The organism is Aestuariivirga sp. (genome assembly GCF_041738905.1).
Lineage (GTDB): Bacteria > Pseudomonadota > Alphaproteobacteria > Rhizobiales > Aestuariivirgaceae > Aestuariivirga.
Map to the genome: position 1 here is coordinate 1 of NZ_JBGSOZ010000144.1, position 49663 is coordinate 49663.

49 protein-coding genes are annotated in these 49663 nt (G+C 62.1%); 22 read left to right on the forward strand and 27 right to left on the reverse strand.

All coding sequences use genetic code 11. The features are described 5' to 3' along the window. The 4 genes from ACEW8Q_RS13090 to scpB form a co-directional block, all read left to right on the forward strand. Nucleotides 1-1525, forward strand: a 1525-nt coding sequence (locus ACEW8Q_RS13090) for an SPOR domain-containing protein (protein ID WP_373504498.1), incomplete at its 5' end; no start/stop codon positions are given. A 24-nt stretch (nucleotides 1526-1549) separates the two neighbouring features. After that, the gene (gene nagZ / locus ACEW8Q_RS13095; protein WP_373504499.1) at nucleotides 1550-2569 is read left to right on the forward strand and encodes a beta-N-acetylhexosaminidase; all 1020 of its coding nucleotides are present in this window, start codon (nucleotides 1550-1552) and stop codon (nucleotides 2567-2569) included. An 85-nt stretch (nucleotides 2570-2654) separates the two neighbouring features. Further along, the gene (locus ACEW8Q_RS13100; RefSeq protein ID WP_373504500.1) at nucleotides 2655-3488 is read left to right on the forward strand and encodes a ScpA family protein; all 834 of its coding nucleotides are present in this window, start codon (nucleotides 2655-2657) and stop codon (nucleotides 3486-3488) included. A 30-nt stretch (nucleotides 3489-3518) separates the two neighbouring features. Then, nucleotides 3519-4334, forward strand: a complete 816-nt coding sequence (gene scpB, locus ACEW8Q_RS13105; RefSeq protein ID WP_373504501.1) for an SMC-Scp complex subunit ScpB — start codon at nucleotides 3519-3521, stop codon at nucleotides 4332-4334. A gap of 364 nt (nucleotides 4335-4698) precedes the next feature. On the opposite strand, the gene ACEW8Q_RS13110 is transcribed toward scpB, so the two are convergent. Beyond that, a complete protein-coding gene (locus ACEW8Q_RS13110; RefSeq protein ID WP_373504502.1) occupies nucleotides 4699-6180 on the reverse strand; it encodes an aldehyde dehydrogenase in 1482 nt (493 codons plus the stop codon). Nucleotides 6181-6283: 103 nt separating this feature from the next. Then, entirely contained in the window at nucleotides 6284-6451 is a 168-nt protein-coding gene (gene rpmG / locus ACEW8Q_RS13115) for a 50S ribosomal protein L33 (RefSeq protein ID WP_373504503.1), read from the reverse strand. 192 nt (nucleotides 6452-6643) lie between these two features. Between rpmG and ACEW8Q_RS13120 the strand changes: the two genes are divergently transcribed. Further along, nucleotides 6644-7162: a hypothetical protein gene (locus ACEW8Q_RS13120; protein ID WP_373504504.1), complete on the forward strand. Its 519-nt coding sequence runs from the start codon at nucleotides 6644-6646 to the stop codon at nucleotides 7160-7162. 241 nt (nucleotides 7163-7403) lie between these two features. Here ACEW8Q_RS13120 and ACEW8Q_RS13125 read toward each other — a convergent pair whose 3' ends face one another. The 4 genes from ACEW8Q_RS13125 to rnr all read right to left on the reverse strand — a co-directional run bounded on the left by ACEW8Q_RS13125 (nucleotide 7404) and on the right by rnr (nucleotide 11530). Continuing rightward, the gene (locus ACEW8Q_RS13125) at nucleotides 7404-8072 is read right to left on the reverse strand and encodes a DsrE family protein (protein WP_373504505.1); all 669 of its coding nucleotides are present in this window, start codon (nucleotides 8070-8072) and stop codon (nucleotides 7404-7406) included. A gap of 34 nt (nucleotides 8073-8106) precedes the next feature. After that, complete coding sequence (locus tag ACEW8Q_RS13130) at nucleotides 8107-8796, reverse strand: NUDIX domain-containing protein (RefSeq protein ID WP_373504506.1); 690 nt, start codon at nucleotides 8794-8796, stop codon at nucleotides 8107-8109. Further along, the gene (locus ACEW8Q_RS13135; protein ID WP_373504507.1) at nucleotides 8793-9212 is read right to left on the reverse strand and encodes a DUF983 domain-containing protein; all 420 of its coding nucleotides are present in this window, start codon (nucleotides 9210-9212) and stop codon (nucleotides 8793-8795) included. Before ACEW8Q_RS13135 ends, ACEW8Q_RS13130 begins: the two co-directional genes overlap by 4 nt. Nucleotides 9213-9304: 92 nt before the next feature. Next, the gene (rnr, locus tag ACEW8Q_RS13140) at nucleotides 9305-11530 is read right to left on the reverse strand and encodes a ribonuclease R (protein WP_373504508.1); all 2226 of its coding nucleotides are present in this window, start codon (nucleotides 11528-11530) and stop codon (nucleotides 9305-9307) included. A 299-nt stretch (nucleotides 11531-11829) separates the two neighbouring features. Between rnr and ACEW8Q_RS13145 the strand changes: the two genes are divergently transcribed. After that, nucleotides 11830-12237, forward strand: coding sequence for an NUDIX hydrolase (locus tag ACEW8Q_RS13145; protein ID WP_373504509.1), 408 nt, complete (start codon nucleotides 11830-11832; stop codon nucleotides 12235-12237). 49 nt (nucleotides 12238-12286) lie between these two features. On the opposite strand, the gene topA is transcribed toward ACEW8Q_RS13145, so the two are convergent. After that, on the reverse strand, nucleotides 12287-14956 hold the full coding sequence (topA, locus tag ACEW8Q_RS13150; RefSeq protein WP_373504510.1) for a type I DNA topoisomerase: 2670 nt from the start codon (nucleotides 14954-14956) through the stop codon (nucleotides 12287-12289). 169 nt (nucleotides 14957-15125) lie between these two features. On the opposite strand from topA, the gene ACEW8Q_RS13155 reads away from it, so the two are divergent. Further along, the gene (locus ACEW8Q_RS13155) at nucleotides 15126-15446 is read left to right on the forward strand and encodes a hypothetical protein (RefSeq protein WP_373504511.1); all 321 of its coding nucleotides are present in this window, start codon (nucleotides 15126-15128) and stop codon (nucleotides 15444-15446) included. 42 nt (nucleotides 15447-15488) lie between these two features. Here ACEW8Q_RS13155 and ACEW8Q_RS13160 read toward each other — a convergent pair whose 3' ends face one another. Further along, on the reverse strand, nucleotides 15489-17180 hold the full coding sequence (locus ACEW8Q_RS13160; RefSeq protein WP_373504512.1) for a calcium-binding protein: 1692 nt from the start codon (nucleotides 17178-17180) through the stop codon (nucleotides 15489-15491). Between the two features lie 191 nt (nucleotides 17181-17371). Next, nucleotides 17372-18763 carry a cation diffusion facilitator family transporter gene (locus tag ACEW8Q_RS13165; protein WP_373504513.1) on the reverse strand — a complete coding sequence of 464 codons (1392 nt, stop codon included), beginning with the start codon at nucleotides 18761-18763 and terminating at the stop codon, nucleotides 17372-17374. Between the two features lie 117 nt (nucleotides 18764-18880). Between ACEW8Q_RS13165 and ACEW8Q_RS13170 the strand changes: the two genes are divergently transcribed. From ACEW8Q_RS13170 to ACEW8Q_RS13180, 3 genes are all read left to right on the forward strand, one after another. Further along, nucleotides 18881-20080, forward strand: coding sequence for an MFS transporter (locus ACEW8Q_RS13170; protein ID WP_373504514.1), 1200 nt, complete (start codon nucleotides 18881-18883; stop codon nucleotides 20078-20080). Between the two features lie 148 nt (nucleotides 20081-20228). Continuing rightward, nucleotides 20229-20633, forward strand: a complete 405-nt coding sequence (locus ACEW8Q_RS13175) for a rhodanese-like domain-containing protein (RefSeq protein WP_373504515.1) — start codon at nucleotides 20229-20231, stop codon at nucleotides 20631-20633. Further along, nucleotides 20630-21286: a glutathione S-transferase family protein gene (locus ACEW8Q_RS13180; protein WP_373504516.1), complete on the forward strand. Its 657-nt coding sequence runs from the start codon at nucleotides 20630-20632 to the stop codon at nucleotides 21284-21286. The genes ACEW8Q_RS13175 and ACEW8Q_RS13180 overlap by 4 nt, the downstream gene beginning before the upstream one ends. Here ACEW8Q_RS13180 and ACEW8Q_RS13185 read toward each other — a convergent pair. From ACEW8Q_RS13185 to ACEW8Q_RS13210, 6 genes are all read right to left on the reverse strand, one after another. Then, nucleotides 21283-22065 (reverse strand): sulfite exporter TauE/SafE family protein, encoded by a 783-nt coding sequence (locus ACEW8Q_RS13185; RefSeq protein ID WP_373504517.1) that lies wholly within the window; start codon nucleotides 22063-22065, stop codon nucleotides 21283-21285. The two genes, ACEW8Q_RS13180 and ACEW8Q_RS13185, sit on opposite strands and share 4 nt — an antisense overlap. Before the next feature lie 106 nt (nucleotides 22066-22171). Beyond that, on the reverse strand, nucleotides 22172-22891 hold the full coding sequence (locus ACEW8Q_RS13190; RefSeq protein WP_373504518.1) for a phosphoadenylyl-sulfate reductase: 720 nt from the start codon (nucleotides 22889-22891) through the stop codon (nucleotides 22172-22174). Next, the gene (locus ACEW8Q_RS13195) at nucleotides 22888-23418 is read right to left on the reverse strand and encodes a DUF934 domain-containing protein (RefSeq protein ID WP_373504519.1); all 531 of its coding nucleotides are present in this window, start codon (nucleotides 23416-23418) and stop codon (nucleotides 22888-22890) included. The genes ACEW8Q_RS13190 and ACEW8Q_RS13195 overlap by 4 nt, the downstream gene beginning before the upstream one ends. Beyond that, entirely contained in the window at nucleotides 23405-25060 is a 1656-nt protein-coding gene (locus ACEW8Q_RS13200; protein ID WP_373504520.1) for a nitrite/sulfite reductase, read from the reverse strand. Before ACEW8Q_RS13200 ends, ACEW8Q_RS13195 begins: the two co-directional genes overlap by 14 nt. Before the next feature lie 3 nt (nucleotides 25061-25063). Next, entirely contained in the window at nucleotides 25064-25405 is a 342-nt protein-coding gene (locus ACEW8Q_RS13205; protein WP_373504521.1) for a DUF2849 domain-containing protein, read from the reverse strand. Next, nucleotides 25402-26424: an NAD(P)-dependent oxidoreductase gene (locus ACEW8Q_RS13210; RefSeq protein ID WP_373504522.1), complete on the reverse strand. Its 1023-nt coding sequence runs from the start codon at nucleotides 26422-26424 to the stop codon at nucleotides 25402-25404. The genes ACEW8Q_RS13205 and ACEW8Q_RS13210 overlap by 4 nt, the downstream gene beginning before the upstream one ends. A gap of 185 nt (nucleotides 26425-26609) precedes the next feature. Here ACEW8Q_RS13210 and ACEW8Q_RS13215 point away from each other — a divergent pair, with 185 nt between their 5' ends. Both ACEW8Q_RS13215 and ACEW8Q_RS13220 read left to right on the forward strand, forming a co-directional pair. Next, complete coding sequence (locus ACEW8Q_RS13215) at nucleotides 26610-27236, forward strand: helix-turn-helix domain-containing protein (RefSeq protein ID WP_373504523.1); 627 nt, start codon at nucleotides 26610-26612, stop codon at nucleotides 27234-27236. A 13-nt stretch (nucleotides 27237-27249) separates the two neighbouring features. Then, complete coding sequence (locus ACEW8Q_RS13220) at nucleotides 27250-27978, forward strand: gamma-glutamylcyclotransferase (protein WP_373504524.1); 729 nt, start codon at nucleotides 27250-27252, stop codon at nucleotides 27976-27978. Here ACEW8Q_RS13220 and dprA read toward each other — a convergent pair. Genes dprA through ACEW8Q_RS13240 form a run of 4 tightly spaced genes read right to left on the reverse strand, consistent with a single transcriptional unit; the run spans nucleotide 27944 to nucleotide 31940 of the window. Next, entirely contained in the window at nucleotides 27944-29047 is a 1104-nt protein-coding gene (dprA, locus tag ACEW8Q_RS13225; RefSeq protein ID WP_373504525.1) for a DNA-processing protein DprA, read from the reverse strand. The genes ACEW8Q_RS13220 and dprA overlap by 35 nt on opposite strands. Continuing rightward, a complete protein-coding gene (gene plsY, locus ACEW8Q_RS13230) occupies nucleotides 29044-29652 on the reverse strand; it encodes a glycerol-3-phosphate 1-O-acyltransferase PlsY (RefSeq protein ID WP_373504526.1) in 609 nt (202 codons plus the stop codon). The genes dprA and plsY overlap by 4 nt, the downstream gene beginning before the upstream one ends. 15 nt (nucleotides 29653-29667) lie before the next feature. Beyond that, the gene (gene pyrC, locus ACEW8Q_RS13235; RefSeq protein ID WP_373504527.1) at nucleotides 29668-30972 is read right to left on the reverse strand and encodes a dihydroorotase; all 1305 of its coding nucleotides are present in this window, start codon (nucleotides 30970-30972) and stop codon (nucleotides 29668-29670) included. 8 nt (nucleotides 30973-30980) lie between these two features. Then, nucleotides 30981-31940 carry an aspartate carbamoyltransferase catalytic subunit gene (locus ACEW8Q_RS13240; RefSeq protein WP_373504528.1) on the reverse strand — a complete coding sequence of 320 codons (960 nt, stop codon included), beginning with the start codon at nucleotides 31938-31940 and terminating at the stop codon, nucleotides 30981-30983. A 161-nt stretch (nucleotides 31941-32101) separates the two neighbouring features. Here ACEW8Q_RS13240 and ACEW8Q_RS13245 point away from each other — a divergent pair, with 161 nt between their 5' ends. Beyond that, nucleotides 32102-33742: a M10 family metallopeptidase C-terminal domain-containing protein gene (locus tag ACEW8Q_RS13245; protein WP_373504529.1), complete on the forward strand. Its 1641-nt coding sequence runs from the start codon at nucleotides 32102-32104 to the stop codon at nucleotides 33740-33742. Here the strand turns inward: ACEW8Q_RS13245 and ACEW8Q_RS13250 are convergent. From ACEW8Q_RS13250 to ruvX, 3 genes are read right to left on the reverse strand one after another with little or no spacing between them, the layout of a single operon-like run. After that, nucleotides 33732-34667 (reverse strand): AEC family transporter, encoded by a 936-nt coding sequence (locus ACEW8Q_RS13250; RefSeq protein ID WP_373504530.1) that lies wholly within the window; start codon nucleotides 34665-34667, stop codon nucleotides 33732-33734. The genes ACEW8Q_RS13245 and ACEW8Q_RS13250 overlap by 11 nt on opposite strands. Then, on the reverse strand, nucleotides 34664-35599 hold the full coding sequence (locus ACEW8Q_RS13255) for an AEC family transporter (RefSeq protein WP_373504531.1): 936 nt from the start codon (nucleotides 35597-35599) through the stop codon (nucleotides 34664-34666). Before ACEW8Q_RS13255 ends, ACEW8Q_RS13250 begins: the two co-directional genes overlap by 4 nt. Further along, on the reverse strand, nucleotides 35596-36060 hold the full coding sequence (gene ruvX, locus ACEW8Q_RS13260; RefSeq protein ID WP_373504532.1) for a Holliday junction resolvase RuvX: 465 nt from the start codon (nucleotides 36058-36060) through the stop codon (nucleotides 35596-35598). The genes ACEW8Q_RS13255 and ruvX overlap by 4 nt, the downstream gene beginning before the upstream one ends. 94 nt (nucleotides 36061-36154) lie before the next feature. On the opposite strand from ruvX, the gene ACEW8Q_RS13265 reads away from it, so the two are divergent. From ACEW8Q_RS13265 to gatA, 4 genes are read left to right on the forward strand one after another with little or no spacing between them, the layout of a single operon-like run. Next, nucleotides 36155-36862, forward strand: a complete 708-nt coding sequence (locus ACEW8Q_RS13265) for a metal-dependent hydrolase (protein ID WP_373504533.1) — start codon at nucleotides 36155-36157, stop codon at nucleotides 36860-36862. Next, nucleotides 36862-37557 carry a GNAT family N-acetyltransferase gene (locus tag ACEW8Q_RS13270; protein ID WP_373504534.1) on the forward strand — a complete coding sequence of 232 codons (696 nt, stop codon included), beginning with the start codon at nucleotides 36862-36864 and terminating at the stop codon, nucleotides 37555-37557. Before ACEW8Q_RS13265 ends, ACEW8Q_RS13270 begins: the two co-directional genes overlap by 1 nt. Before the next feature lie 45 nt (nucleotides 37558-37602). After that, entirely contained in the window at nucleotides 37603-37890 is a 288-nt protein-coding gene (gene gatC, locus ACEW8Q_RS13275; RefSeq protein WP_373504535.1) for an Asp-tRNA(Asn)/Glu-tRNA(Gln) amidotransferase subunit GatC, read from the forward strand. Continuing rightward, nucleotides 37887-39353, forward strand: a complete 1467-nt coding sequence (gatA, locus tag ACEW8Q_RS13280) for an Asp-tRNA(Asn)/Glu-tRNA(Gln) amidotransferase subunit GatA (protein WP_373504536.1) — start codon at nucleotides 37887-37889, stop codon at nucleotides 39351-39353. The genes gatC and gatA overlap by 4 nt, the downstream gene beginning before the upstream one ends. 41 nt (nucleotides 39354-39394) lie before the next feature. Here gatA and ACEW8Q_RS13285 read toward each other — a convergent pair whose 3' ends face one another. Both ACEW8Q_RS13285 and ACEW8Q_RS13290 read right to left on the reverse strand, forming a co-directional pair. Then, nucleotides 39395-39568 (reverse strand): hypothetical protein, encoded by a 174-nt coding sequence (locus ACEW8Q_RS13285; protein ID WP_373504537.1) that lies wholly within the window; start codon nucleotides 39566-39568, stop codon nucleotides 39395-39397. Nucleotides 39569-39715: 147 nt separating this feature from the next. Further along, a complete protein-coding gene (locus ACEW8Q_RS13290; protein WP_373504538.1) occupies nucleotides 39716-40375 on the reverse strand; it encodes a peroxiredoxin in 660 nt (219 codons plus the stop codon). A gap of 143 nt (nucleotides 40376-40518) precedes the next feature. Between ACEW8Q_RS13290 and ACEW8Q_RS13295 the strand changes: the two genes are divergently transcribed. Further along, nucleotides 40519-40923, forward strand: coding sequence for a hypothetical protein (locus ACEW8Q_RS13295; protein WP_373504539.1), 405 nt, complete (start codon nucleotides 40519-40521; stop codon nucleotides 40921-40923). Between the two features lie 422 nt (nucleotides 40924-41345). Further along, a complete protein-coding gene (locus ACEW8Q_RS13300) occupies nucleotides 41346-43865 on the forward strand; it encodes a beta strand repeat-containing protein (RefSeq protein WP_373504540.1) in 2520 nt (839 codons plus the stop codon). Nucleotides 43866-43947: 82 nt separating this feature from the next. Here the strand turns inward: ACEW8Q_RS13300 and ACEW8Q_RS13305 are convergent, their stop codons facing one another. Further along, a complete protein-coding gene (locus ACEW8Q_RS13305) occupies nucleotides 43948-46407 on the reverse strand; it encodes an FAD-dependent oxidoreductase (RefSeq protein ID WP_373504541.1) in 2460 nt (819 codons plus the stop codon). Nucleotides 46408-46571: 164 nt separating this feature from the next. Between ACEW8Q_RS13305 and ACEW8Q_RS13310 the strand changes: the two genes are divergently transcribed. The 3 genes from ACEW8Q_RS13310 to metZ all read left to right on the forward strand — a co-directional run bounded on the left by ACEW8Q_RS13310 (nucleotide 46572) and on the right by metZ (nucleotide 48569). Continuing rightward, entirely contained in the window at nucleotides 46572-46877 is a 306-nt protein-coding gene (locus ACEW8Q_RS13310) for a DUF718 domain-containing protein (protein WP_373504542.1), read from the forward strand. Between the two features lie 84 nt (nucleotides 46878-46961). After that, the gene (locus ACEW8Q_RS13315; protein WP_373504543.1) at nucleotides 46962-47363 is read left to right on the forward strand and encodes a rhodanese-like domain-containing protein; all 402 of its coding nucleotides are present in this window, start codon (nucleotides 46962-46964) and stop codon (nucleotides 47361-47363) included. A 12-nt stretch (nucleotides 47364-47375) separates the two neighbouring features. Continuing rightward, a complete protein-coding gene (gene metZ / locus ACEW8Q_RS13320; protein WP_373504544.1) occupies nucleotides 47376-48569 on the forward strand; it encodes an O-succinylhomoserine sulfhydrylase in 1194 nt (397 codons plus the stop codon). 3 nt (nucleotides 48570-48572) lie between these two features. Here the strand turns inward: metZ and ACEW8Q_RS13325 are convergent, their stop codons facing one another. Both ACEW8Q_RS13325 and ACEW8Q_RS13330 read right to left on the reverse strand, forming a co-directional pair. After that, nucleotides 48573-48815, reverse strand: coding sequence for a DUF2061 domain-containing protein (locus ACEW8Q_RS13325; protein WP_373504545.1), 243 nt, complete (start codon nucleotides 48813-48815; stop codon nucleotides 48573-48575). A 68-nt stretch (nucleotides 48816-48883) separates the two neighbouring features. Further along, on the reverse strand, nucleotides 48884-49663 hold a 780-nt coding region (locus tag ACEW8Q_RS13330), incomplete at its 5' end, for an MFS transporter (protein ID WP_373504546.1).

Here is a 49663-nt window from a genome sequence, read left to right on the forward strand (position 1 = left end):
TGGCGTTCCTGCGCGTGGAAGGGCCAGGCCACTTGCGCCGCCCACCCCGCCGGAAGAGTTCGACGAGGAAGATGTTTTCGAGGATGAGGCGCCGCCGCCGGCACCTCGCCAGCGCGCCAGTGCGCGCGACTACCAGAATGCCTACCGCGAAAACGAAGAGGGATTTGGTGAAGAGCAACGCCGGTCCAGCGGGCCGCTGCTGCTGATGCTGGCTCTCGTGGCTGCGGCACTCCTTGTTGGGGGCGCCATCTGGTACTACGGCGCCAAGATGAAGAACGTTGCTGGCACCGGCACCACGACCTCCGATTCCGTGCCGGTCGTTTCGGCACCCGAGCAACCCGCCAAGACTGCGCCCGAGCAGCCAGCTGATGGCCAGTTGGGCGATGCGCCCGCTGTGAAGAAGAAGCAGATCTACGATCGGATCGTGGGCGAGCAGGAAGTGATTGGCGGCCAGGTCTTGCCGACGGAAGAGGTTCCGGTTCAGCCGGCAACTGCGCAGCCCGCTGCTCCTGCCGACGCGGCCATCGATCCTGCAGCTGCGGCGGACCAGATCCCCTTGCCCGACGTCCCGGCATTGGGAAATCAGATATTGCCAGTTCCCGGTGTCGAGGAGCCGCCGCCGCTTCCGCTACCACCGCCTCCGGGCAGTGACCAGCAAGGGAGCCTCGATCAGCAGGGGATCGGAAATGTCGCGGCCACGGCAGGGCAACCGGAGCAGGGCTCCACCGCCCCTCCGGCGCCAGCCGCCATACCTCAGCCCTCGTCGAGTGACGTCCTTCCCCTGCCGCCCCCGGAAATAGCCACCGACGGGGCGGCAATTGCTTCTGCTGACCCTTCCTCTACGGCGAAAACCGCTGCCGAAGCCGCAGCACCTGCCGCCGCCAAGGTCATTTCCGAGCCTTTGGTGCAGGACGTTGCGCCAGCGCCCGCCAAGAAGGCGACGAAGACCGCCACCAAGAAGAAACCCGCCCCTGCGCCTGCAAAGGATCTGGGCACCGAGCCTGTCGTGCTGGTTCCGCCTGCAGAACCAGCTGCGCCCTCACAGGGTGGGCAAGCCGTTGCAAGCGCACCAGCCGTCGAACAGCCGGCCGTCAGCGCTCCGCCCAAGAAGAAGAAAACGCTCCTCGATATCTTCCGCGGCTCGGATGATGCCGATTCCGCGACGACCCAATCCACCTCGGCCCCGGAAACGCAGGTTGCCGCCGTTCAGCCGCAAGCCAAGGCGAAGGCCGCTCCGGCGCCTGCTCCCGCTCCGGAACAGAAAACGGCTTCCGTCAGTGGCTATCTCATTCAGCTGTCCTCGTTCCGCAGCGAACCCGAAGCGCGGTCCGAATATGGCCGCCTCAGCCAGCTATATCCCACCGTGGTCGGCGGACTGCCGCAGCGGATCAACCAGACCAAGATCGGCGGCAGCACCCGCTACCAGCTGGCACTCGGGCCGCTCAATTCCCGCAGCGAAGCCACCAGAGTGTGCAGCGCGCTGTTCTCGGCAGGCGAGAGCGATTGCATCGTCAGGGGCCCGTGAGCCCCGTAACCATCCGGATTTGACATGACCTCCATCGGTGCCTTCATATCCGGCTGCTCCGGCATGTCGCTCACAGCGGCCGAACGCCAGTTCTTCGCGCGAACCAATCCGTTCGGCCTCATCCTGTTTCGCCGGAACTGCGAAACGCCGGACCAGTTGAAAGCGCTGACCACGGCTTTCCGTGAATCGGTGGGACGCAAGAACGCGCCGGTCTTCATTGACCAGGAAGGGGGCCGCGTACAACGCCTCGGTCCACCTAGCAATGCCTGGAGAAAGTATCCAGCCGCCAAATTATTTGGCGAATGCTATGCCGAAAACCCGCTGGTGGCGCTCCGCAGCGCCCGCAATGTGGGGCGCCTGATGGCCGAGGATTTGATCACCGCCGGCATCACCGCCAATTGCGTGCCGGTACTGGACGTGCCGCAGCCGGGTGCTCACGAGATCATCGGCAGCCGCGCCTACAGCACCCGGATCGACCAGATCATGGCGCTGGCCCGCGCCCATGCAGCGGGTTTCGCCGATGGCGGTGTGCTGCCCGTCATCAAGCACATTCCGGGCCATGGCCGGGCGCAGGCTGACAGCCACATGGAACTTCCCGTCGTCGAGGCGACGAGGGCGGAGTTGGAAGCGATCGACTTTCCGCCTTTCGCTGCCATGGCGGATGCGCCGATGGGGATGACCGCGCATGTGGTCTACACCGCTCTCGACAAGACGGCGCCTGCCACGCTGTCAAGGAAAGTGATCGCCAATATCATCCGCAAGCAGATCGGTTTCCGGGGGCTGCTGATGACCGACGACCTCTCGATGAAGGCGCTTGCCGGTTCATATACCGAGAAAACGCGCTCCGCTCTCGATGCGGGCTGCGACCTGGTCCTCCACTGCAATGGCGAGATGGATCAGATGGAGGAGGTGGCCGCGGCGGCGGGTGCTCTCAAGGGCAAGGCGCTGGCACGCGCGCGCGCCGCGCTGAAGGCCGCGCGGAAGCCGCAGGCCTTCGACCGGAAGCAGGCGCTCAAAGACCTGGAATCGCTCGTTTCCCGGTGAATCTGGGGATAAGTTGTGGCATCACGGCGAATCACCCCCAATCCCTTGGTAACAAGGCTTGGACGGAACGAGGACCATCGACCAAGTGAGCGAGCCCGACACCCCATCGATTGCACCCGTGCCAGAGGCGTGGCCTGACGGCGAAGCGCCGCTGCGCGTGGTTCCCCCGGCGCCTGACGACAGCGCCGCCCTGATCATCGACGTCGATGGGTTCGAGGGTCCGCTCGACCTGCTTCTGGAACTCGCCCGGCATCACAAGATCGACCTGAAGCAGATTTCGATCCTCAAGCTGGCCGAGCAATACCTCGCCTTCATCGAGAAGGCGCGCCGCCTGCAGTTGGAGCTTGCCGCCGATTACCTCGTGATGGCGGCCTGGCTCGCCTATCTCAAGTCGCGCCTACTGATCCCGGCGCCACCGGGAACGGAAGAGGCGGAACCGGCCGATCTGGCGGCCCGCCTGGCCTTCCGGCTGCAGCGCCTGCAGGCCATGCGGACCGCGTCGGAAAACCTCATGAGGCGGAGCGTGATGGGCCGCGACGTGTTCGCGCGCGGGGCGCCCGAACCGCTGATCTTCGACACCAAGCGCGAATACGGCGACAATCTCATCGATCTTCTCAAGGCCTATGCCGAGCGCCGCCAGCAGAAGATGCGGCGGCAGACCTATACGCCCAAACGCCATCCCACATGGTCGATCAAGGAGGCCCGCAACGCCCTCGAGAGGCTGGTGGGCGTGATGAACGACTGGGGCACCTTCGATATCTGGCTTGCTGAATACATGACGGAGCCCGGAATGCGGCGGTCGGTAACCGCCTCGAGCTTCACGGCGAGCCTCGAGCTTGCGCGTGAAGGCCTGCTCGAATTGCGGCAGGAGGGGCCTTTCACGCCGATCTTCCTGCGGCGGCGGGCGAATGCGGCCTGAGGGCCAGACGTGGTGAAGGAGTAAACGACGATGCAGCAGAACACAGCAGCGGCCGATGCCGCGCCCGAGCTTGAATCGACGGAGCAGGATCTACCCGTCGGGACGGAGCATGATGCTGAAGCCGATGCTGGGCCGGAGGCGCAAGTCGCGACCGTCACGCGCCATCCGCGCGCTGACCGCAACCAGCATCTCCGCATCGTCGAGGCCGTGCTGTTTGCCACCGCCGATCCCGTCGACGCCGCCCATATCGGCAGCTTCCTGCCCGAGGGCACCGACGTTGCCCCGCTTCTGGCCGACCTGCAGGCGAACTATGCCAACCGCGGCGTGAACCTCGTCGAAGTGGCGGGCAAGTGGCTGTTCCGCACGGCGGATGACCTCGGCTACATCATGCGCCGCGAGACGGTGGAGCAGCGGAAGCTCTCCAAGGCCGCCATGGAGACGCTCGCCATCATCGCCTATCACCAGCCGGTGACGCGCGCCGAGATCGAAGACATCCGCGGCGTCGCCATCTCCAAGGGCACGCTCGACATGCTGCTCGACATCGGCTGGGTGCGCATGCGCGGCCGCCGCAAGACGCCGGGCCGGCCCGTCACCTACGGCTCGACGGATGCCTTCCTCAGCCATTTCGGGCTCAACGAAGTGGGTGATCTTCCGGGCCTTCAGGAACTCAAGGGAGCAGGGCTTCTGGAAGCCAATCTGCCGCCTGGCTTCGACATTCCGATGCCCCGCAGCGGCGAGGAACTGGCGCCCGACGAAGAGCCGCTGGACGGCACCGAACTCGATCAGCCGCCGCTCGAAATGCATCTGCCGGAGCAGTCCGAAGACACCGGCAACGAGCCGCAATAACTTAGGTCGAATTTACCTTAACTCTTGACTCTGGCTGCAATCGCCACGGTGTTTACCAACACTAGTGCTGGCGTTCTGCTGCGCCTTTTCATAAAATTCTAATTGTCATCACAAACTGCTCCGGAGTGCTCCACGCTCACGAGCGGAACCACTGGCGGGACGGTGCGGCCTGCACCGCTGCATCGTCCCACTGCACCACATTCACAACAGCAAACGAACCGTTTGCCCCACGCTTCAGGTCTGCCGCATCTCCTGAGACGGGGGGTTCGCCGGCCCGGGCTGGACCATGGGTGGCCTCCCCATGTCCAGTTCCGGGCCGGCACTCGTTTGTGTGAACGGCGGCGGCAACCGCCAGGCCTTCACCTCAAAGCTGGATATAGGTGTTCTTCACCTGGCAATACTTGTCCATGGCGTGGAGCGACTTGTCGCGGCCGATGCCGGACTGCTTGTAGCCGCCGAACGGGTTGGTGATGTCAGAGCCCCAGACATTGTTGACGACGACGGTTCCGGCCTTGAGCTGGCGCGACAGCTTGTGGGCGCGGGAGACATCGCGGGTCCAGAGATTTGCCTGCAGGCCGTAGATCGAATCGCTCGCCAGCCGCACGGCTTCCGCCTCATCCTTGAAGCTGACCGCCACGACGACGGGGCCGAAGATTTCTTCCTGCGCGATCTTCATGGAGTTCGTCACGTCGGAGAAAACAGTGGGCTCTATATAAGCGCCGCCGGTGTCCTTGCGAACCTGCGATCCGCCCGCCGCCACCGTTGCGCCCTCGTTGCGGCCTGCCTCGATATAGCCCAACACGCGGCTCATCTGGTCGGCATCGACCACGGCACCCATGGCGGTGTTGGGGTCCAGCGGATCGGCGGGAACCCAGGGCTTGGCGTGCTTCGCCACCAGTGCGATGAATTCATCCCTGATCGTGTCCTGCACGAGGATACGGGTGGGGGCGTTGCAGCTTTGCCCCGCATTGTAGAACACGCCATCGGCGGAGACCTTGGCGATGCGGTCGAGGTCGCCCGCGTCAGCGAACACGATGTTGGGGGACTTGCCGCCGGTCTCGAGCGAAACATGCTTCATGTTGCTCTCGCCCGCATAGCGCAGGAAATACTTGCCCACCTGCGTCGAGCCCGTGAAGGCGATCATGTCGACGTCCATGTGGCGGCCCAGCGCCTGACCCGCCGTCTCGCCAAAGCCGGGGAGAACCTGCAGCACGCCATCGGGGATGCCGGCCTCGGCGGCGAGTTCCGCAATGCGCAGCGCCGTCAGGGGTGACTGCTCGGCGGGCTTCACGATCACCGAGTTGCCGGTGGCAAGTGCTGGTCCCAGCTTCCACGAGGTCATCATCAGGGGATAGTTCCACGGCACCACGGCGGCGACGACACCGATCGGCTCGCGGGTGATGAGGGAAACCGAGTCGGGCCTGTAGGGCGAGATCTCGTCATAGACCTTGTCGGCGGCTTCCGCGTACCACTGGATCGCCTGGATCGAGCCCGGAATGTCGCCGCCCGCCGAGGCCGAGATGGGCTTGCCCATGTCGAGGGTTTCCAGCAGCGCCAGCTCGTCCTTGTGCTTCTGCATCAGGTCCGCGAATTTCAGCATCACCTTCTTGCGCTTGCCCGGGTGGCAGGCCGACCACGAACCCTTCTCGAACACGGCGCGGGCGGCGGCGACAGCCCGGTTCACGTCTTCCGCGTCGCATTCCGCGACGTGAGTCAGCACCTTGCCATCGATGGGCGAGACGCAATCGAAGGTCTTGCCCGAGGCCGCGGCCACGTACTTGCCGTTGATGAAGGCCTGGTTGCGATAGCTCAGGGTGGGGATGAGGCTGCGGAAATCGGCGGGCATGGGGAACTCCGGTGGTGAAGGAATTTCATCGGGCGAAGGGCCAGAAACGCGAAAGGCACCGCGCGGGCGGTGCCTTTTCAATTCGTAGGTGGAAAACCCAAGATTACTTGATCTTGGTTTCCTTGAATTCGACGTGCTTGCGAGCGACGGGGTCGTACTTCTTGAACGACAGCTTGTCGGTCTTGGTGCGCGAGTTCTTCTTGGTAACGTAGAAATATCCGGTGTCGGCAGTCGACGCCAGCTTGATCTTGATCACATTGCCTTTGGCCATAACGGTCTCCAATCGGGATTTGGTGCGGATAGACCCGAAACGGGGCGGAAAGTCAAGCGATAGGGGCATGCCTCGGGTCATGGCGGCACAATCGCGCGTGGCCCACACACATGATGGTTTCGCGAACCCGATGGTGCATTTCCCGGGCCGGATGGTAACGTTCCGGTTCAGACACTGGAGAAGGATGAGGGAATGAACAGGGGCAGGGGCACCGGATTGTTTGCGGCTTTGGTGCTATTGCTCTTGCCGCAACAGGCTTTCGCAATTGATGGCTCAGGCGAGGCCTGGGGTTCCCGCGATCCCGGGAGCTGCACCTCCATCCGGCTCGATGGTCCGCCAGGTCCTGAACAGGTCGCGGACATGCTCCGCTGCAAGCACGATGTCGATGTCCGGGGCGAGCTCTGGCTGATGGAGAACATCGCAGTCACCGTCGCGCCCGGCGTGCCCCTCATCGATCTGTACAATACTTACAACATGGAGAATGGCGACGTCACCGCGACGGTCTACCCCATCTCAGGCTCCTTCACCTGGGCCGTCTGCACGACCCGCAAGGACGCTGCCCTCTACGGCGGCAACCCCGATCTCAACTGCAAGGAACACGACGTGCCCTCCGCGAAAGGCGTCTGCTGGCCGACAGTCCCAGGCGACTGGAAATGCCTATTGACCGGCGGAATGACGGTCACGCGCGGGGGAACCAGACCCCCGCAATAGGAACCCTTGTCCTCATCCGTAAAAGGAGAAGGTGGTGCGATGAAAGTCAAATCTCAGAAACCAATACCAAGCGGCTCCTTGGAGAGTTTCGCATATAACTTTCGCTTCGCCAGTCTCCACATGGCCAAATGTGCGACCAACAGATCTTTGGGGCGTGAACCAATCGAAGGTCTTGGCAGGGTAGTGGCCCCTTGAATTCATCCCGCCATCGCAGAACTGAACATCAGGCTTCTTATGCCCGTCACCAAGTCAACGTCTTGCCGTTGTCTTGAAAAAGTGCTTCGCCTGTCTTCTCTGGGTTTCCAACCTCTGCGCCAGGAAGAAGATCAGCCTCGCTTACACCATAGTGCTTCATGCACATTGGGCAGACGAGAACTGTTCCTCCGGCAGCCTGAAATTCGGCTACCATGGTCTGCTGTTCGGAAAAGGAAGTTGCATTCTTGGTCGAGGCAACCAGAACCCCCTTGTCATTGAAGAAGATGGTTACCTGATGCCCCCTCTTTTGCTGATTGATGCTGAAATTCAGTGCCATTCTCGCCCGATGTGAATCATCTGTCGTCATGTTGACAAATAGCGGATCGGTTGCGCCAGCCAATGCTGGGCTTGCTAACATAATCGTTGCTCCGATCATGCCAATGGACGTGAGAATAGACCTGCGATTCATTTTAAAACCCTCTCGTAAAACGTCGACAAAGAACTGAAACGTTGCCTCGCCGCCTGTGTTTAATTTGAAAGCTTTTCTTGCTGAAAATCCTTGATTTGCATCAACAGACGCATCGTTGCCCAGCTTCACTAAAGGCCCGCTACTTTTGGTGGCTGGAAAAATCGAAAACAATTCCGGCTTAACTGCCTTGCTCGCAGGCCATTCTACTGCCTGCAATAGAACAGTCCTCATCCGCCCTTCGGGCACCTTCTTCCATCCTGCGGACGGGAGAAGGGGAGAGTTATGAAATCTCATCCTCCACCCAAGTCTTGCCCCGATAGTACTGAAAGCTCGCGGGGCAGTCGTGGGCGGGGAGGTGGCCTTGGTCGAGGAAGGGCTTCAGGCGTTTGAGCGCGTCAATCGTGATGAGCGGCAGGTCGAGGCCGGCGATGTCGTCCAGCGTCAGCCACGACAGCGTCAGGAGTTCGCCGCCGCCGTCGTGGTGGGGAGCGTCGAGGTTGGTCAGTCCTTCGGCGTCGGCCACGAAGAAGCGGCTGTCGTAGCGCCTTGTGCGGCCCGGTGGCGTGATGGCGCGCATGAAGAGGGTGAGGCCGGAAAGGTCGGGTGCGTCCTCAGGGCGGCTGCGGCCGAAGACGAGGCCGGTTTCCTCCCAGGTCTCGCGCACGGCCGCCTGAGCGAGGCCGCGGGCGCGGGTGGACGTGGGCCGCCCGCGCATCCGGGCCATGAGTTTCGCAAGCGTAGCCGGATGCAGGTCTTTGGCAGGCTTCACCCGGCAGTCGGCGGCATCGAGCCGGCCGCCGGGGAAAACGTATTTGTTGGGCATGAAGGCATGGCCGCCTGCGCGCTGGCCCATGAGGATGCGCGGCACCGCCGCATCGCGCCGCACGAGAATCAGCGTGGCGGAGTCCTTCGGTTTCAGAACCTTCGGGTGAACCTTCGATCCGGCAAATTCCGGATGGTCGTAGCTCATTCAGCCTCTTGTCGGGCCGCGTAGTCGAATCCGTGCATGCGGAGCGCCCATTGGAGGCCGACGATGGCACCCTTGATGCCGGGCATCAAGGCAAAGGTCAGGGCGAGCGTCACCACCGTCCACAGCGTGAAATGGAACAGCAGCGGCGGCGCCCAGAGCTTTTCGACAACCAACACCAGCGGCACCACGATGTGGCCGACGACGAACATGGTGAAATAGGGCGGCGCGTCATCGGAGCGGTGGTGATGCAGTTCCTCGCCGCAGTGGCCGCAGGTGTCGGCCACCTTCAGGAACTTGCCGAACATGCGGCCTTCGCCGCAGGCTGGACAAGTGCAGCGAAACCCCCGCCACATGGCCTGTTTCCAGGAGCGGGTTTCGGAGTGATCGGGTGAGCCGGTTTCGATGGTCAAGGTCATGGCTGCGGAACATGAGGGCGGGACACGACAAAGAGAAGATCACCGTCCGCCGCGCGACTGTCTGCCGCAAGGCGAGCATGTGCTGGCGCCAGTCAGCGGCGGCGGCCCTTGAACTTCGTGGGCGGTCGGCCGGTCTTCACGCTCCGGCGAGGTGCGGGCTTTCCCTCGCGCGCTTCGGAGACGACCTCGAAGCGCATGCCGCCTGAAACGGGCGTCGCTTCCACCAGCTTCACCTCAAGCCGGTCGCCCAACTGATAGGTGTCGCCACTGCGCTCTCCGACCAAGGAATGGCGGGTCTTGTCGTAGACGAAGTAGTCGCGGCCCAGCGTGGTGACAGGCACGAAGCCATCGGCGCCTGAATCGTCGAGCTTCACAAAAAGGCCGGCACTCACGACGCCGCCGATGCGGCCTTTGAAGATGGCGCCGGTCTGCTTCGAGAGATGGGCGGCGATCAACCGGTCCAACGTCTCGCGTTCCGCCGCCATGGCGCGGCGCTCGGCATCCGAGATCATCTCTGCCGTATCCGAGAGCTTGGCGATGTCGTCGGTCGATAGACCATCGTCACCGAAGCCACAGGCGGTGATGAGGGCGCGGTGGACGATCAGGTCGGCATAGCGGCGGATGGGCGAGGTGAAATGCGCATAGCGCCTCAATGACAGGCCGAAGTGACCCTTGTTGTCCGGGCTGTAGATGGCCTGCGCCTGCGTGCGGAGAACCACCTCGTTGACCAGATGCTGATAATCCTTGCCCTGAACTTCAATCAGCAACTTGTTGAAATGCTTGGGCCTCATGACCTGGCCCAGTGGCAGGTTCATGCCCACGGTGCGGAGGAATTCAGCGAGCGCGCGGACTTTCTCCTCGGATGGCTGGTCGTGGACGCGGAAGAGGAGCGGCGTCTTGCGGTTCTCCAGTTCCTCGGCTGCGGCCACATTGGCCTGGATCATGAATTCTTCCACCAGCTTGTGAGCATCGAGGCGATCAGGCGTTACCACCCGCTCGATCAGGCCATGGGCATCGAGGATCAGCTTGCGTTCGGGCAAGTCGAGTTCCAAGGGCTCGCGGGCGTCGCGGCCCTTGCGGAGAATGGCGTAGGCTTTCCACAGCGGCTTCAGCACGCCCTCCAGCAGCGTGGAGGTTCTGTCATTGGGCTTGCCGTCGATGGCGGCCTGCGCCTCCTCATAGGCTAGCTTAGCGGCGGAGCGCATCACCACGCGCTCGAAACGATGCCTGGTCTTGCGGCCCTGCTTGTCGAAGGACATGAAGCAGGCGAGTGCGGGGCGCTCCTCCTTCTCACGCAGCGAACAGAGATCGTTCGATATGCGCTCCGGCAGCATGGGGACGACACGGTCGGGGAAATAGACCGAGTTGCCCCTGATACGCGCCTCGCGGTCCAGCGCCGTGCCGGGCCTCACGTAGGCAGCCACATCCGCAATGGCGACGATGATGTTGGTTCCGCCCGTCTGCTCGTCGATCTCCGCCCAGACAGCATCATCGTGGTCGCGCGCGTCACGCGGGTCGATGGTAATCAGGGGCACGTCGCGGAGGTCGCTGCGGTTGGCACGGTCGAAGGGCTTCAGTGACTCACTCTCCCGCAAGACCCGTTCGGGAAACTGGTTGGGAATGCCATGGTGATGGATGGCGATCAGTGAAATATTGCGCTGGTCGGTGAGATCTCCAAGCCTCTCGCGGACGCGGGCCGAAGGCAGGCCCCGCCCTCGGTCCTTGATGATTTCCGCTTCGACGAGTTCGCCGTTCAGCGCGCCATTCTCGTCGCCCTTCATTACCTGAAGTTCGTTACGCGCCTTCTTGTCCACCGGGATAAGGCGGGCGCCAAGGCCGGGAAGCACGCGGTAGACACCCAGCACCTTGTTCGAGGTTTCTGAAAGCGCCTTGATGACCCGCGCGCGGAACTTGTATCGGCCATCGCGGGAGGATTGAATCTTGGCCAGCACCCGGTCGCCCTTGCGCGGCGTGGCGTCCCCGCCCTCGATGACGACTCGCGGCGGCTTGCCGGCGACTCTCTCGTCCCACTCCACGGGCTCAGCATAGGCCTCGCCATCCTTGTCGGTGCCCATGATTTCCAGGACGGTGACGGGGGGCAGCGACGCGCGGTCGATCAGCTTCCGCTGACGCTTGGCCAGCAGGCCCTTGTCCTCCATGTCACGGAGCAGGGCCTTGAGCGCGATCTTGTCTCCGCCCGTCAGACCGAAATGTCGCGAAATCTCGCGCTTTCCCACGATCGAGGGCGAGGATTGTATGAAATCCAGAACATCCGCCTCCGTGGGGAGTTGCGGTTTCTGCGGGATCCTTTTTGCCATGCATCAAGGCATAGCCGGAAGGCAGGTACCGAATCCAGCGGATTGCAGGTTTGCTTCGTAGCCGATTCCTTTTGCTTCTTCCGCAGAGTCAGGCCGCGAGTTGCCCAATTGACAGTCTGATGCACCGATTTCAGTGACCATTTCTTTGGCGCATGCAGTTCTTTGGCGCATGCAGTGCCGGTTCAATCTCCGGGTGAAAACTCGAACCGAACATTAACCAAAGTATTGACATGCTGTTTCAACTATTGAGACATCACTCCTCGGAGTCGCTTTGCGTGTTGTGGGCTGGTGCAGTCGAAATGCCGGGAACGAAAAAACAGTATGGGGCTCTGGCCTGGCGCTACACGGTTGCTGGGCGCGAAATCCTGTTGATCTCGTCGCGCGATACTGGCCGGTGGGTCATTCCCAAAGGCTGGCCCATCGCGGGGCTTTCGCCGTCGCAGGCGGCCGCGCGCGAAGCCTTCGAAGAGGCGGGACTGGGCGGACAAATCAGCAAGAAGCCGATCGGCAACTTTGAATACAGCAAACGGCTGGACAACGGCAGCGTCTTGCCATGCAAGGTCGATGTGTATTCTCTCGAACAGATGATCCAGCACCAGACATGGCCGGAGCAGGGCCAGCGGAGGATGCAGTGGTTCCCGGTGGCGGAGGCCGCGAATGCGGTTCAGGAACCTGAACTCAAGGCCATCATCCGGAAGCTGGCCTGACCCTCAGGGGGCGGAAGCTCCCTCGCCGATGACTGGTTCTGATACCGGGTCAGGCGGCCTTTGGCTTCTTAGCCTTCACGGTTTTCTTCGCCGACTTCTTCGCGGCAGCCTTCTTCGCTGGAGCTTTTTTCGCGGTAGCACCGGAGACGGGCGCTTTCTTTGCAGCGGCCTTCTTCGATGGCGCCTTCTTTTTCTTTGTTGTCGGCTCCTTGCCGGCGCGTGCTGCGATGAGGGCGAGGGCCTCCTCCACGGTCAGCGCCTGCGGGTCGGTTCCCTTTGGCAGGGTGGCATTGACCTTGCCATGCTTCACGTAGGCGCCGTAGCGGCCGGCCATAACCTGGATATTGCCGCCGCCATCCGGGTGAGGGCCCAGATCTTTCAGCGCACCAGGTTTTGGCCGTGAGAAGCCCTTGGCCTTCTTCTCGGCCAGAATGTCCACCGCGCGGTTGATGCCGACGGTGAAGACGTCTTCCGGCGTCTCGAGATTCGCATAGGTGCCGTCATGCAGGATGAAAGGCCCGAAGCGGCCGAAGTTGGCGACGATGGGCTTGTTGGTTTCGGGGTGGATGCCGACCTCGCGGGGCAGCGAGAGGAGGCGCAAGGCCTCTTCCAGCGTGATCTCCTCGGGCTTCTTGCCCTTGGGGATTGAGGCGCGCTGCGGCTTCTCGCCTTCCGCGGCTTCGCCCAATTGCAGGTAAGGCCCGAAGCGGCCCAGACGGCGTGTGATCTTTTCTCCGGTTTCCGGGTCCACACCCAGCAGCACGCCCTCGGCGGGTACGGCCTCGGGGCCATCGGCCCCTGGTGACATGGGGCGCGTGAACTTGCACTCAGGGTAATTCGAGCAGCCGATGAAGGAGCCGAACTTGCCGAGCTTCAAAGACAATTGCCCGTTGCCGCAGGACGGGCAGCCGCGCGCATCGCCGCCGTCTTCGCGGGGCGGGAAGATGTGGGGGGCGAGAATGTCGTTCAGCGCGTCCAAGACATTGGTGACGCGGAGTTCCTTGATGTCTTCGAGTGCGGCCGTGAAATCCTTCCAGAAGTCGCGCAGCACGTCCTTCCAGTTGATCTCGCCGGCAGACACCTTGTCGAGCTGCTCTTCCAGGTTCGCAGTGAAGTCGTACTCGACGTAGCGGCGGAAGAAGCTTTCGAGGAAGGCGGTGACGACGCGGCCCTTGTCCTCGGGGATCAGGCGCTTCTTGTCGATGCGGATATAGCCGCGAATCTTGAGGGTCTCGAGGATCGAGACATAGGTCGAGGGGCGGCCGATGCCGAGTTCTTCCAGCTTCTTGATGAGGGAGGCTTCCGAATAGCGCGGTGGCGGCTCGGTGAAATGCTGAACACCTTCGAGCTTCCTGACCCCGATCGAATCTCCCCGCGCCATGGCGGGCAGCCTGCGGGAATCCTCGTCCTCGCCATCGTCGAGGCTCTCGGAATAGACCTTGAGAAATCCGTCGAACTTGACGACCGAACCCGTTGCACGGAAAGCATAATGTTTCCCGTCGCGGCCTTCCGTGCCGATGTCGGCGGTGGTGCGCTCGAGCTCGGCACTCTCCATCTGGCTGGCGATGGTGCGCTTCCAGATCAGCTCGTAGAGGGCGAACTGGTCCTGGTCGAGCGTCTTGCGGACGGCCATGGGGTGGCGCGACATTTCTGTCGGACGGATCGCCTCGTGGGCTTCCTGCGCGTTCTTGGCCTTGGTGGTGTAGTGGCGCGGCACCGAGGGGAGATAGGGCTCGCCGAAGTTCTTCAGGATGGCGTTGCGGGTGGCGGCAATGGCTTCCGGCGCCATGTCCACGCCATCGGTTCGCATGTAGGTGATGAGGCCCACGGTCTCGCCGCCGATGTCGACGCCCTCATAGAGGCGCTGGGCGATCTGCATGGTGCGCGACGAGGAGAAGCCAAGCTTGCGGGAGGCTTCCTGCTGCAGGGTGGAGGTTCGGAAGGGCGGGTAGGGGTGGCGCTTGGCGGGCTTCGAGTCGATCGTGTCGACCTTGAAGGGCTGGCCCTTCACCGCCTGCTCGATGGCGCGCGCCGAGGCTTCGTCCTTGATGTCGAGCTTGGCCAGCTTCTTGCCGGCGATGGAGTTCAGCGAGGCCTGAAACTCCGCGCCCTGCGGCGTGGTGAAGGTTCCGTCGATGCTCCAGTATTCCTGTGCACGGAAGGCCTCGATCTCGAGTTCGCGGTCGCAGATGATCCGGAGCGCCACCGACTGGACGCGGCCCGCCGAACGCGAGCCCGGCAGCTTGCGCCAGAGAACGGGCGAGAGCGAGAAGCCCACCAGATAATCGAGGGCGCGGCGGGCGAGATAGGCATCGACCAGATCGGCATCGACCTGGCGCGGGTGCTGCATCGCCTCCAGCACCGAGGATTTGGTGATGGCGTTGAAGACGACGCGATGGACTTCCTTGCCCTTCAGTGCGCCCTTCTTCTTCAGCACTTCCAGCACATGCCATGAAATGGCCTCGCCCTCGCGGTCGGGGTCGGTTGCGAGGATGAGCCGGTCGTCGGATTTCAGCGCTGCGGCAATGTCGGACAGCCGCTTGGCCGACTTGCCGTCGACCTCCCAGTCCATGCCGAAGTCCTCGTCGGGGCGAACCGAACCATCCTTGGCGGGCAGGTCGCGGACATGACCATACGAGGCCAGGACGGTGAAATCCTTGCCGAGATACTTGTTGATGGTCTTGGCCTTTGCCGGTGATTCAACGACGACGACGGTCATTCACAGTCCTGATCAAGTTTCGAGGCGTCATATAGGCATCGCCCCGCCGCTGCAAGGCACGGCAATTTTGCTGGTCCTAGCAACGTCATGCAATCTGTAGGTGCTTTCATTTCCGAAAAACCCGTGTAGGGTGTAGTTACGCTAAGTCATTCAACTCATCGGAGCGCCCATGAACTTCAACGCTCACTCTGGCACGGCAAGATCTTCCCGCAAGACACGTACTATCGGATATTCTTCTACCGAAGATGGTTCTCTCGATGAGCCCGGCCGCCAGCGGGAGACGGCGCAGTATCTCGCAGACATGATTCTCGAACTGCGCAACCTTGCCAGGTCGGCCAAGCTGTACCAGGTGATGGTGCCGCTCGAGTATTCCTATTACGAGGCCTTTGCCGTGGCCAACAAGGTGCAGGTTTCGCAGGAAGAGGTGGACCACCTCAACGAACTCGCAAGGGCCAGCCATGAGTTTGAGGCGGTGCCGGAAGAATACTGAGACTGAGGCGGCTTCCGTAATCGGGGTCGCCGCCCATCTCCATCACAAGACGAAATCGTCGGCACTGTAATCCAGTCCGGTGCCGAACTGGCTGACGGTGATGCCATTGAGCAGGATGCTGTCCTTGCCCGCGAAGATCATTGCGAAGCCGGTGGCGCTGTCGGTCTTCAGGTGATTGGCCACCAGATCGGCGAAATCGACAATTGCGGTGATCCCGGACAGGTCGATCTTCTCGTTGTTGTTGCGTGAGAAGTCCTGGATTCTGTCGGCGCCGAAGCCTTTGGCGAAGTAGAAGTAGTCGAAACCGGATGACCCGGTGAGAATGTCCTTGCCGGCTCCGCCGATCAGCATGTCGTTGCCGGCACCCGCATCCAGACGGTCATTGCCCGCAAGGCCATCCAGGACGTCGTCTCCCAGCAGGCCCAAAACCTTGTTGTTGCCAGCCGATCCCTTGAGAATATCCCAGTGATTGCTGCCTTCGAGATCCTCGACGTTCTTGATCGTATCGAAACCCTGCCAAGTGTCCTGCCGTCCAATGATGTCGAGCGAGACCTTCACATCAACCAGTGAGGACGCATAGCTGACGCGATCGACGCCGGCCCCACCATCGATCCGGTTGTCACCCAGTCCGCCGTCGAGCTTGTCCTGGCCCGTCCCGCCGATCAGGATGTCGTTGCCGCCCTTGCCGAACAGCTTGTCGTTGTTGTCGCCGCCGCGGATCGTATCGATGAAGTCGCTGCCGGTGAGGCGGTCATTGCCGCGCTTGCCGTCGATGACAGCATAGTCAGCACCCACAAATCCGGCGACGGTGGTGACATCGATCACGTCGTTGACGGTGGCACCTCCGGCATCGCCCTGGACATGCACGTTCTGGGTCAGTTCCAGCAGCCGGGACAAGGCCTCAAAATGTGCGCCGCCGCCAGTCAACCAGTATTCAGTATCCTGAGCTGAATCAGCGATGGCGTTGTAAACAGAGTCTACGTTCAGGTTGTGGAATCCTTCCGGCTTGACGTTGCCGAAGTAGGTTCCGGCAGGAAGGTAAAAGTATCGCTCCAACAGCAACGCGGCATAGAAATCGGAAATCTTGGTTTCGGCACCAAGGTATTCGAGAATGGTACTCACTTCAGCCCAGGCAGGCACACTATAAATCTCAAATACGCCAGCAGGCTCCGTTGCAGAAAGCGGTATGATTGCGACCTTGTAGTTGTAAATCCTATTATCAAAATTTGAAGCTGCTGTCTCTTCTCTCGCTACGACCTCGAGCGTGAATGCCTCGTCGTAGAACTCATAGAGGTCAGGCTGCATTGCGTTGAACGCAGTCATTGCACTTTGTAGTTCCGCCTTGCCCTCGGCTGCGAAGGCACCCTCCTGCAACTCATCGATGATCAGTTCGCGTACCGCGCTGGCGGCGATCAGGATCGGAAGCAGCACGGTTGGCGAGACCGGCGCAGTCGTCGTGTATGAAATGATGCCGGAGAGGGCCGTTATGGATTTCTGAATGGCGAGGTCACGATAGACCGCCTCGCCGGTGGCGCGGTAGAAGTTGAGATTGGTGAGGCTGTCGGAGATGTTGGAACTGTAGTTCGCCAGTTGGCCCGCAACGACAGTCTCATGGACCTTTTCGGTCGCGCTCAGAATTTCCTTGGAGATCGTGATCAGCTCATCGAGCTTCTGATTCACCTCTGCCATCGGGTTTGGCCCGAAGAGATTCTTGAGGCTCGAGGCGATGCTCAATGCAGATCCCAAGGCTTGCAAAGGGTTCATACTTTTTCCGATCGTCGGTTGAAATGGCTTTGGATAGTCATCAAGAGAATGGCTGACTCAAACGAAGTGACTGTCTGGCAATCTGGAATTGATTGCAAGTTTTAATCCAAATGAGCTGCGACCGGGCGTTGCCTGGCCCGGGGGTGATTTCCCCGCGCGCCTTACAGGGCGTGCTTCCTGTGGCCCAACGGCTCGGCATGGGCGATGACCCTGCGGATGTCGGGGTAGCGCTCTTTCAGGCCCGCTTCCACACGGTCAATGTCGTCGTGGATCTTCTCCACCGTCTCACCGGGCAAGCAACGGCAATGGTAGTGCAGGAAGAGGCCTTCCTCGTTGCGCCTCAGCCTGATGTTGTGGATCTCGGTGAGGCGAGCGAAAGGCGCCGTCAATTCCATGAGGCTTGCGGTCACTTCGGCGGCGAGGGCTGGCGCCGCATCATGGCCTTCCAGCATGCGCTCGGGCTGGGGCTCGATGTGGCTCTCCACTTCCGCGTCACTGCCGAGTTCGCTGCGGATCGCATCTTCAAGAATTGTCGCCGTCTCGTGGGCCTCGCCCAGCGGCATCGATCCTTCCACCTCGAGGTCGAAGCTCACCGCGAGCTTGCCATCGAGTTGCTGCACCGTCAGGTGATGGATGGCGAGGTTGCGGCGCGATGCGATGAGCATGACCTTCTGGAACACCGATTCATTGTCGAGCGTCACCGGGTTGGCCGTGACGGTGATGTCGGCGTTGGGGAAGCGCTCCTGAACCCGGTCCTGAATGGCGTCCTTCACGCGCACAATCTCGTCGATGGGCATGGTGCGGGCGACCTCCACCACGATCGAGGCGAACATGGTGGCACCCGACGGGCGGAGACGGATGGATTTTATGGTGAGCACACCATGCGTATCTAAGACGATGTCCCTCACGATGCTGGTGGCACCGGCCGGCGCTGCGTCGAGCAGGGTGTTCATGGTGCGCGCGCCCAATTGCCAGCCGGCGCGCGCAACGAAGCCGGAGACCACCAGTGCGGCGATCGAGTCGGCAGCCGGGATGCCGGCCCAGACGGCGCCAAGGCCGCCCAGAACCACGATGGAACTCCACATGTCCGACGAAAAGTGCAGCGCGTCGGCTTCAAGCGCCTCGCTTGAGGTCTTTTCCGCGACCCGCTTCAGCGCCCGCGCCCGATTGTAGTCGATGATGATTGAGCCGGCGATGATGGCGACGGCCCACCAAGTGACTTCGACATTGTGCTGCTCGCCGCCATAGAGGCGGCTCAATGCTTCCCATACGATCCAGGCGGTGGTGAGGAAGAGCAGGGCGGTTTCTACCAGCGCCGCCACGCTTTCGATCTTTGCGTGGCCATAGTGGTGCTCGTCGTCGGCCGGCTGGTCGGACCAGCGGATGGCGAAATAGGTGACGATGGTGGCACCGAAGTCGATAAGGCTGTGGATCGCCTCCGACAATATGCCCAGCGAACCCGTGAACATGGCTGCCAGAAACTTCGAGCCGGCCAGAACCGCGCTGGCGGCCATAGAGACAAGTGCGACGCTCTGTTTTTCGGACGTGGACATGGTGGCTCCTTAGTCGGGCCCGCTCATCGGCTCAAGCCATTCATCATTAGCATGTGGCCCGGCGCTTTGCGCAGTTGCCAGCGGCATTGGAAAGGCTTTCGCTGGGGACCAGCAACCATGCCGTCCGATTCCACAGCAGCCATACTGCCCCAACCGCGCCGCGCCGGGGCCTATACGTTCGCGGCCATCTTCGCGGTCGAATCCTTTGTGCGCGCGCTCAACTCCACCGTCGTGTCGCTGCAGGCCTACGACATCCTCGGCTCGGCCCAGAAGGTGAGCGTGCTGTCGACGTCGGTATCGATCACGGTCCTCGCCGTCACGCTGATGCTGCCGCATGTGCTGGGGCGGCTCAGGCGGCGCTGGGCCTATACGTTCGGCGTGGTCCTGCTGATGGCGGCGAGCCTCGCGCTTGCGAGCCATGTGCTGGCGGGGCAGGCCGCCGGGATGCTGATGCGGAACGTGGGTGCTGCCATCGCCAACATCACGCTCTCGCTCTATATCCTCGACCATATCCGGCGGAACGACCTTGCGCGGGCAGAACCGTTGCGCCTCAGCCTCTCGACCTTCTCCTGGATGATGGGACCGGCGACGGGCGTCTGGCTCTATGTCAGTCTCGGGCCCTGGGGGCCGCAACTCGCGGCCATCGCTTCCGCAGGCGTGCTGCTCGTCATCTTCTGGTACCTGCGGCTTTCCGAGAATGTGAGCGCTCCACGGCCCGTCAACCTCAAGAGGTTCGATGCGATCAGCAACCTGAGGCGCTTCACGAGCCAGCCGCGCCTGAGGCTGGCCTGGCTCATCGCCTTCGGGCGCTCATGCTTCTGGACCACGTTCTTCATCTACGGGCCGTTGCTCATCGTCGAGTCGGGCCTCGGCAAGACGCTGGGCGGACTGATGATCTCCGCCAGCCAGGCCGTGCTGCTCACGGCCTGGGTGTCGGGCCGGATCGCCCGGACGCATGGTGTGCGGAAAGTCATCGCCGGTGCATTCATGCTGTGCTGCGTGACGTCGCTCGGGGCGGGACTGGCAGGCACATCGGCGCCCTATGTGGCGATGGGCTGCCTGCTCATGGGGTCGGTGGCGGCCTCGGCACTTGACGGCGTGGGCGGCATTCCGTTCCTGCGCGCGGTGCGCCATCGCGAGCGCCAGGAGATGACGGCGGTCTACCGCACCTATATCGATTGCTCGGAACTGATCCCGGCCTCCGTCTTCGCCTTCGCGCTGCTCTGGCTTCCCATCGGCATGGTCTTTGTCATCCTTGCGGTGGGCCTTGCAGGCATCGGTTTTATTGCGTGGAGATACCTACCAAAGTCGCTGTAGCAGCAATTTGGCGGCCAGTTTAGGAAGCAATTGCAACCTTGGGAAAGCAAGGCGTGTCCGGATGCACTTTAATTTTCATTGCACTTGACGTAAGACGCGCGCCGCGCGCAACTGACTGCCAAGCAACCAGATACACGTGGAGGGGGCCTTGCCACAGAAAATTACCGTTGGGCACAAGCAGCTCATGGCGGAGGCGGAGGCACAAGTCTCCCACGTCGATACCACCGAAGCGATTGCCATGGTGCAGAATCCGGATGTGGTCATCGTCGACATCCGCGACATCCGCGAAATCCAGCGCGAGGGCCGCATCCCCGGATCGTTCCATGCGCCGCGTGGCATGCTGGAATTCTGGGTCGATCCCGACAGTCCGTATCACAAGCCCGTCTTCGCCGAGGACAAGACCTTCGTCATTCATTGCGCCTCTGGCTGGCGCTCGCTGCTTGCCACTGAAGTATTGCAGCGCATGGGCCTCAAGCCCGTGCTGAACCTCAAGGGCGGTTTCGGTGCGTGGAAGGACGCGGGCGGTCCGATCGAGAAGGTCGAACCCAAGTGAGCGTGCTGCATCTCATCATCGGCAACAAGAACTACTCGTCGTGGTCCTTGAGGCCGTGGATGGCGCTGAGCATGGCGGGCATTCCCTTCCGCGAGACGGTGATCCCGCTCGATACGGCCGATACCGCGAGGCTCATCGCGGAGCATTCGCGCGCCGGGCGCGTTCCGGTGCTGCGGCATGGCCGCGCCACCATCTGGGAGTCGCTCGCCATCATGGAATACCTGGCGGAGCTGTTCCCGGAGAAGAACCTCTGGCCCAAGGCGGCATCGGCCCGGGCCATGGCTCGTTGCGTTTCGAACGAGATGCATGCCGGGTTCAGCGCGCTGCAAAACGCATGCCCGATGAATTTGCGCCGCCCAAGGAAGCCGGTTCCGTTTAGTGACGCTGTGATGAAGGACGTGGGCCGCATCGAGGAAATCTGGCACGAGTGCCGGGTCAGGCACGGCAAGGGCGGCAAGTTTCTGTTCGGCAAGTTCTCGATTGCGGACGCCATGTTCGCGCCGGTGGTCACCCGTTTCGACACGTTCATGGTGCCGGTGGCCAGCGAAACGCGGGCTTACATGGACACGGTCATGAACACCGAGGTTTTCCGCTCCTGGCGGGAGGCGGCGCTCAAGGAAGAGTGGATCGTTCCGGCAGACGAGGTGGACTAGAAGATAGCCCGCGAGAGCTCGAAACCGGCGATTGAACAGATCAGCAGGCCTACGGCGATCATCAGTGGTTTGCGGGGTGCGACCTTGAGAAGCCATCCGGCGAAGAAGGCTGCCGGCAGGCCTCCCAGGATGAGGCCCATGATGGCGGTGAAATGATCCATGATGCCATTGGATTCCGCCCACACGCCCAGGAAGATGGTAGCTGCGAAGGCCGAAACGACGGCGCAGGTCACCACGAACTCAGCCGCGTTTACGGTGCCCACGACGAAGCGGGGTGAGGCACCGGCACCGATCAGGCTTGAGGTGACCACCGGTCCCCAGCCGCCACCGCCGATCGCGTCCAGAAATCCGCCCGCCGCACCGAGCGGAGCGATGTATTTGCCAGGGACGGTCTTGCTGGAAGGGAACATCAGGCCCCGCCAGATGATGACCAGCCCCATGATCCCGAGGTAGCCGAACACGAAAGGCCTGATTGCACCCGCGGCCACGTTCACGAGAACCATGGCGCCAAGGATGCCGCCGATGGACCCCGCGATGCAGAGAATGATCAGGATGCGCTTGTCGACGTTGCCGTGAAGGATGTGAGACGTGCCGGAGGCGGCGGTGGTGAAGAGTTTTGCCGCATGCACGCTGGCGGACGTATGGGCCGGGGGAACACCCGTGGCGAGAAGCACTGTTGCCGATATGACGCCGTAGCCCATGCCAAGCGCGCCGTCGATCAACTGCGCGAAGAAGCCTACTCCAGCGAACACGATAAAGTCATAGACCCACGAATCCATCGCACTTCCCCCTGGTGAACACTTCGACAAGGAAAGTCATGCCGTAGATAATCTATCAATTCAATAGGCATTGTAGATTAATAGGATTTTGTCTCGCGTCGTTGGCTCAATGGGCCGCCGATGAGGGACCTGCGATATCCTGACCATTGTGGGTCCAGTGGATGCCGCATTCGGACTTGTTGCTCCCGGCCCAGCGGCCGGCACGCGGGTCGGACGAGCTTCCGCCAGCCTGCGTGCAGGGCTCGCAGCCGATCGAGAAGTAGCCGATCTCGGTCAGGGGATGGGTCGGCAGATTATGCGACCTCATGTAGGCGCCGATGTCGAGCGCGGAGAAGCCGGCGAGAGGCTCCACCTTCAGGCGTTCATCGGTGATCGACAGGAAGTCGAGCGTCGCACGCGCCGCGCCGTGATAGCGCTTGCGGCCCGAGATGGTGACGTCGAAGCCTTCAAGCGCCCTCTGCAGCGGCAGGGTCTTGCGGACGTGGCAGCAGCGGTCGGCATGGGATTGGTGCAGCGTGCCGTCCGGGTCGGCGGCCGCCAGGTCGGCTTCGTCAGGCGTGATGATGCGGACGCCCGTAAGGCCCAGCCTGTCCACCAGCTTCGAGCGATATGACAGCGTCTCCCAGAAGTGCTTGCCGGTATCGAGGAAGATCACCGGCGTCGCCTTGTCGACCTCAGCCACCATGTGCAAGAGCACGGCGGATTCAGCGCCGAAGGACGAGACGACAGCCGCGCGGCCCGGGAAGTCGCGGAGGATGGGCTCCAGCAATTGCTGGCCCTCCAGACCGGCATAGGTCTCGAAGATGCGCTTGTCCAAGACGTTCATCCCGCGTGCGGCTGTTCAAGCCAGGGCTCAGCGTCCGTGTGGCGCTCAGTCCAGATTTCGGCCTCGGAACCGCGACGGAAGAGGCCGCGCTGATAGGCCAGCGACATCTGCTTCGAGGCCTGCTGCCAGACGTTGAGCGGGAAGCGCTCGCCGATCTCGAACGTGTCGAAGCCCACCTGCAGCATGAACTGCAACTGGTCGGGCAGCACGTTGCCGGTGGCGCGGAGTTCTCCGCGATAGCCCAGTTGTCGGAACTGACGGGCCAGCGAATAGGCGCGGCCATCGTTGAAGGCGGGGAATGGCAGAACGATCACCGACAGCTTTGGCAGGAAGGTCGTGAGCGCTTCGGCGCGGTCGGCATTGCCGAGCTTCACGCCAAGCTTGCCGGTGCGCTGCGAGAGCTGCTCCCAATCCTTCAGGAGCCGCGCGTAGGGGACGATGACGTCACCCGCATTCGGAAGCTCGCCCTCGGCCTCGGCATGAATCCATGTATCGGAGATCAGCGTGTTGTTCTTAAGCAACGGCATAGAGAGCCTCCTTGAAGGGCTTGGGGCCAACGCGGCGATAGGCGGCGAGGAATTCCTCGCCCGGCTCACGGAGCTTCAGATAGGTATCGAGAATGGTTTCGATGGCATCCGCTACCTCATGGCCAGCGAAGCCCGGCCCGAGGATGGTACCGATCGAGGCGTTCTCGGCAGACGAGCCGCCGAGCGTGATCTGGTAGAATTCCTCGCCCTTTTTGTCGAGCCCGAGAATGCCGATGTGGCCCACATGATGGTGGCCGCAGGCGTTGATGCAGCCCGAGATATTGATCTTCAGCTTGCCGATCTCGTCCTGCTTCTTCGAGTCCTCGAACTTCCGCGAAATCGACTGTGCAATCGGGATCGAGCGGGCGGTGGCGAGCGCGCAATAGTCGAGACCGGGGCAGGCGATGATGTCGCCCGCAAGGCCATAGTTCGCGGCACCGAGGCCCGCTGATTCAAGCTGCTGCCAGACGGCGAAGACATCGTCCTTCTTCACATGCGGCAGCACGACGTTCTGGGCGTGGCTGATGCGCAGTTCATCGAAGCTGTAGCGCTCGGACAGATCGGCCATGAGGCGCATCTGGCCGGACGTGGCATCTCCCGGAATGCCGCCATCGGGCTTCAGGGAGATGTTGACGATGGCATAGCCATCGGCGCGATGGGGCCCCAGGTTATTCTTTGCCCAGCGGGCAAAGGCGGGGTGGCTGAGCTTCGCTTCCTCGAAGCCAGGCGACCAGCGCGGCAGCTTTTCAAGCTGGGGCGGGGCGAAATAGGCTTCGATCCGTTTCAGCTCGCGCTCTTCCACTTCAGTCGATGCGTGTGGCCGTTTCGCATACTCCGCCTCGACTTCAGACTTGAACTTGTCGGCGCCGATCTCGTGCACAAGGATCTTTATGCGGGCCTTGTACTTGTTGTCGCGGCGTCCATAGAGATTGTAGACGCGCATGATGGCTTCAAGATAGGCGACGAGCTCATGCTCCGGCAGGAAGTCGCGCACGGTGACGCCGATCATCGGCGTGCGGCCGAGGCCACCTCCCACGATCACTTCCCAACCGGTTTCGTTCCTGTCGTTCTTGTGCAGGCGAAGGCCGATGTCGTGAACCTTGACGGCGGCGCGGTCGTTGGGCGCACCCGTCACCGCGATCTTGAACTTGCGGGGCAGGAACGAGAATTCAGGATGGAGCGAAGACCATTGGCGCAGCAGCTCGCCCACGGGACGCGGGTCGGCGATCTCGTCGGCGGCGGCGCCGGCCCAATGATCGGTTGTAACATTGCGGATGCAGTTGCCGGACGTCTGGATGGCGTGCATCTCGACTTCCGCCAGCGCGTCGAGGATGTCAGCTGTTTCCTCGAGCTTGATCCAGTTGTACTGGATGTTCTGGCGGGTGGTGAAGTGACCGTAGCCCTTGTCCCACTTATCTGCGATGAAGGCGAGCTGGCGCATCTGCCGGCTCGACAGCGTGCCATAGGGGATGGCGACACGCAGCATGTAGGCGTGGAGCTGGAGATAAAGTCCATTCATCAGGCGGAGCGGGCGGAACTCTTCTTCCGTCAGATCGCCCTTCAGGCGGCGATCAGCCTGGTTGCGGAACTGATTGGTCCGTTCACGGACGAACTGATGGTCGAACTCGTCATAGCGGTACATGGATCAAACTCCTTCAGGCGCGCCGAAGCCTGCGCCCTTGCCCTCGGCCTGCTTGCCGAGGTCCAGCCTCACGGTGGGGCCAAGTGCCCGCATGCGCTCGCGGATATGCGCGGCGCGGACGCGGCCCCCGAGGCGCTCCGCATCGATCAGGTATGCGCCCGTCACCAGCGTTGCCTTCTCATCGTCCCTGGCGCGCGCTTCCAGTGCTGCGGCCGCCTGCGGCTCAAGTGCCAGTGCAGCGTCGTCGATGATCTCGCTCCATTGGCCGGAGCGGGTGAGGAACACGGCGATGCCGTCCCTCAGGCGGTTGGCGGTGACAAGCTGTCCCTTTTCAGGCATGGTCATGATGCGGCTCTCAAAATTGCGTCGCGGATGTCGTCGTGCGCGGGGAAGGGAATGATGTCGGTCGGTTTCGACTGTGCCGGCGGCGGTACGTTTTCGAAGGCGAGGCCCTCGGCGGCGACCGAGATGGTTTCCTCGAGCGAGGCGTCCTTCACCGATAGCCGCACCACCAGTTTTCCGGCGCGGGCTTCGGCGATGAGAATGTCGGTCGCACCATCGTAGAGTTCGCCCTTCACCGGCAAGCGCACGGCATCGCGGCGGGCCATTTCCAGAACGGCGGGGGCAACGGCTTGGTCATGCACGATCACGTCGGCCTCGTGCAGCTTGCGCAGCGCCTTGAGGGTGAGCAGCTCAGGATCGTCCGTCACGAGGCTGACGAAGGACACGCGGCCCTTCGGCGGCTGTGCCTCGCTGGCGAACAGGCCTTCTACGCCTGCAAGGTAGTTGCAGGATTCGCCCGCGATGAAGGCATCGCGCACGTCGCCGAAGAAGAAGCGATGCCAGAAGCCGCGGCGGCGGTTGCCGGCGGGAATGGTGGCGGCCACACGCTCGCGGAGGGACGCGGCGGATTTTGCCAGGTCACCCAGGGCCACCGGTAGCATCGCATCGATGCGGGCGCGAAGGCCCTGGCCGAGGATGGGTGCGGTGCCTTCGGTGCCGATGGCAACCACCACAGGATCGCGATCCACTATGGAAGGAACGATGAATGTCGAGATATCGGGGTTGTCCACGGCATTGACCGGAATGCCCTGCGCCTGCGCATCCGCCGCGACGCGCTCGTTGAGGGCCGCATCGGCCGAATAGACCAGGGCCGCACCGTCGAGGAGGCCCGTATGATAATGGCGGGAGATCCAGTTGACGCGTGGATTCGCGGCCAATTCATCGTGAAGAGACGGGGCAATGACATTGATCACTGCGTCCGTCTTCAGCAGAAGCCGGACCTTGCGCAAAGCTTCCTCGCCGCCGCCGACGATGGTGACAGGGCGGTTCTTCAAGTCGTAGAAGATGGGAAAATAGCGCATGCCAATGGTTCCCTCGAGTTGCGTTCGCTCTTTCAAACGTTCGGTCTTCCGTACAGGTCCCCTCTCTGCTTCACGATTTCGTTTGATCCGTGAAACGAAAACGCGCTATCAGAAGGACATACAGAACACCGGGCGCCGGTGTCGTTCGTTTTAACGAACACCAGTTCTAAATACAGGACGGCGAAATGTCAACGCGTCGCGGCAAGAAAAACCCCGAGTTACAAGACTTTGATCCAACACCATCGCTCGGCAAGACCATCCAGAGGTTGCGCAAGGCCTACAATATGTCCCTTGGCGACCTGTCGGAACAATCGGGCGTTGCGAAGTCGATCATTTCCCAGATCGAGCGGAATGAAACAAACCCTACGCTTTCAACGGTCTACCGGCTGTCGCGGGCGCTCGATACCACGATCGACGAAGTATTGCGCACCGACGACCAGCACGTTTTCCTCGAGCACCAGCTGAAATCCGGCATTCCGATGCTGGAAAGCCAGGATGGACTGTGCCGGCTCGCCATCGCCGGGCCACTGAACCTGGTTGAACAGGTTCAGTGGTATGATTTCAAGGCGCGTCCCAAGGGCGTGCTGGAATCCGATCCGCATCCGGCGGGCACGGTCGAACACCTCTACATGCTCAGTGGTGAGGTCGAAGTGACGACCGGCGATCAGATGAAGCGGATCAAGTCTGGCGAAGCGCTGCGCTTCCGCGGCGATCTTCCTCACAAGATCGTCAATGTCGGCGAGGGAGAGGCCCACGCCACCATGATTCTGGTTTTGCGCCAACTGGGCCTCGGCGAGGCTCAGGCAGGCTGAGGCAGGACATCCGATGCGGGGAAAGCTGGTTCTCAGTCCTGAACTGGTTGCCTGTGTCGAGCGGAAGATCCCGCAGGACCATCTGCCGCCAGACCCGAACCGGATTCCGATGACCGATGAGGATTTCGCTGCCACGGTGGCCGACATCCTGGCGTCTCGTGGAGGCTGTCCGGTCTTCGTCTTCGGTTATGGCTCATTGCTTTGGAACCCCGGTTTCACATTCGACGAACGGCGCCCGGCGCGGCTGAGGGGCTGGCATCGGGCCTTCTGCATGCAGCTATCGCGTTTCCGCGGCTCTCCCGAGCAGCCGGGGCTGATGCTGGCGCTCGATCACGGCGGATCGTGCAAGGGTGAAGTGTTCCGCATTGCGGAGTCCGGCGCTGCCCGCCAGCTTGACACACTTGTGCGGCGGGAAATTCCATACCGCCGGCTTACCCGCGCGTGGCGCTGGGTCGATATCGATGTCGACGGCAAGCGCGAAAGGGCGCTCACCTTTTATGCCGGAATGCGGCGCGACATGTTCTATGTGAATCTTCCAATGCACGCCCAGGCCCATATGCTCGCCCGCGCCGCGGGGCACGGCGGCTCTGGTGCCGAATACCTTCACCAGACGGTCATGAAACTGGAAGAACTCGGCATCCACGATACCTATCTCTGGGAATTGCAGATGCTGGTGGCAGCCGAGATCCGAGCGATGTTTCCTGACCTCACGCCAGCGAGACCGCTCCATTCGCCAGCCTGACGATCTTTCCGGCAAGCGACAATTCGAGGAGGAGAGCGGTCACCGCCCCAGGGTCGAGGCCGCTCTCGCGAATGAGATCGTCGGTGTCGATGGGTGTGGGCGAGAGAAGCTCCATGAAGCGGGAGCGTTCGCCGTCATCGAGGCTGCGGTCTTCGAGCATTGGGTCTGATGGTTCGAAAAAATTCATCTGGCGGTGGCCGCGTTCATTGGCCAGCGTCTCGATCACGTCCCGGGGTGACATGAGAATGGTGGCACCGTCGCGGATCAGCTTGTTGGCGCCTTCACAGCGCGGATCGAGCGGCGAGCCCGGAACCGCGAAGACCTCCCGGCCCTGTTCCCCGGCATAACGCGCCGTGATGAGCGATCCCGATCGCACGGCGGCCTCAACCACGATCAGCGCGCGGGCAATCCCTGAAATCACACGATTGCGGCGGGGAAACAGTTTTTCACTGGGCGCGGTTCCCAGCGTCATCTCGGACAGGACCACGCCACGCTCTCCGATGGCCGCGTGGAGTGCGTGGTTCTCCGGCGGATAGACGACATCGATGCCGCCAGCCATCACGGCGATGGTGCCGGTATCGAGCGAGGCCTCATGGGCGGCGGTGTCGATGCCGCGCGCGAGGCCCGAGACGATGACATGGCCTTCGCCGCCAATCTCGGACGCGAGTTGACGGGCGAACTTGCGGCCGATGGCCGAAGCATTGCGGGCACCGACGATGCCAACGGCGCTCTTCGTCAGGAGACTTGCGTCCCCCTTGATGCATAGGAGCGGCGGGGCACCATCGGTTTGCCGCAGCAGTGGCGGGTAGTCCGGCTCCGGCATCGCAACGAAACGGGCACCCAGGGCCGCGGCCCTGTCGAGATCGCGCTGGGCCGCCTCGGTGCCATAGAGTTTGGGTGAGCGGCCAAGGCCTCCCTGATGGGCCAGTTCCGGAATGGCGCGGAGTGCCTCGCCAGCGGAGCCGTAGCGTTTCATCAGTGTGCGGAATGTGGCTGGCCCGACGTTTTCGCTCATCGAAAGGCGAAGCCAGTCGCGGCGTTCGTCCTCGCTGAGCGAACGTCCCGTCATGCTGACCTTGACTTGCCGAGCCGCGGCTCCTCGCCCTTGAGGATGCGGGCGATGTTGGTGCGGTGGGTGAGGAACACGGCAACGCCCATGATGGCGGCGGGTAGGATCAGGTCGCTCCGTCCCACCAAGAAGGCGGCAACCGGCGACAGGAAACTGGCGGTGAGAGCGGATAGCGAGGAGGTGCGGAACAACACAGCCATCGCAATCCATACCGCGATGAAGATAAGGCCCAACGGCCAAAAGAGCCCGAAGAGCACGCCAATGGTGGTGGCAACACCCTTGCCGCCCTTGAAGCCCAGCCAGAGCGGAAACAGGTGGCCGAAGAACGCGGCGAGGCCCGCGAGTACCGCTGCTTGCGGACCAAAGAGCCAGCCCATGAGCAGGGCCGGAAGCGTGCCCTTCAGGGCATCGAGGACAAGGGTGAGGGCGGCGACCTTCTTGTTGCCGGTGCGGAGCACATTGGTGGCGCCGATATTGCCGGAACCAATGGAACGGATATCGCCCAGACCCGCCGACTTGGTGAGGATCAGCCCGAACGGAATCGTCCCGCACAGATAGCCGAAGGCGAGCGACACGATCATTTCGAGGGCAGACAGGCCCATCATTCCCCCTGAGGTCAACTAGCCTCGAACGTATGCGTAAACGCTCTGGCCTGCAACGATGGTCTCGACGCAGCGGCCTTCGAGTGTCCGATGCTCGAAGGGCGAGTTCTTGGCGCGCGAGCGCAGCACGTCTTCCTCGATGGTCCAGGACAGGTGCGGATCGACCAGAGCGAAATCTGCCGGGGCTCCCGGTGCAAGGCGGCCTGTCTCAAGACCAAGGATCTCGGCTGGCTTTGAAGACATCGCTTCAACGAGACGACTCAAGCTGATGTTATCGTTGTGATAAAGACTCAACGCGGCGGACAGCATGGTTTCCAGCCCGATGGCGCCGAAAGCGGCTTCCGCGAAGGGCAGGCGCTTGGTGTCGGCGCTTTGCGGATCATGGCCTGAGACGATGACGTCGATGGTGCCATCGCCCACCGCCTCGACCAGCGCCCGGCGGTCATCCTCGGAGCGCAAGGGCGGAGACAGCTTGAAGAAGGTGCGGTAGGCGCCGATGTCATTCTCGTTCAACGTGAGGTGATGGACCGAGACCCCGCAGGTGACGGGCAGGCCGCGGGCCTTGGCGGCGCGGATGACCTCCACCGACTGCTGGCTCGATATCTGCGAGGCATGGTAGCGGGCACCGGTCATCTCGACCAGCCGCAGGTCGCGCTCCAACATGATGACCTCGCTCATGGCGGGGTTGCCGGAGAGACCCAGACGGCTTGCGGTCTCGCCCGCATTCATCACGCCGGACGAGAGGGAGGGCTCTTCCACATGCTGCACCACAAGCATGTCGAAGTCCTTGGCGTAGGTGAGGGCGCGGCGGAACACGTTGGCATTGGCGAGGGACTTTGTGCCCTCGGTGATGGCGACGGCGCCAGCCTCCTTGAGGCCGCCGATCTCGGTCATCAGCTCGCCTGCCAGCCCCTTTGTAATGGCCGCCATGGGAGCCACGCGGACAGTCGCGGTATCGCGCGCGCGCCGCATGATGAAGTCCACAATTGCAGCGTCGTCGATGACGGGCTGGGTGTTGGGCATGACGATCATGGTGGTGACGCCGCCCGCGGCCGCTGCCTCGGACGCGCTCGCCAGTGTTTCGCGGTATTCAGTTCCGGGTTCGCCCGTGAAGACCCGCATGTCGATGAGGCCAGGAATGAGCGTGAGGCCGGAGCAGTTTATAACCGCCGTGCCGCTGCCCGCAGACTCGCGTGTCACTTTTGGGCCGACGGCGAGTATCCAGCCGTCCTCGATGAGGATTCCACCCTTGCCATCGAGGCCCTGTGCGGGTGCCACGATGTTGGCGTTGACATAGGCCCTGCGGCTGGCGCTCTGCTTCATGGGCGTCATCATGCGTTGCCCCCGCCCGGCATGTTGCGCGAAAGGGCATCGAGCACGGCCATACGCACGGCGACCCCCATCTCCACCTGTTCGCGGATGACCGACTGAACGCCGTCCGCCACGTCCGAGTCGATCTCGATGCCGCGGTTCATGGGGCCCGGGTGCATGACCATCGCATCGGGCTTCGCGAGTTTGAGTTTCTCGGCATTGAGGCCGAAGAACCGGTAGTATTCGCGGATCGACGGCACGAAGGCCCCCGTCATGCGCTCAAGCTGAAGCCTGAGCATCATGATGACGTCGGCATTGCGCAGACCGTTTTCCATGGTGCGGTGAACCTCGACACCAAAATTGGCAATGCCGGAGGGCAGGAGCGTGGAGGGTGCCACGACGCGCACATGGGCGCCCAGCTTGTTCAGCAGGTGGATGTTGGAGCGGGCCACGCGCGAGTGGAGCACATCGCCGCAGATGGCCACGATGAGGCCCTCGAAACGTCCCTTGTGACGGCGGATGGTGAGGGCGTCGAGCAGCGCCTGCGTGGGGTGCTCGTGCTGGCCATCGCCCGCGTTGATGACCGCGCAGGAGACCTTCTGGGCGAGAAGCTCGACCGCACCTGACGACTGGTGGCGGACCACCAGGAAATCGGGCTGCATGGCATTGATGGTCATGGCGGTATCGAGCAGTGTCTCGCCCTTGGACACGGCGGAATTGGCCACCGCCATGTTCATGACGTCGGCGCCCAGGCGCTTGCCGGCAATTTCGAAGGAGCTTTGAGTCCGGGTGGACGCCTCGAAGAAGAGGTTCACCTGGGTGCGCCCCTGAAGCACTGGCTGCCGCTTGTCGATCTGGCGGCTCACCTCGACGTAGCGCTCGGCCAGGTCGAGAATACGGGTGGCTTCAAGGGAGGAGATATCGTCCATGGCCAGCAAGTGCTGGCATTTGAGAAGCGGGGAACGGGGTTCTCGGGTCATTAAAGCCGGGTGTGTAGAAGCGAATCCCTTTGGCCGCAAGCGGCATCTTGGCACTGTGGAAACTGAATGTTGGGGGCGTCGATTCCAGCGTGGCCGCCCCAATCACAAATTGATCTCATTTCCAGAGCATGCGTGCCTGAATTGATTGAGCGGGAACACCCATGACTGTCGACATCATCTCGAATTCCATGCAGGTCTTGTCCGGCGCCTTTCTGGCCCGAGCCGTCTATGGCGGGGAGTATATTTCACCTGCTTTCGATATCGACGGTGATGACGACGCCGAGAAGGCGGACGACTACCGGGGCTATCTTGCCAGCCAGGGTTTCGAATTGCTGGACAATACCGACCTGCCGACCTTCAACGGTCAGAATGGCGATGCCAAGTTCACGACGGGCGGCCTCTACAATGCGAAGGTGACGACGCTCACGACGAACAGTTTCGATGCCCAGGGCCTTCTGGCCATCTCGGGCGGTGACACGCTGGTCCTCAGCTTTCGCGGCACCGACGCCAAGGACCCCGCCTTCGGAAGCGGTCAGGCGTATACGGGGCAGGGCCTCGCGGCGAACTACAAGGCCTTCAAGCCGCTGATCAACGCGGCCCATGACTATCTCGCGGACCATCCCGAAATCACGGATGTCGTCGTCTCCGGGCACAGCCTCGGCGGCGCGCTGGCCGATGTCTTCACGCTGGTCGATGCCGACCGGTTCCGCGAGTTGCGGCCGGATCATCTCACCATCGTCTCACTTGGTTCATCCGGTATCCCGCCCGATCTGCCGGAATACCTCAGCGGCATCGACGCCGGGACCGCGACGATCGTCAAGAACACGATCGAGATCCTTCCCGGAATCGAGTTCACCACGAAGGAGATCAAGGCGATCTTCCGTCCGGACGACTACATCTCGATTTCCAACGCGGAAGACCGTGTTCATTTTCCCAAAAGGTTTCCGGACGTTCCCGAGGATCCGGGCCTGCTCCCCATCCAGGCGCTGCGGGACAATCTGCAGTTTGGCGGCAACCTGCTGTTCGACATGCCCAACATCGACAACGTCGATGTCGAGTATGGCGCGACGGTTGCATTTCCGTTCGAGTACAGGGGCTTTGGCGCCGAGCACAATGTGGCATTGCTCTGGGCCAATCTTCAGGGCCTCGTGAATGACGATCTGTTCTCGTTCTACAAGGGACAGAAGCTGACAGCAGGGATCACCGATTACAACGCCGTCCCGGACTTCAACGGCACGCCGATTGCGCTGTTCGAGGGCTACATCGAACTGGCCAACCCCACGATTATGAATGACAGCGGCAGCCGCGCGCTGACCGGGTCATCCGTCAACGACTACATTCTGGGCCTCGACGGGAACGACCGCATCGAAGGACGTGCCGGTACCGATCTCCTGTCTGGCGGCAAGGGCAACGACACATTGTTGGGTGGCGCGGGCGTCGATCTTGTCTCGGGCGGCGAAGGTCAGGACACCCTGTCAGGCGGCGGTGGGCGCGACAGGTTCTATTATTCTGACATCGCCCATTCGGCAGCCGGTTCCGGCGACGTCATCCGTGACTTCAGTCTGGCGGATGACCGGATCGGGCTGAAAGAGATCGATGCCGATCCTGTGGCAGCGGGCGATCAGGCTTTCATTTTCATCGGCACGTCGGGCTTCACGGATATCGGGCAAATCCGCGCCATCCAGAGCGGGACCGACACGCTGCTCCGGATCAACGTGACCTCCGACCCCGGTGTTGAAATGGAGATCCTTCTCAAGAACGTATCGGCCTCAGCACTCACAGAGTTGAACTTCATCCTGTAAGTCCGGCGAAGTAGAGCACCGCCGGAATGGTGACGACGGCGGCGATCACCTGAAAGGTCAGGATGTTGGCCACCATGGGAGCGTCTCCGCCCATTTGGCGTGCCAGCACATAGGCGCCCGAACCCGTGGGCACGGCGCCGCACAGAAGCGCCACGGCGAAGGCATCGCCGGTGACGCCCATGAGCATGAGCGATCCCGCCATGACCAGGGGCATGACCATCAGCTTCAGGATCGTCGCCGCGGCGATGGGAGGCCAGTTCGACACGGCGTCTCCGAGGCGCAGACCGGCGCCCACTGTCAGGAGTGCCAGTCCCAGAGCGCCGCGCCCGATCATGTCGAGCACCTGAAGCGCCATCGTGGGCATTTCCAGTCCGCCGAGTTGCCATGCAACGCCGCCGAGCGACGAGAAGACGAAGGGATTGCGGATGATCGAGAGTGCCAGGGCCTTCGTGTCGAGTTCCGCCGGGCGGGCGAAACGCGACATCACGATGACGCAGAGAATGTTGAGAAGCGGCGTCATGGCGGCGGTGCTGACCGCACCCAGCGACAAGGCCTTCGGCCCGAACTGCAGTGGGATGATGGCGAAGGCAATGAACGTGTGCCAGCGCGCGGCTCCCTGAAGCACGCTGGTGAACTGTGGACCGTCGATCCGTAGGGCAGTCATCACCGGGCGGTGGAAGATCACCAGCGCGCCGATCATCACGACCACTGAAAGCACCATCGCCATCGCCATCTGGACCACGGGAACCGACGTGAAATCAGCCGCCGCGATCTCCTTGAAAATGATCACCGGGAACAGCACGAAGTAGCAGAGTTGGTCCAGCGCCAGCCATTGGTCGTCGCGGATGACATGAAATCGCCTGAGAGCGAAGCCGACGAGGATGACGATGAAGACCGGGAGCAGGGCGAGGAAGATCGTGGTCATTGCAGCCTCTGCGCCAGCATGATGATCAGGGGAATGGAAAAGAACGACACGATCGTCTGCGTCATCACGGTAGCGGCAATGAGCGGGGCGTCGCCGCCCATCTGGCGGGCCAGGACATAGGCGCTCATGGCTGTGGGGACCGCGGCGCAAACCATGCAGGCGACGAAGGCCGTTCCCGAAACGCCCGTTACGGAACTCCATAAAATGACGATGAGCGGCGTACCCAGAAGCTTGAGGGCCGTTCCGGTGAGCACTGGCGCTGAAGGCCGGATGGTCTCGCTCGTCGACAATCCGGCCCCAACCATGAGGAGGCCCGAGGCGATCGCCGCACCGCCCAGCATGCTCATGGAGGTCATGACCGGCTCATAGATCGGAATGCCCGCGAGATTGATGAGCAAACCGGCGGCCGTCGCCCAGATGAACGGGTTGCGAAAAACCACATAGGCCGTCTCCCGGAGGGTGAGCTTCTGGCTTCCTGCGTTCTGCGCCACGACCGCGACCGCCATGATGTTGGCCGGGGGCACCAGTGCGCCGATGATGACAGCAACGAGCGCTACGCCCTCGTCGCCATAGAGCTTGGCGAGAATGGGAAGTGCGATGAAGCCGTTCCATCGGGTGGCGCCCTGGAAGAGCGATGAATAGGCCGGGCCATCGAGGACCAGGACATTCATCAGGACGCGGCGCGCAGCAAGGAGGCCCAGCGCCATTGTCGTGAAGGTTCCGACCATGGTGATAGTGATGCCGGAGAGATCGAGGCTGGCGATGTCGGAGCGGATCAGGGTGTCGCCCAGCAGCGCCGGAAAGAACACCCAGTAGCCCAGCAATTCGAGACCGCGCCACATGTCCGCCGGCACAACGTTGCGGGCTCGCAGGACCAAGCCCAGCGCGATGAGCAGGAAGACCGGAAGCAGGGATTCGAAGGTCGAGATCAACGGAGCGAATCCAGTGCCGCCTGCAGGATCCAGGCGGCGGCCAGCTTGTCGATCACCTGGTCGCGCTTGGCGCGGCTGGCATCGGCCTGGATCAGCATGCGTTCCACGGCGGCGGTCGAGAGGCGCTCGTCCCAGAACACGATGGGGATGGGGCTAAGGCGCGCGAAGTTGCGGGCGAAGGCGCGGGTGGACTGGCAGCGCGGGCCTTCGGAGCCATCCATGTTGACGGGAAGGCCCAGCACGATGATGCCGATGTTCTCGGCATTTGCGATGGCGAGGAGGCGTTCGGCGTCCTGGGTGAACTTCTTGCGGGCGATCGTTTCAATGGGCGTGGCGATCATCCGGGTACGGTCGCTCGTCGCCACGCCGATGGTCTTGGTCCCGAGGTCGAGGCCCAGCAGCCGCCGGTCGGAGGGCACGGACGAGATCGCGTCGGCGAGGGAGAGGTCTGGACTTGCCATGGCCTGCACTAGCCGATTTGACGAATGGCGGATAGGTCATCTTGCCTTATGTCCCTTGCCGGGGGATCATGGCGGCAACCCCAAGGAGTCATGGATGAAAATCACCCATCACGGCCATTCGGCCTTTCGCATCGAGACCGGCAAGGCCGTCATTCTCGTCGATCCCTTCTTTACCGGAAACCCCGCCGCCACGGCCACCTGGCAGGAAGCTTCACAGGGCTGTACGCATGTTCTGCTGACGCATGGCCATGGCGACCATACAGGCGACTCGCTTGAAATCCTGAAGGCGACGGGTGCCGTGCTGGTATCCAATTTCGAAATCTGCATGTGGCTCAACGCCAAGGGGGTGGAGAATTACAGCCCCGGCAACCACGGCGGGCGGATCTCCTTCGACGATTTCGACGTGGTCTTCACCAATGCCTGGCACTCATCGTCGGATACGAATGGCGGAATGCCGATCTATCTCGGCAACCCGGCTGGCTTCATAATCGAGCCGAAGCACGAGACCGGAAAGACGCTCTATATTTCTGGCGATACCGGACTATCCTACGACATGAAGCTGATCCATGAACTCTACAAGCCGGTGATCGGCATCCTTCCCATCGGCGACCGCTTCACCATGGGCGGCGACCAGGCGGCCTATGCCTGCCGCAACTTCTTCGACTTCAAGACGATCATTCCGTGCCATTTCAATTCCTTCAAGGGCTTCGTGGCGGATGACGCCTCGCGCTTCCTCGAAGCCATGGGGCCTGACGCCGCGAAGGTGAAGGTGATGGCCTCTGGCGAAACGGTGGTGCTCTGATGGCAAAGAAACCCGATCGTCCTGTGGGTCCGGTGGTCGACCCGCTGCCGCCCGGCTCCAAGCCCGACATGCGGCCATTGCACGGCCAGTGGGTGCTGCTGGAACCTGTACTGGCGGCGAAGCATGCCCGCGCACTCTATGACTCGTTCAAGGACAGCGACCCCGATGGCCATGTTTGGACCTATCTCGCCTACGGCCCGTGGCAGAGCTTCGAACAGTTCGAGAACTGGCTGAAGGAGCGCGAAGCCTCGCGCGACCCGTGGTTCTATGCCTATGTGCGGCGGGACACGGGCAAGGCCGCCGGCATGGGCAGCTTCATGCGCGCGGATGCGCCCAATGGCGTGATCGAGATCGGTCATATCTGGATGTCTCCTGGCCTGCAGCAGACCCGCGAGGCGACGGAAGCGATCTTCCTGATGATCCGGCACTGCTTCGATGACCTGGGTGTGAGGCGGCTTGAATGGAAATGCGATTCACTCAACGCGCCCTCGCGCAAGGCGGCCGAGCGCTTCGGCTTCCACTTCGAGGGGATTTTCCGGCAGCACTTCATCGTCAAGGGCCGCAACCGCGACACCGCCTGGTACGCCATGCTGGACATGGACTGGCCAAAAGTGCGCAAGGGTTTCGAGGCTTGGCTGCGCCCCGAGAACTTCAGGCCTGACGGGCGCCAGATTGCCAAGTTGCAGGTGGGGTGAGCGGGTGCTATTGCGCGCCCACGGATTTCTTCAGGGAATGAACAGATGTCGGTCGATCAGGCTACCGTGAAACGGGTGGCGAGGCTTGCGCGCCTCAAGGTGAAGGACGAGGAACTGCCGAAGCTGGCAGGCGAACTCAATTCCATCCTGGGCTGGATCGAGCAACTGAACGAGGTCGATGTGTCGGCGGTCGAGCCGCTGACCTCGGTCGTTTCCGTGAAGATGAAGATGCGCAAGGACGAGGTGACCGACGGTCATTACCCGGCAAAGATAACCGCCAATGCGCCCGCGCAGGAAGATTCGTTCTTCATGGTGCCGAAGGTGGTGGAATGACCTCGCTCACCTCGCTTACGATTGCCGCCGCCCGCGACGCGCTGAAGAAGAAGCAGTTCTCGGCGCTTGAACTGACCGACGCCTACCTGGCCGCCATGGAAAAGGCCCGCGTGCTCAATGCCTATATCGTGGAGACGCCGGAACAGGCGCGGGCCATGGCAAAGGCGTCCGACGCGCGGCTTGCCAGCGGCGAAGCCGGTGCGCTGGAAGGCATTCCGCTCGGCATCAAGGACCTGTTCGCCACCGAAGGGGTTCATACCCAGGCCTGCAGCCATGTGCTCGACGGCTTCAAACCGCAGTATGAATCAACCGTGACGGCCAATCTCTGGCGCGACGGCGCGGTGATGCTGGGCAAGCTCAACATGGACGAGTTCGCCATGGGCTCATCCAACGAGACGAGCTACTACGGCAACGTCATCAACCCGTGGAAGCGCAAGAATTCCAATGCGGCGCTGGTGCCCGGCGGATCCTCGGGCGGTTCGGCCTCGGCCGTCGCCGCCCATATTTGTGCTGCCGCAACGGCCACCGATACCGGCGGCTCGATCCGCCAGCCTGCCGCTTTCACCGGAACGGTCGGCATCAAGCCGACCTATGGCCGCTGTTCGCGCTGGGGCGTCGTGGCCTTCGCCTCATCCCTCGACCAGGCCGGTCCCATCGCCCGCAATGTGCGCGATGCGGCGATCATGCTGAAGTCGATGGCGAGCGTTGACCCCAAGGACACGACCTCTGTCGACCTTCCGGTGCCGGACTATGAGGCGGCGATTGGCCGGCCCATCAAGGGCCTCCGCGTCGGCATTCCGAAGGAGTATCGGGTCGATGGCATGCCCGCCGAGATCGATGCGCTGTGGGAGCAGGGTGCCAGGTGGCTGAAGGAGCAGGGCGCCGAGATCGTAGAGATTTCGCTGCCCCACACGAAATATGCGCTTCCCGCCTATTACATCGTGGCGCCGGCTGAAGCTTCATCCAACCTCGCCCGCTATGATGGCGTGCGCTATGGGCTCCGCGTGCGCGGCGACGACATTGTCGACATGTACGAGAACAGCCGCGCCGCGGGCTTCGGCCGCGAGGTGCAGCGCCGTATCCTGATCGGCACCTATGTGCTCTCGGCTGGCTACTACGACGCCTATTATGTCCGCGCCCAGAAGGTCCGCACACTGATCAAGCGCGACTTCGACGAGGCCTGGAACAAGGTGGATGTGGTGCTTACGCCGGCAACGCCCAGCCCCGCCTTTGCGCCGGGCGAGATCACCGATCCGGTGCAGATGTACCTGAACGACATCTTCACGGTGACGGTGAACATGGCAGGCCTTCCCGGCATCGCGGTGCCCGCGGGATTGTCATCTGACGGCCTGCCGCTTGGGCTTCAGCTGATCGGCAAGCCGTTCGACGAGGAAACGCTGTTCCAGACGGCGGCGGCCATCGAGCAGGCGGCGGGCGGGTACAGGGCTCCGACCTGGTGGTAAAAGGGAAACCCCGGCGCACCGGGGTTTCCGCAAACTTGTTGTCAGCTGCCGGACCAGATGTTCCAGTTGCCGCAGGTTTCGCTGCTTCCGGTAGCGATGCAGGTGAACGTATAGGTTCCGCTCGTATAGGTGCGAGTCACCTCAGCAGCGTTGACTGTTGCAGAACTGACGGCGACCGCCCCGAGGATGGCCAGAAAAGACAGCACGAACTTCATGGTCATGTCTCCTGTTGCCTGACGTTGACGATGCGGGGTGGACTGTCCAACCAGCACCAGCGGCAAGTCTTGCACTGGATTGTGGCAAGAAAAAACCCCGGCTCTTTGAGGGCCGGGGTCCAAGTCACAGGGAGAACTCGTCAGGCGTCACTTCGGCTGCGGAACCATGCGCAGATAGGGCTTCAGGGTCTTCCAGCCGCCGGGGAACTTCTCCTTGGCGGCGTCATCCGAGACGGAGGCCAGAATGATCACGTCCTCGCCCTGCTTCCAGTTCGCGGGAGTTGCCACGGATTTCGTGGCAGTCAACTGAAGCGAGTCGATGACGCGCAGGATCTCGTCGAAGTTCCGGCCTGTGCTCATCGGATAGGCCATGACCATCTTGATCTTCTTGTCCGGGCCGATGACCATGACATTCCGCACAGTCGCATTGTCGGCTGCTGTGCGGCTTGCGGCGTTGCCCGAGGCGTTCGGGTGGATCATGCCATAGAGCTTGGCCACCTGCAGGTCCTCGTCGCCGATCATGGGGTAATTCACCTGGGCGCCGGTCACGTCCTTGATGTCTGTCTTCCAGCGGTGGTGCGTGTCGACCGTATCGATCGAGATGCCGATGAGCTTCACGCCGCGCTTGTCGAACTCGTGCTTCATCTTCGCCATGGAGCCGAGTTCCGTGGTGCAGACGGGGGTGAAGTCCTTGGGGTGCGAGAAGAACACCACCCAGGAACCCTCGATGTAGTCGTGGAACTTCAGGTGACCTTCCGTGGTCTCGGCCTCGAAGTCCGGTGCAATATCGCCAATCTGCAGTGCCATGTTGGCCTCCTCGTTTGATTGATCGGAATATATCCGGTTGAACGTTCGTTTTAAAGAACAAATCGTCCCGTGATCCATGCAATCCGGCTTTGCGGGAATCGCACGGCAAGGGCATCTATGGGACGCCTCAGGAGTTCAGAGCCATGAATTATATCATGTCCGTCCCCATTCTTGCATTTGTCGTCGCAGCCTATGTGGTTTTGGGCTTCGGCGGTGGCCTGATGCTCGATGGCGACGCCTACTCCATGACATTGGCGTCGGGGGCGATGCTCACGCTGCGCGCCGGTGACTTTTTCACGCTGGCGGGGCTCGGCGCGCTGTTTCTCGAAATGCTGAAGGCGGCGCGGGCAGGGCGCGGAACCATTCTCGACCATATGCTATCGACCGCGGTCTTCGTTGGCGCGCTCCTGCTGCTTCTGCTTTGGGAGCCCGCAGGCACCGCCAGTTTCCTGCTTCTCACCGTGATGACGCTGATCGACGTGGTGGCGGGATTCTCGATTTCAATCTTCTCAACCAGGCGCGATCTGAACGTCGATCACGATCGCTGAGCACCGCCCGGCGAGGCGCGGTAAAGCACCCGTTAAAGGTGAACGCAACATTAGAACTGTCGAAACACGGTTTACAAAACGTAACGGAAAGTTGTCCTTTCCCAGAACTCTGCCGCTGATCTTCTTTGTCAGAGTATTCCATTAAACAACTGATATATAATATAAAGTGTCTTTCCTTCTGAGAAAATCCGGCTGACGGACATCTCCCGAAGACGCGCACCCTCGGCGTGCAGTTCATACAGATTCAGCCCTCGCATTAAACCAACTTTGAGGTTTGTGCGGTTGATTGGCGAGTGTGGATCGAAGCGTGTTTTCGTCACCCTGGCAGCGGCACAAGCCCAGGGACGAAGTTCCTTTCGATCAGACTGAAGAATTTCGAGAGCCAGACTTAGTCGTAACCCCAGAGAGCCGAGGACCGCGATATGCCCGTCAATACACCAACCATTACTTCCAACGGCGGTGGCGCCACCGCATCGATCGACCTGAACGAAGGAATCACCGCGGTCACGACCGTTGTGGGCAACGATGCCGATGGCGACGCCCTGAACTATGCGATCGTCGGCGGCGCGGACAGGTTCAAGTTCGATATCGACAAGACGACAGGTGTCCTGACGTTCAAGGCAACGCCCGACTTCGAAGCCCCCACCGACACCGACGAGAACGGATCTGATCCGGGTGGCAGGAACACCTACACGGTTACCGTGCGTGTCTATGACGGCGTGTCGAGTGCAGGTGATACGCTGTTCACCGACCAGACCATCACGGTCAACATCCTTGATGTCGAAGCCGTAACGATCACCGGCTCCTCGGGCGCCGACGACATCAGCCCGACATCCGCAACGGTTGCCTTCCGTACGACGGTCGAAGACGACATCATCAATGGCGGCGACGGCGCCGACACAATCGATGGCGGCCTCGGCGCCGACACGATGACCGGTGGCAACGGCAACGACACCTACTATGTCGACAACGTGGGCGACGTGGTCATCGAAACCCTGGCCGTCGGCTCGGGCAACAACGACCAGGTCTTCTCCAGCGTGTCGTTCTCCATGGGTGACGCAACGAGCGGCCTCGACAACCTGACGCTCACCGGCACCGCGAACATCAACGGCACCGGCAACACGCTGGACAACGTCATCAGCGGCAACAATGGCGCCAACATCCTGAATGGCGGCACCGGCTCCGACACGCTGATCGGCGGCCTCGGTAACGACGTCTATGTCACCGACGGCGGAGACACGATCGTCGAAGGCACGGGTCAAGGCACGGACCGTGTTGAAAGCTCGGTCACGAACACGCTCGGTGCCAACCTCGAAAACCTGACGCTGACCGGCACCGGCAACATCGAAGGCACGGGCAACGAACTCAAGAACCTCATCGTCGGCAACTCGGGCAACAACATTCTCAACGGACTTGGCGGCGATGACGAACTGAATGGCGGCGTTGGCGCCGACGTACTGGTCGGCGGCCTGGGCAATGACACCTACGTCGTCGACAATACCGGCGACACAGTCATCGAAGTGAATGGCGAAGGCACGGATATCGTCGAGGCGAGCGTCACCTACACGCTTACCACGGGCATTGAGAACATGCTTCTCACCGGCACCACAGCCATCAACGGCACCGGTAACGGCCAGAACAACAAGCTCACAGGCAACGCGGCCGCCAACACGCTCGATGGCAAGGCTGGTGACGACATCCTCGACGGCAAGGCCGGCAACGACACGATGAAGGGCGGTGCCGGCAACGACACCTACTACATCGACTCGCTCTCCGACTCTGTGTCGGAACTCGATAACCTTGGGTTCGATGCGGGTGGCAAGGATACTGTCATTTCGGCCGTCTCTGGCTACACGCTGGGCGCCTTCGTCGAGAACCTCACCCTCGGCGGCAGTGCCGCTGTCGGCACCGGCAACTCGCTGAACAACACCCTCAAGGGCAACAGCGCAGCCAACACGCTGAATGGCGGCGATGGCAACGACACGCTCGATGGTCTGGGCGGCGTCGACACCATGGTAGGCGGCAACGGCAACGACACCTACATCGTGGGGTCGGCCGGTGAAACCATCACCGAAGCCGCGACTGTTGGCGCAGGCGACAGCGATCTCGTAAAGGCTTCGGTCACCATCGATGCTCTCGCGGCCAACGTCGAGAACCTCACGCTGACCGGCCTCGGTGTCATCAACGGTACCGGCAACTCGCTTGACAACCTCCTCAACGGCAATGCCCGTGACAACACGCTCACTGGCCTCGCCGGCAACGACACGATGAAGGGCAAGAGCGGCAACGACACGATGGTCGGGGGCGACGGCGACGACACCTACTACGTCGAGCAGGCCGGTGACGTTGTGACCGAAGCCTCGACAGTGGGTTCCGGCACCGACACCGTCATCTCCAAGCTGGCGACCTACACGCTGGCTGCCAATGTCGAAACCCTCGTCCTTGCCGGCAGGAACGATATCGCGGGCACCGGCAACGGCGACGCGAACACCATCACCGGCAACGCGGGCTGGAACAAGCTCGATGGCGGCGCGGGTGACGACGTGATCAATGGCCTTGCCGGCAAGGACACCATCACCGGTGGCCTCGGCAAGGACACGATGACGGGCGGCGCCGACATCGACACCTTCGACTTCAACCTGAAGACGGAGAGCGGCAGCACCTCGACGACTGCTGACATCATCCTCGACTTCGCTACGGGTGAAAAGATCGACGTTTCCGGCATCGATGCCCGCGAAGGCACCGGCACCGGTCTTACCGGCGACCAGGCCTTCACTGTCATCCAGGGCTCGACCGCCATCGGCAACATCGACTGGACGATCTCGGGCGGTGTCGCGACGCTGAGGTTCTACACCGACAGCATCGCCGGCGTCGACATGATGCTCAAGGTGACGCTGGACAGCGGCCAGACGACAATGTCGATCGCCGACTTCGTTCTCTAAGCCTCGACCAACGACCCCTGCAAAGCGAAACCCCGCCGGAGCGATCCGGCGGGGTTTCTGCCATTGTGAAATGTCGAAGCGATCAGGCCTTAATGCGCTCGCCCTTGGGATCATAGAAGCTCTGGAACTGGACTTTCGCCGCATAGCGCTTCCAGGCGAGTTCCACTTCCCACGTGCCGCTATCGAGCCAGTCTTTTGTGACGCCCGCATCGTTCTTCACGTAGCCAAGTCCGAGCGACAGGTTCACGCGGTGGCCCCATGCACCCGACGTGGTGGAACCGACGATCACGCCGTTCCGGTAGATCGGCTCCTCGTGGTAGATCATCGGTGCACTGATCGAATTGTCCTCCAGCGCCAGGCACACGAAGCGCTTGGGCTGGACGGGCAGGGACTTCTGTTTCAGCAGCGCCTCCTTGCCGATGAAGCCGCCGGGCTTGTCCCACGAGACCGCGAAGCCGAGGCCCGCTTCAAGCGGCGTGTCTTCATCCGCGATGTCGTGGCCCCAGTGGCGGTAGGCCTTCTCGGTGCGGCAGTTGTTCATGGTGTGCATGCCGGCGGGTGTCAGGCCATATTCCATGCCCGCAGCCCACAGCGTCTCGAACACGTGGGCGGTGAATTCGGCGGGGATGTAAAGCTCCCAGCCCAGTTCGCCAACATAGGTGATGCGGCTGGTGCGGACTCTCGCATAGCCGATCTCGATCTCCTGCGAGGTGCCGAACGGGAATGCGGCATTCGAGAGATCGGCGCCTGAAACCTTCTCCAGCAGGGCGCGGGACTTCGGACCCATGATGGCGATCATCGGCAGGCCCGACGTGATGTCGGTCGCCACGCAATGCGAGTCTGACGGTGTGTGCGTCTTCAACCAGGCCATGTCGCGGGTTTGAGGAGCGGCACCGGTGACGACGAGGAACCTGTCTTTCGCGAGGCGCGTCACGGTGAGATCGGCCTCGATGCCGCCGCGCTCGTTCAGCCATTGGGTGTAGACGATCTTGCCCGGCTCGACATCGATGTTGGCCGCCGAGACGCGGTTCAACACCTTAAGGGCGTCGCGGCCTTCGACCGAATACTTGGCGAAGCTCGACTGGTCGAAGAAGGCGCAGTTGGTCATCAACTGCTTTGCCTCATGATCAGCGCAGGGGAACCAGTTCTGACGGCCGTAGGAGTATTCGTATTCGGGCTTCACACCGTCGCGCGCGTACCAGTTGGGGCGCTCCCAGCCATTCACTTCGCCGAACACGGCACCGAGGTCCTTCTCGTAGTTGAACAGGGGGGACCGCCTCACGCCACGCGCCGTCTCTGCCTGGCGGTAAGGCCAGTGCATGGCGTAGAGAAGGCCAAGGCTCTCCGAGGCGCGCTCACGCGCATAGGACTTCACCGACTGGAAGGGATGGATGCGGCGGATGTCGATGCCACTAACATCCATCGGCGGATGGCCGTCCTTGATCCACTTCGACAGCACGAGGCCCGCGCCGCCGGAAGACTGGATGCCGATGGAATTGAATCCCGTCGCCACATAGACGTTCTTCACCTCCGGCGCTTCGCCAAGATAATAACGCACGTCGGGCGTGAAGCTTTCGGGGCCGTTGAAGAAAAGCTGGATGCCGGCGGTTTCAAGCAGCGGCACGCGGTTGATGGCGCTGGTGAGGATCGGCTCGAAGTGATCCATGTCTTCGGGCAGCGTCACGAAGGCGTGTTCCTCGTCGATGCCGCCGCCACCCCACGGCTTTGCCTTGGGCTCGAAGGCGCCGACCATCAGCTTGCCCGCGTCTTCCTTGTAGTATGTGCATTCATCGGGCACGCGGACGACCGGCATGTTGCGGGGCAGTTCGGCAATGGGCTCTGACACGATATAGAAATGCTCGCACGCATGGAGCGGAATGTTGACGCCGATGGAGCGCCCGAGGTCGCGCGACCACATGCCGGAGGCCACCACAACTTTGTCCGCGAGGATGGTGCCGTCTGTTGTCTCGACGCCATAGGCGGAACCGTCCTTCACAAGCACGCGGGTGACCTTGGTGTTCTCGAAGACCTTGGCACCGCGTGAACGTGCACCGGCGGCCAGCGCTTGCGTCACGTCGATGGGGTTCACCTGTCCGTCCTTCGGGAGGAAGACACCGCCCTTCACATTCTCGATGTTGTAGTGCGGCAGGCGCTCCTTGATTTCAGCCGTCGAGACGACCTGAACGTCGAGGCCGAAGCTCTTTGCCATCGAGGCGCCGCGCAGCAATTCCTCGTGGCGGCCATCATTGAGGGCAATCGAGAAGGAGCCGTTCTGCTTGAAGCCGGTCGCCTGACCGGTCTCCTTCTCCAGGCCCTCGAACAGCATGGTGGTGTATTTCGCCAGTTCAGTCAGGTTGCGCGTGGCGCGCAGCTGCCCGACGAGGCCCGCCGCGTGCCAGGTCGTGCCGGACGTCAGTTGCTTCCGCTCCAGCACCACGACATTGGTGATGCCGTCCCGGGTAAGGTGATAGGCAATCGAGCAGCCGACAATGCCGCCGCCGATAATGACGACATCGGCGCGGGCGGGCAGGGACTTTGACATGGTGAAAGACTCCGGAGGTGAGGTGGTGAATTCATCTAACAGGTGAGCAAGGCCCACCGGAAGCGCCAGACTGTCTCACGGGCCGGGGCCAGCCGTTCACCTTCCGCCTAAAAAGGAGTATTATCCATGCCTGCCGGGGTAACGCCGTACAACGGGAGGTCAGCATGACTGCTTACAATGCCGTGCGTTTCAGGGTGAAGCCGGGAATGGAAATGGCGTTCGAGGACGCTCACCGGATCGAACCGGAATTCAAGGGTTTCAAGGGCGGGGCACTCGTGAAGACGGGAGACCGCAGCTATTGCTTCATCGGGAGCTGGGACAGTGCCGATACGCTGGCCGCGGGACGGCCCAAGATGCTGCCCCTTCTGGACAGCATGCGGCACATGCTGGAGGATCTGGGCGACGGTCTGGGCGTGACTGATCCCGTGTCTGGCACAGCGGTGGTCGAGTTCCCGGCCAGCCGGGCCTAGACCATCGGGCCAGAGGGCATTTCCGTTTGCGGGACGATTCCGTTTGGACTATTCCTCTGTTCGAAATAACGAACGGGTCGTTCCATGCATCAGGGTGATATTTCTCCGGCCGAAGCCTACCAGCGGCTCCAGAACAATCCTTCCGCCGTCCTGATCGATGTGCGGACACAGCCGGAATGGGTGTTCGTCGGCGTTCCCGCGGTCGAGCGGCTCGTCCGACTGTCGTGGCAGGTGTTTCCCTCGATGCAGGTGAACGGCACCTTCGTGAACGAAATCGAGCAGATGGGGCTGCCGAAGGACACTGAAATCCTGTGCATCTGCCGATCCGGTGCGCGGTCTGCCTCGGCTGCCTCGGCGCTGACCGATGCCGGCTATTCCAATGCCTGGAACGTGGCGCAAGGGTTTGAAGGCGACAAGGACGGTTCGGGCCATCGCGGCACTCTTGGCGGCTGGAAGGCCGCGGGGCTGCCGTGGGTGCAGAGCTGAAGGGGTTTCGAGATGAAGAAGCACAAATCGGACCCCAAGGGCTGGGGCGATGCCACCAAGCTCGTCCGCGGTGGGCTCGACCGTTCGCCCCATGGTGAGACCTCCGAGGCGCTCTTCCTCAATTCGGGCTTCGTTTATGACGAGCCGGAGACGGCGGAGAAGCGTTTTGCAGGCGAGGACGACGGCTATGTCTATGGCCGTTATGGCAACCCCACCGTCACCATGTTCGAAGAACGCCTCGCGCTGCTCGAAGGGGCTGAATCCTGCTATGCGCTGGCCTCCGGCATGGCGTCCGTGTTCGGTGCTCTGGCCTGCCAGTTGAAGGCGGGCGATCATCTGGTCTCGTCCAAGGCGCTGTTCGGTTCGTGTTATCAGGTGGTGACATCGATCCTGCCGCGCTTTGGCATCAGGACGACACTGGTCGACGGCGGTGACCTGAAGGCCTGGAAAGAGGCCATCACCACGGACACCAAATGCGTGTTCCTTGAAACGCCATCGAACCCCACGCTGGACGTGATCGATCTCGAAGCCGTGTGCGGCATTGCCAAGGCGGCGGGTGCGAATGTCGTGGTCGACAATATCTTTGCCACGCCCATCCTGCAGCGGCCGCTGACCTATGGCGCCGATGTCATCGTCTATTCCGGCACCAAGCACATGGACGGGCAGGGCCGGGTTCTCGGCGGTGCCATCGTGTCCACCCGCAAGTTCAAGGAAGAGCTGCTGAAGCCGTTCCTTCGCCACACCGGACCGTCGATTTCGCCCTTCAATGCATGGATCCTGCTGAAGGGGCTTGAGACGCTGAAACTCCGGGTGGAAGCGCAATCACATGCCGCGCATCGGATCGCAACCGAACTGTCGGGCGTCAAAGGTGTGTCGCGCGTGCTCTATCCGCACCTCGACTCGCATCCCCAGGCTGTTCTGTCGCGCAAGCAGATGAAGCTGGGCGGCACCATGGTGACGTTCGAAGTTGAAGGCGGAAAGAAGAAGGCCTTCGACGTTCTCCGCCACCTGGGCATCATCGACATTTCCAACAACCTCGGCGATGCGAAGTCGCTGATGACTCATCCGGCCTCGACCACACACCGCAACATCGGTGCGGAGGCGCGCGCCATGATGGGGATTACCGATGGCATGCTGCGTCTGTCAGTGGGGCTTGAAGATGCCGATGACCTGGTTGGCGACCTCAAGCAGGCGCTCTCCGCCTGAGGCCTACTTGTGGCCCCACTTGATGTGGGCCCAGCCGCGTTCGTGAAAGTAATAGAGCACGATCTTGGTGACCACTTCGGTCGAAGCGATTGATCCTGCAATGGCGATGCTTCCGGTGAAGATGTAACCCAGAAGCATGGTGTCGAGAGAGCCCAGAACCCGCCAGCTGATCGTCTTGGCCAGTGAACGCCGGCGCGAGGCGACGGGCGCTGATGTGATCACATGTTCTGCTGTGGTCTCTGGCATGCTGGCATGTCCTTTCGGGGTATCAATGACTCGTCGGCAACTTCCATAGCCGACAGCAATCGGCAGGCCTATGCCTGTTTTGCGGCGCGGCCCGACAGCAGCAAATGAAGCAATGCCAAAGCCGCGGCCGCACCGCCCGCGAGACCCAGTATCTTCAGGCCTTGCCAATCGAGCAGCCGGCCCCCGATGGCTGAACCGATGGCGATGCCGACGTAGATCATCGCGGCGTTGAGCGCGAGGGCGAGAGTCTGGGCCTGTGGCGCGATGGCGACGAGGCGCGACTGCTGCGGGGCCATGAAGGACCAGCCAAAGGCGCTCCACAAGCCGACCAGCGCGGCGAATGCAATCGGGTTCAGTGGAATGACCGAGAAGGGCGGCATGAGCAGCATCTGGGCGACGCAGATGATGATCAGCGTCCGCTTCGGGCCGATCCTGTCGGTCAGGTATCCGCCCATGTAGTTTCCGGCGACCGCGCCGATGCCGTAAAGCACGAGGAAGAAGGTCCGCGTCTCGGGGTTGCTGCCGATCGAGGCTTCGATCAAGGGGCCAAAGAATGTGAAGACGATATAGACCGATACCATGATCGTTGCGGTGAAGGTGACCGCCAGCATCAGGCGTCCATTTGTGAGCGCGGCCAGAATGTTGCCGACTGACGTCGCCTGGAAGTTCACATCGCGCGGAACGAAGCGCAGCAGCACCGCCGCGGAGAACGCCGCTATGCTTGCGACAACCCAGAAGGCCGAGTGCCAGCCGAAGCGATAGGCGAGCCAGGCGCCCAGCGGCACGCCCACGACCTGGGCCAGTGATATGCCGCCGAAGACCCGCGCCAGGGCACGGCCGCGCTGTTC

Coding starts and splice junctions, on each gene's coding strand:
- ACEW8Q_RS13220 (WP_373504524.1), top strand. CDS start 27,250: ATGCGGGGAAAGCTGGTTCTCAGTCCTGAACTGGTTGCCTGTGTCGAG.
- ACEW8Q_RS13295 (WP_373504539.1), top strand. CDS start 40,519: ATGAATTATATCATGTCCGTCCCCATTCTTGCATTTGTCGTCGCAGCC.
- topA (WP_373504510.1), bottom strand. CDS start 14,956: ATGACCGTCGTCGTCGTTGAATCACCGGCAAAGGCCAAGACCATCAAC.
- ACEW8Q_RS13155 (WP_373504511.1), top strand. CDS start 15,126: ATGAACTTCAACGCTCACTCTGGCACGGCAAGATCTTCCCGCAAGACA.
- rpmG (WP_373504503.1), bottom strand. CDS start 6,451: ATGGCCAAAGGCAATGTGATCAAGATCAAGCTGGCGTCGACTGCCGAC.
- ACEW8Q_RS13145 (WP_373504509.1), top strand. CDS start 11,830: ATGCCGGGAACGAAAAAACAGTATGGGGCTCTGGCCTGGCGCTACACG.
- ACEW8Q_RS13300 (WP_373504540.1), top strand. CDS start 41,346: ATGCCCGTCAATACACCAACCATTACTTCCAACGGCGGTGGCGCCACC.
- scpB (WP_373504501.1), top strand. CDS start 3,519: ATGCAGCAGAACACAGCAGCGGCCGATGCCGCGCCCGAGCTTGAATCG.
- gatA (WP_373504536.1), top strand. CDS start 37,887: ATGACCTCGCTCACCTCGCTTACGATTGCCGCCGCCCGCGACGCGCTG.
- ACEW8Q_RS13245 (WP_373504529.1), top strand. CDS start 32,102: ATGACTGTCGACATCATCTCGAATTCCATGCAGGTCTTGTCCGGCGCC.
- ACEW8Q_RS13250 (WP_373504530.1), bottom strand. CDS start 34,667: ATGACCACGATCTTCCTCGCCCTGCTCCCGGTCTTCATCGTCATCCTC.
- rnr (WP_373504508.1), bottom strand. CDS start 11,530: ATGGCAAAAAGGATCCCGCAGAAACCGCAACTCCCCACGGAGGCGGAT.
- ACEW8Q_RS13205 (WP_373504521.1), bottom strand. CDS start 25,405: ATGACCATGCCTGAAAAGGGACAGCTTGTCACCGCCAACCGCCTGAGG.
- ACEW8Q_RS13215 (WP_373504523.1), top strand. CDS start 26,610: ATGTCAACGCGTCGCGGCAAGAAAAACCCCGAGTTACAAGACTTTGAT.
- ACEW8Q_RS13325 (WP_373504545.1), bottom strand. CDS start 48,815: ATGCCAGAGACCACAGCAGAACATGTGATCACATCAGCGCCCGTCGCC.
- ACEW8Q_RS13265 (WP_373504533.1), top strand. CDS start 36,155: ATGAAAATCACCCATCACGGCCATTCGGCCTTTCGCATCGAGACCGGC.
- ruvX (WP_373504532.1), bottom strand. CDS start 36,060: ATGGCAAGTCCAGACCTCTCCCTCGCCGACGCGATCTCGTCCGTGCCC.
- metZ (WP_373504544.1), top strand. CDS start 47,376: ATGAAGAAGCACAAATCGGACCCCAAGGGCTGGGGCGATGCCACCAAG.
- ACEW8Q_RS13110 (WP_373504502.1), bottom strand. CDS start 6,180: ATGCCCGCCGATTTCCGCAGCCTCATCCCCACCCTGAGCTATCGCAAC.
- gatC (WP_373504535.1), top strand. CDS start 37,603: ATGTCGGTCGATCAGGCTACCGTGAAACGGGTGGCGAGGCTTGCGCGC.
- pyrC (WP_373504527.1), bottom strand. CDS start 30,972: ATGAAGCAGAGCGCCAGCCGCAGGGCCTATGTCAACGCCAACATCGTG.
- ACEW8Q_RS13240 (WP_373504528.1), bottom strand. CDS start 31,940: ATGACCCGAGAACCCCGTTCCCCGCTTCTCAAATGCCAGCACTTGCTG.
- ACEW8Q_RS13305 (WP_373504541.1), bottom strand. CDS start 46,407: ATGTCAAAGTCCCTGCCCGCCCGCGCCGATGTCGTCATTATCGGCGGC.
- ACEW8Q_RS13270 (WP_373504534.1), top strand. CDS start 36,862: ATGGCAAAGAAACCCGATCGTCCTGTGGGTCCGGTGGTCGACCCGCTG.
- ACEW8Q_RS13310 (WP_373504542.1), top strand. CDS start 46,572: ATGACTGCTTACAATGCCGTGCGTTTCAGGGTGAAGCCGGGAATGGAA.
- ACEW8Q_RS13185 (WP_373504517.1), bottom strand. CDS start 22,065: ATGGATTCGTGGGTCTATGACTTTATCGTGTTCGCTGGAGTAGGCTTC.
- ACEW8Q_RS13135 (WP_373504507.1), bottom strand. CDS start 9,212: ATGACCTTGACCATCGAAACCGGCTCACCCGATCACTCCGAAACCCGC.
- ACEW8Q_RS13290 (WP_373504538.1), bottom strand. CDS start 40,375: ATGGCACTGCAGATTGGCGATATTGCACCGGACTTCGAGGCCGAGACC.
- ACEW8Q_RS13130 (WP_373504506.1), bottom strand. CDS start 8,796: ATGAGCTACGACCATCCGGAATTTGCCGGATCGAAGGTTCACCCGAAG.
- ACEW8Q_RS13200 (WP_373504520.1), bottom strand. CDS start 25,060: ATGTACCGCTATGACGAGTTCGACCATCAGTTCGTCCGTGAACGGACC.
- ACEW8Q_RS13165 (WP_373504513.1), bottom strand. CDS start 18,763: ATGTCCACGTCCGAAAAACAGAGCGTCGCACTTGTCTCTATGGCCGCC.
- ACEW8Q_RS13190 (WP_373504518.1), bottom strand. CDS start 22,891: ATGAACGTCTTGGACAAGCGCATCTTCGAGACCTATGCCGGTCTGGAG.
- ACEW8Q_RS13195 (WP_373504519.1), bottom strand. CDS start 23,418: ATGCCGTTGCTTAAGAACAACACGCTGATCTCCGATACATGGATTCAT.
- nagZ (WP_373504499.1), top strand. CDS start 1,550: ATGACCTCCATCGGTGCCTTCATATCCGGCTGCTCCGGCATGTCGCTC.
- ACEW8Q_RS13170 (WP_373504514.1), top strand. CDS start 18,881: ATGCCGTCCGATTCCACAGCAGCCATACTGCCCCAACCGCGCCGCGCC.
- ACEW8Q_RS13210 (WP_373504522.1), bottom strand. CDS start 26,424: ATGCGCTATTTTCCCATCTTCTACGACTTGAAGAACCGCCCTGTCACC.
- ACEW8Q_RS13120 (WP_373504504.1), top strand. CDS start 6,644: ATGAACAGGGGCAGGGGCACCGGATTGTTTGCGGCTTTGGTGCTATTG.
- ACEW8Q_RS13285 (WP_373504537.1), bottom strand. CDS start 39,568: ATGAAGTTCGTGCTGTCTTTTCTGGCCATCCTCGGGGCGGTCGCCGTC.
- dprA (WP_373504525.1), bottom strand. CDS start 29,047: ATGACGGGACGTTCGCTCAGCGAGGACGAACGCCGCGACTGGCTTCGC.
- plsY (WP_373504526.1), bottom strand. CDS start 29,652: ATGATGGGCCTGTCTGCCCTCGAAATGATCGTGTCGCTCGCCTTCGGC.
- ACEW8Q_RS13315 (WP_373504543.1), top strand. CDS start 46,962: ATGCATCAGGGTGATATTTCTCCGGCCGAAGCCTACCAGCGGCTCCAG.